General features: G+C 73.5%; 47 protein-coding genes and 1 pseudogene (2 of these 48 running past the window's edge). 34 read left to right on the plus strand and 14 right to left on the minus strand.

Annotation, left to right across the window (positions count from 1 at the left end; genetic code table 11):
• On the minus strand, positions 1 to 360 hold the 5' end (the start) of the coding sequence (locus BIV28_RS04410; protein ID WP_083707030.1) for a molybdopterin oxidoreductase family protein. Its footprint begins 1827 nt before the window's first position; only the first 360 of its 2187 coding nucleotides appear in the window; its start codon is at positions 358 to 360; the stop codon falls past the left edge of the window.
• Positions 357 to 1859 carry an MFS transporter gene (locus BIV28_RS04415; RefSeq protein ID WP_242652765.1) on the minus strand — a complete coding sequence of 501 codons (1503 nt, stop codon included), beginning with the start codon at positions 1857 to 1859 and terminating at the stop codon, positions 357 to 359. The genes BIV28_RS04410 and BIV28_RS04415 overlap by 4 nt, the downstream gene beginning before the upstream one ends.
• A 247-nt stretch (positions 1860 to 2106) precedes the next feature.
• Between BIV28_RS04415 and BIV28_RS04420 the strand changes: the two genes are divergently transcribed.
• Positions 2107 to 2940 carry an alpha/beta fold hydrolase gene (locus BIV28_RS04420; protein ID WP_076259643.1) on the plus strand — a complete coding sequence of 278 codons (834 nt, stop codon included), beginning with the start codon at positions 2107 to 2109 and terminating at the stop codon, positions 2938 to 2940.
• Between the two features lie 18 nt (positions 2941 to 2958).
• Here the strand turns inward: BIV28_RS04420 and BIV28_RS04425 are convergent, their stop codons facing one another.
• A complete protein-coding gene (locus tag BIV28_RS04425; RefSeq protein WP_076259645.1) occupies positions 2959 to 3654 on the minus strand; it encodes a LuxR C-terminal-related transcriptional regulator in 696 nt (231 codons plus the stop codon).
• A complete protein-coding gene (locus BIV28_RS04430; RefSeq protein ID WP_242652766.1) occupies positions 3651 to 5246 on the minus strand; it encodes an ATP-binding protein in 1596 nt (531 codons plus the stop codon). The genes BIV28_RS04425 and BIV28_RS04430 overlap by 4 nt, the downstream gene beginning before the upstream one ends.
• A gap of 125 nt (positions 5247 to 5371) precedes the next feature.
• Here BIV28_RS04430 and BIV28_RS04435 point away from each other — a divergent pair, with 125 nt between their 5' ends.
• From BIV28_RS04435 to BIV28_RS04445, 3 genes are all read left to right on the plus strand, one after another.
• Complete coding sequence (locus BIV28_RS04435) at positions 5372 to 6751, plus strand: PspC domain-containing protein (RefSeq protein WP_076259647.1); 1380 nt, start codon at positions 5372 to 5374, stop codon at positions 6749 to 6751.
• Positions 6748 to 7443: a hypothetical protein gene (locus tag BIV28_RS04440; RefSeq protein ID WP_076259649.1), complete on the plus strand. Its 696-nt coding sequence runs from the start codon at positions 6748 to 6750 to the stop codon at positions 7441 to 7443. The genes BIV28_RS04435 and BIV28_RS04440 overlap by 4 nt, the downstream gene beginning before the upstream one ends.
• A gap of 181 nt (positions 7444 to 7624) precedes the next feature.
• Positions 7625 to 9589, plus strand: a complete 1965-nt coding sequence (locus BIV28_RS04445) for a M13 family metallopeptidase (protein WP_207555766.1) — start codon at positions 7625 to 7627, stop codon at positions 9587 to 9589.
• Positions 9590 to 9614: 25 nt separating this feature from the next.
• Here BIV28_RS04445 and BIV28_RS04450 read toward each other — a convergent pair whose 3' ends face one another.
• Together BIV28_RS04450 and BIV28_RS04455 are read right to left on the minus strand one after the other, a co-directional pair.
• A complete protein-coding gene (locus BIV28_RS04450; protein ID WP_076259651.1) occupies positions 9615 to 10076 on the minus strand; it encodes a GNAT family N-acetyltransferase in 462 nt (153 codons plus the stop codon).
• Positions 10073 to 10549 carry an SRPBCC family protein gene (locus BIV28_RS04455; protein WP_076259653.1) on the minus strand — a complete coding sequence of 159 codons (477 nt, stop codon included), beginning with the start codon at positions 10547 to 10549 and terminating at the stop codon, positions 10073 to 10075. The genes BIV28_RS04450 and BIV28_RS04455 overlap by 4 nt, the downstream gene beginning before the upstream one ends.
• 199 nt (positions 10550 to 10748) lie before the next feature.
• On the opposite strand from BIV28_RS04455, the gene BIV28_RS04460 reads away from it, so the two are divergent.
• On the plus strand, positions 10749 to 21323 hold the full coding sequence (locus tag BIV28_RS04460; protein WP_242652767.1) for a calcium-binding protein: 10575 nt from the start codon (positions 10749 to 10751) through the stop codon (positions 21321 to 21323).
• Positions 21324 to 21396: 73 nt separating this feature from the next.
• Here the strand turns inward: BIV28_RS04460 and msrA are convergent, their stop codons facing one another.
• Positions 21397 to 22101: a peptide-methionine (S)-S-oxide reductase MsrA gene (gene msrA, locus BIV28_RS04465; RefSeq protein WP_076259657.1), complete on the minus strand. Its 705-nt coding sequence runs from the start codon at positions 22099 to 22101 to the stop codon at positions 21397 to 21399.
• A 90-nt stretch (positions 22102 to 22191) separates the two neighbouring features.
• Positions 22192 to 23421, minus strand: a complete 1230-nt coding sequence (gene thrS, locus BIV28_RS04470) for a threonine--tRNA ligase (RefSeq protein WP_076259659.1) — start codon at positions 23419 to 23421, stop codon at positions 22192 to 22194.
• Positions 23422 to 23692: 271 nt separating this feature from the next.
• Between thrS and BIV28_RS04475 the strand changes: the two genes are divergently transcribed.
• The 9 genes from BIV28_RS04475 to BIV28_RS04515 all read left to right on the plus strand — a co-directional run bounded on the left by BIV28_RS04475 (position 23693) and on the right by BIV28_RS04515 (position 31482).
• Positions 23693 to 24709: a GNAT family N-acetyltransferase gene (locus BIV28_RS04475; RefSeq protein WP_076259660.1), complete on the plus strand. Its 1017-nt coding sequence runs from the start codon at positions 23693 to 23695 to the stop codon at positions 24707 to 24709.
• Entirely contained in the window at positions 24706 to 25704 is a 999-nt protein-coding gene (locus BIV28_RS04480; RefSeq protein WP_083707034.1) for a GNAT family N-acetyltransferase, read from the plus strand. Before BIV28_RS04475 ends, BIV28_RS04480 begins: the two co-directional genes overlap by 4 nt.
• 142 nt (positions 25705 to 25846) lie before the next feature.
• Positions 25847 to 26257: a hypothetical protein gene (locus BIV28_RS04485; protein ID WP_076259663.1), complete on the plus strand. Its 411-nt coding sequence runs from the start codon at positions 25847 to 25849 to the stop codon at positions 26255 to 26257.
• Between the two features lie 29 nt (positions 26258 to 26286).
• A complete protein-coding gene (locus tag BIV28_RS04490; protein ID WP_207555767.1) occupies positions 26287 to 26823 on the plus strand; it encodes a hypothetical protein in 537 nt (178 codons plus the stop codon).
• A gap of 53 nt (positions 26824 to 26876) precedes the next feature.
• Positions 26877 to 28334, plus strand: coding sequence for a sensor histidine kinase (locus tag BIV28_RS04495; RefSeq protein WP_207555768.1), 1458 nt, complete (start codon positions 26877 to 26879; stop codon positions 28332 to 28334).
• Positions 28331 to 29065, plus strand: coding sequence for a response regulator (locus tag BIV28_RS04500; protein WP_076259668.1), 735 nt, complete (start codon positions 28331 to 28333; stop codon positions 29063 to 29065). The genes BIV28_RS04495 and BIV28_RS04500 overlap by 4 nt, the downstream gene beginning before the upstream one ends.
• A 148-nt stretch (positions 29066 to 29213) precedes the next feature.
• On the plus strand, positions 29214 to 30023 hold the full coding sequence (locus BIV28_RS04505; RefSeq protein ID WP_076259669.1) for an amino acid ABC transporter substrate-binding protein: 810 nt from the start codon (positions 29214 to 29216) through the stop codon (positions 30021 to 30023).
• Positions 30020 to 30688, plus strand: a complete 669-nt coding sequence (locus BIV28_RS04510; RefSeq protein WP_076259671.1) for an amino acid ABC transporter permease — start codon at positions 30020 to 30022, stop codon at positions 30686 to 30688. The genes BIV28_RS04505 and BIV28_RS04510 overlap by 4 nt, the downstream gene beginning before the upstream one ends.
• Complete coding sequence (locus tag BIV28_RS04515; RefSeq protein WP_076259673.1) at positions 30685 to 31482, plus strand: amino acid ABC transporter ATP-binding protein; 798 nt, start codon at positions 30685 to 30687, stop codon at positions 31480 to 31482. Before BIV28_RS04510 ends, BIV28_RS04515 begins: the two co-directional genes overlap by 4 nt.
• A 6-nt stretch (positions 31483 to 31488) precedes the next feature.
• On the opposite strand, the gene BIV28_RS04520 is transcribed toward BIV28_RS04515, so the two are convergent.
• The gene (locus tag BIV28_RS04520) at positions 31489 to 32208 is read right to left on the minus strand and encodes an SGNH/GDSL hydrolase family protein (RefSeq protein WP_083707036.1); all 720 of its coding nucleotides are present in this window, start codon (positions 32206 to 32208) and stop codon (positions 31489 to 31491) included.
• Positions 32209 to 32309: 101 nt separating this feature from the next.
• On the opposite strand from BIV28_RS04520, the gene BIV28_RS04525 reads away from it, so the two are divergent.
• Both BIV28_RS04525 and BIV28_RS04530 read left to right on the plus strand, forming a co-directional pair.
• Complete coding sequence (locus tag BIV28_RS04525; RefSeq protein ID WP_076259675.1) at positions 32310 to 33488, plus strand: cystathionine gamma-synthase; 1179 nt, start codon at positions 32310 to 32312, stop codon at positions 33486 to 33488.
• 19 nt (positions 33489 to 33507) lie between these two features.
• Positions 33508 to 34863: a glutamate mutase L gene (locus tag BIV28_RS04530; RefSeq protein WP_076259676.1), complete on the plus strand. Its 1356-nt coding sequence runs from the start codon at positions 33508 to 33510 to the stop codon at positions 34861 to 34863.
• A gap of 190 nt (positions 34864 to 35053) precedes the next feature.
• On the opposite strand, the gene greA is transcribed toward BIV28_RS04530, so the two are convergent.
• Both greA and BIV28_RS04540 read right to left on the minus strand, forming a co-directional pair.
• Positions 35054 to 35542, minus strand: a complete 489-nt coding sequence (gene greA / locus BIV28_RS04535; protein ID WP_076259678.1) for a transcription elongation factor GreA — start codon at positions 35540 to 35542, stop codon at positions 35054 to 35056.
• 237 nt (positions 35543 to 35779) lie between these two features.
• Positions 35780 to 36148, minus strand: a complete 369-nt coding sequence (locus BIV28_RS04540) for a DUF4307 domain-containing protein (protein ID WP_076259680.1) — start codon at positions 36146 to 36148, stop codon at positions 35780 to 35782.
• A 238-nt stretch (positions 36149 to 36386) separates the two neighbouring features.
• On the opposite strand from BIV28_RS04540, the pseudogene mca reads away from it, so the two are divergent.
• Positions 36387 to 37280, plus strand: a pseudogene (mca, locus tag BIV28_RS04545) (mycothiol conjugate amidase Mca); the annotation flags it as partial.
• 191 nt (positions 37281 to 37471) lie between these two features.
• Positions 37472 to 37753: a hypothetical protein gene (locus BIV28_RS04550; RefSeq protein ID WP_076259684.1), complete on the plus strand. Its 282-nt coding sequence runs from the start codon at positions 37472 to 37474 to the stop codon at positions 37751 to 37753.
• A gap of 90 nt (positions 37754 to 37843) precedes the next feature.
• Here BIV28_RS04550 and trhA read toward each other — a convergent pair whose 3' ends face one another.
• Entirely contained in the window at positions 37844 to 38563 is a 720-nt protein-coding gene (gene trhA / locus BIV28_RS04555) for a PAQR family membrane homeostasis protein TrhA (RefSeq protein WP_076259686.1), read from the minus strand.
• Between the two features lie 227 nt (positions 38564 to 38790).
• Between trhA and BIV28_RS04560 the strand changes: the two genes are divergently transcribed.
• The 6 genes from BIV28_RS04560 (at position 38791) to BIV28_RS19885 (ending at position 45198) form a co-directional block, all read left to right on the plus strand.
• A complete protein-coding gene (locus BIV28_RS04560; RefSeq protein WP_083707045.1) occupies positions 38791 to 39552 on the plus strand; it encodes an isoprenyl transferase in 762 nt (253 codons plus the stop codon).
• A 97-nt stretch (positions 39553 to 39649) separates the two neighbouring features.
• Entirely contained in the window at positions 39650 to 40612 is a 963-nt protein-coding gene (locus tag BIV28_RS04565; RefSeq protein WP_076259688.1) for a WXG100 family type VII secretion target, read from the plus strand.
• A gap of 182 nt (positions 40613 to 40794) precedes the next feature.
• Positions 40795 to 41466, plus strand: coding sequence for a hypothetical protein (locus BIV28_RS04570; RefSeq protein ID WP_076259690.1), 672 nt, complete (start codon positions 40795 to 40797; stop codon positions 41464 to 41466).
• A complete protein-coding gene (locus BIV28_RS04575) occupies positions 41463 to 41816 on the plus strand; it encodes a hypothetical protein (RefSeq protein WP_076259691.1) in 354 nt (117 codons plus the stop codon). Before BIV28_RS04570 ends, BIV28_RS04575 begins: the two co-directional genes overlap by 4 nt.
• A gap of 562 nt (positions 41817 to 42378) precedes the next feature.
• Positions 42379 to 43614: an RNA 5'-3' helicase PhoH2 gene (locus BIV28_RS04580; RefSeq protein ID WP_242652771.1), complete on the plus strand. Its 1236-nt coding sequence runs from the start codon at positions 42379 to 42381 to the stop codon at positions 43612 to 43614.
• Positions 43615 to 43953: 339 nt separating this feature from the next.
• Entirely contained in the window at positions 43954 to 45198 is a 1245-nt protein-coding gene (locus tag BIV28_RS19885) for an aggregation-promoting factor C-terminal-like domain-containing protein (protein ID WP_207555769.1), read from the plus strand.
• A 98-nt stretch (positions 45199 to 45296) separates the two neighbouring features.
• Here the strand turns inward: BIV28_RS19885 and coaA are convergent, their stop codons facing one another.
• A complete protein-coding gene (gene coaA / locus BIV28_RS04590) occupies positions 45297 to 46295 on the minus strand; it encodes a type I pantothenate kinase (RefSeq protein WP_423221530.1) in 999 nt (332 codons plus the stop codon).
• 82 nt (positions 46296 to 46377) lie between these two features.
• Between coaA and glmS the strand changes: the two genes are divergently transcribed.
• The 9 genes from glmS (at position 46378) to tsaD (ending at position 55707) form a co-directional block, all read left to right on the plus strand.
• Positions 46378 to 48237 (plus strand): glutamine--fructose-6-phosphate transaminase (isomerizing), encoded by a 1860-nt coding sequence (gene glmS / locus BIV28_RS04595; protein ID WP_076259694.1) that lies wholly within the window; start codon positions 46378 to 46380, stop codon positions 48235 to 48237.
• Position 48238: 1 nt separating this feature from the next.
• Entirely contained in the window at positions 48239 to 48589 is a 351-nt protein-coding gene (locus tag BIV28_RS04600) for a holo-ACP synthase (protein ID WP_076259696.1), read from the plus strand.
• A 64-nt stretch (positions 48590 to 48653) separates the two neighbouring features.
• Positions 48654 to 50198, plus strand: a complete 1545-nt coding sequence (locus BIV28_RS04605; RefSeq protein ID WP_076259697.1) for a bifunctional ADP-dependent NAD(P)H-hydrate dehydratase/NAD(P)H-hydrate epimerase — start codon at positions 48654 to 48656, stop codon at positions 50196 to 50198.
• Between the two features lie 60 nt (positions 50199 to 50258).
• Positions 50259 to 51530: an alanine racemase gene (gene alr, locus BIV28_RS04610; RefSeq protein WP_076259699.1), complete on the plus strand. Its 1272-nt coding sequence runs from the start codon at positions 50259 to 50261 to the stop codon at positions 51528 to 51530.
• Positions 51527 to 52813, plus strand: coding sequence for an alpha/beta fold hydrolase (locus BIV28_RS04615; RefSeq protein ID WP_076259701.1), 1287 nt, complete (start codon positions 51527 to 51529; stop codon positions 52811 to 52813). Before alr ends, BIV28_RS04615 begins: the two co-directional genes overlap by 4 nt.
• A gap of 3 nt (positions 52814 to 52816) precedes the next feature.
• Positions 52817 to 53380, plus strand: a complete 564-nt coding sequence (gene tsaE / locus BIV28_RS04620) for a tRNA (adenosine(37)-N6)-threonylcarbamoyltransferase complex ATPase subunit type 1 TsaE (protein WP_083707037.1) — start codon at positions 52817 to 52819, stop codon at positions 53378 to 53380.
• A gap of 31 nt (positions 53381 to 53411) precedes the next feature.
• A complete protein-coding gene (gene tsaB / locus BIV28_RS04625) occupies positions 53412 to 54146 on the plus strand; it encodes a tRNA (adenosine(37)-N6)-threonylcarbamoyltransferase complex dimerization subunit type 1 TsaB (RefSeq protein WP_076259702.1) in 735 nt (244 codons plus the stop codon).
• Between the two features lie 5 nt (positions 54147 to 54151).
• A complete protein-coding gene (gene rimI / locus BIV28_RS04630; RefSeq protein WP_207555770.1) occupies positions 54152 to 54664 on the plus strand; it encodes a ribosomal protein S18-alanine N-acetyltransferase in 513 nt (170 codons plus the stop codon).
• Positions 54661 to 55707, plus strand: a complete 1047-nt coding sequence (gene tsaD / locus BIV28_RS04635; RefSeq protein WP_076259704.1) for a tRNA (adenosine(37)-N6)-threonylcarbamoyltransferase complex transferase subunit TsaD — start codon at positions 54661 to 54663, stop codon at positions 55705 to 55707. Before rimI ends, tsaD begins: the two co-directional genes overlap by 4 nt.
• 39 nt (positions 55708 to 55746) lie before the next feature.
• On the opposite strand, the gene BIV28_RS04640 is transcribed toward tsaD, so the two are convergent.
• Positions 55747 to 56994, minus strand: coding sequence for a glycoside hydrolase family 3 N-terminal domain-containing protein (locus BIV28_RS04640; protein WP_242652768.1), 1248 nt, complete (start codon positions 56992 to 56994; stop codon positions 55747 to 55749).
• 154 nt (positions 56995 to 57148) lie between these two features.
• Between BIV28_RS04640 and BIV28_RS04645 the strand changes: the two genes are divergently transcribed.
• Positions 57149 to 57671, plus strand: the 5' portion of a protein-coding gene (locus BIV28_RS04645; RefSeq protein WP_242652769.1) for a nucleoside hydrolase. The gene runs 500 nt beyond the window's last position; the window shows 523 of its 1023 coding nt (coding positions 1–523); the start codon lies at positions 57149 to 57151; its stop codon lies off the right edge, out of view.

A 57671-nucleotide genomic window follows, 5' to 3' on the forward strand; every position in this document is an offset into this window, starting at 1 on the left:
GTGGGCCTCCTGGGTGTCGGCGATGCCGCGCGCCACCGTGTCGAGCGCGTCGTCCCACGTCGTTTCGACGAGCTCCCCACCGCGCCGCACGAGCGGGGCCGTGAGCCGCGCGGGGGTGCGCAGCAGCTCGGCGCTCGTCCAGCCCTTCTGGCACAGGCCTCCACGGTTCGTCGGGAAGCGCCGCGGTGCCACGGTGACGTCGGCGGCCGTGGACCCCGAGAGGGTCATCGCGCACTGGAGCCCGCAGTAGGCGCAGTGCGTGTCGGTCCGCGAGGTCGGGGTGGCCGCCCCGGTGGTGCCGACGCCGGACGCGTCGGCACCACGGGGCTGGCGGGCGGTGGGGGTCGCGAGGTCGGTCATCGGCGGTAGCGGACCTTCGTCACGACGGCGGCGACGACATAGAACACCGTGAACACGACGAACGCGGCCGTGGCCGAGTGGGCCGGCCCGACGTACGAGGCCCGCAGCCCGAGGTTGATGAGGACGCCGCCCAGGGCGCCGACCGCGCCGGCGATGCCGATGAGGGCGCCCGACATGGAGCGCGACCACGCGGCCCGCTCGACGCCGCTGCCGACGAGCGACAGCGACTTCCGCTCGAAGATCGAGGGGATCATCTTGTAGACCGAGCCGTTGCCGACGCCCGACAGGACGAAGAGGGCGATGAACCCGCCGATGATGCCGGTCAGCTGCAGGGCGGTGGCGGCCCCGGGCGTCACGTCGTCGGCGCGGGCCGCGAGCGTCACGACGAGGCCGGCGAGGGCCATGAGTACGAAGGTCACGAAGGTGACCGGGCCGCCGCCGCGCCGGTCGGCGAGGCGTCCGCCCCAGACCCGGCTCAGCGAGCCGAGCAGCGGTCCGACGAACGCGATCTGGGCGGCGTGCAGGCTCGCGGCCGCGGTCTGGGCCGGCGTCGGGGCGGCGCCGGCGGTGAGGCCCGCGAGGAACGTCGCGTTGAGCACCTGGCCGAAGGCGAAGCCGAACCCGATGAACGAGCCGAACGTGCCGATGTAGAGCAGCGAGATGACCCACGAGTCGGCGTGGCCGACGAGGTCGCGCATGGCCCGGCCGTTCGCGGTCCGGTGGTCGAGGTTGTCCATGAACAGCGCGGCGCCGGTGCTGGCTGCCGCGAGGAGCACGAGGTAGACGGCACAGACGATCTCGGGCCGCCGGTTGCCGAGCGTCGCGATGACGAGCAGGCCGACCAGCTGCACCGCGGGGACCCCGATGTTGCCGCCGCCCGCGTTGAGCCCGAGGGCCCAGCCCTTCATCCGCTGCGGGTAGAAGGCGTTGATGTTCGTCATCGACGACGCGAAGTTGCCGCCGCCGAGGCCGGCGAGGCCCGCGACCATCAGGAACGTCGTCAACGAGTGGCCGGGGTTGGCCATGAGCCACCACGTCAGGCCGGTCGGCACGAGCAGGGCGATGCCGCTGAAGACGGCCCAGTTGCGGCCGCCGAACAGGGCGGTGGCCATCGTGTACGGCACGCGCAGCACGGCCCCGACGAGGGTCGGCACGGCGACGAGGTAGAACTTGTCGGCCGCGGTGAAGCCGTAGACGGCCTGCGGCATGAACAGCACCATGACCGACCAGATCGACCAGATCGAGAAGCCGATGTGCTCGGTGAGCACCGACCACACGAGGTTGCGCCGCGCGACGGCCTTGTTGCCGGCCTCCCAGGCGACGGTGTCCTCGGGGTCCCAGCCGGTGATGACGCGCCGCTTGGGTGTCGTCAGCGCCCGCAGGCGGCTCGGGGCCGGGGACGCGGTGGGCGCGGTGGGCGCGGTGGGCGCGGACGGTGCGGGGGTGGCGACGGTGCCGACGGTGCCGGTCGACTCTGTGGTGCCGGTGGTCGTGCTCACGGATTCCTCCTCGTGAGGCGGGTGGGGGTCGCTGCGAGAGCGTGGCGCCCACGCTAGGAAGGCCGTGTTGCACCGGGTCCGGGCGCGTGTGACGCGTCCGTAACGGCTTCCTCACCTGGCCACGACGGCGGCGTGAGGTCGAGCGTGGCGGCATCCCAGCCGGGGCTCACCGCCCGGCGCGTCGGCGGTGAGACGGGCGTGCGGGGCCACGGGCGACCGCGCCCGGGCCGCGCGTAGGCTCGGCGTCATGACCTCGACGGCCCCGGCGCACGCGCCGCTCAACACGCTGTCGGTCGGCACGGCCGGACCGCGGATCGCCTTCCTGCACGGCCTCTTCGGCCAGGGCCGCAACTGGAACCAGATCGCCAAGGCCGTGACCGGTCCCGAGGGGGCCGAGGCCCGCTGCCTGCTCGTCGACCTCCCCGACCACGGGCGCTCGCCGTGGTCCGATGCGTTCTCCCTCGAGGGGTACGCCGACGCCGTCGCCGCCACCCTGCGCGCGGCGGCCCCCGGCGAGACGTGGGCCGTCGTCGGGCACTCGCTCGGCGGCAAGACGGCGATGGTCCTCGCGCTGCGCCACCCCGAGCTCGTCGAGCGGCTCGTCGTCGTCGACATCGCGCCCAAGGGCTACGGCTCGCTCGAGCGGTTCGCCGGCTACATCCGCGAGATGCAGCACCTGCCGCTCGACGCGCTGTCGAACCGCGCCGACGCCGAGGCCCGGTTCGAGGAGCCCGACCCCGGCGTCAAGGCGTTCCTCCTGCAGAACCTGCGACGCCACGGCGACGCGTGGCGCTGGCAGGTCAACCTCGACCTCGTCGCGGCCGACGCCGACCTCGGGGCGGGGTCGCAGATCGCCGGCTGGCCGGCCGACGTCGACGCGCTGCCGCCCTACGAGGGGCCGGTGCTCTGGGTCGCGGGCGGGGAGTCGCGCTACGTGCACCGCGAGGACGGCGACCACATGCGGCGGCTCTTCCCGCGGACGCGGCTGTTCACCATCAAGGGCGCCGGGCACTGGGTGCACACCGACGCCCCGGACGTCATCGTGGCCGCCCTGCGCCGGTTCCTCCACGCCCCCGCCTGACCGGGCGTCGGGCCGCGCTCAGAGGAGGCGGCGGCCCATGGCCCAGGCGGTCAGCTCGTGGCGCGAGGACAGCTGGAGCTTGCGCAGCACCGACGACACGTGGGTCTCGACGGTCTTGACGGAGATGAACAGCTCCTTGGCCACCTCCTTGTACTGGTAGCCGCGGGCGATGAGGCGCATGACCTCGCGCTCGCGCGCCGAGAGCCGGTCGAGCTCCTCGTCGATCTCGGCAACCTCGCCCGCGGCCGCGCCGAACGCGTCGAGGACGAACCCGGCCAGCCGCGGGCTGAACACGGCGTCACCCTCGGCGACCCGGCCGATCGCGGTGAGCAGCTCCTCGGCGCTGATCGTCTTCGTGACGTAGCCGCGGGCGCCGGCCCGGATGACGGCGATGACGTCCTCGGCGGCGTCGGACACCGACAGCGCGAGGAACCGCACGGGCACGTCGGGGGCGGCCTGGACCGTGGCGCAGGCGCGGATGACGTCGGCGCCGCCGTGGCCGTCGCCGCCGGGCAGGTGCACGTCGAGCAGGACGACGTCGGGCTTCTCGCGGGCGATGACCTCGGTGGCCGACTCGACGGCCCCGGCCTCGCCGACGATCTCGAGCCGGAAGGGCGCCTTCGTGGCGATCGTCGTCAGCTCGGACCGCACGCCGGTGCGGAACATGTGGTGGTCGTCGACGATGACGATGCGGATGGTCCGCGCGTCGCTCATGAAGGCTGCTCCTGGTTCTTGGGGGCGGGGTCGGGGGTGGCGGGCGAGGTGACCGGCAGGCGCAGCTCGATCTCGGTGCCGTCGGCGCGGCGGCGGATGCGGGCCGACCCGCCGTGGCGCTCCATCCGCCCGATGATCGACTCGCGGACGCCGGCGCGGTCGTCGGGTACGTCGTCGAGCTCGAAGCCGCTGCCGTGGTCGCGGACGAAGGCCTCGACGGCGTCGGGCCCCACCTCGACGTAGGCGCTGACCGGCGGCTCGGCGTGCCGGACGGCGTTCCACGCGGCCTCGCGGACGGCCTTGACGAGGGCCTCCAGGTGCTCGTCCATCGGCCGGTCGCCGGTGACGACGAGCTGCACCGGGGTGCCGTGGAGGTCCTCGACCTCGCCGAGCGCGGCGGTGAGCGCGGCCCCGAGGCTGCCGGCGCGCGCGTCCTCGTCGTAGAGGTAGCTGCGCAGCTGCCGCTCCTGGGCGCGGGCGAGGCGCGCCACGGCGGCGGAGTCGCCGGACTGCCTTTGGATGAGGGCGAGGGTCTGGAGCACGGAGTCGTGCAGGTGGGCCGCGATGTCGGCGCGCTCCGTGGCGCGGATGCGGGCGGCCTGCTCGAGGCGCAGGTTGGTCCAGAGGCGCAGCACCCACGGCGCGGACAGCACGGCGACGCCGACGAGGGCGGCGAGCACGGCCCCGGCCACCTGCCACAGCTCGGACACGTTGGTGCCGCGGGCGAGGAGGGCGACGAGCCCGAGGACGGTCAGCGCCAGGCCGACGACGAGCCAGATCCACCGCACGGGGCGTCGGGCCCCGAGCACGTCGGTCTCGTCGAGCTGGGACCAGAAGAAGATCGCACCGATGCCGATGGCGACGACGGGCAGGATGACCTCGGCGTGCACGTTGAAGCCGGCACTCCCGAGCCACAGGGCGCCGGCGACGGCGAGCACCGCCACGCCGACAACGGCGATGACGACGGCCTGGTTGCCGCTGCGCAGCCAGGTGCGCAGCGAGGCGAGGTCGAGCGGGAACGACGCGGGGGAGCGGCCCGGTGCGGTCGCCGACGCGCCACCGGCGCCGTCGGGAGCCCCGGTCGCGGTGGGCGCCGCGGCGCCCGTGCCGACGGACGCGGGGGCACCCTCGGGCGCAGCCGGTGCCGTCCCCACGGGCGGCGGGAGCACGGCGGTGGCGGTGGCGGGAGGCAGGTCGTCGCGCCCCTCGCGCATCGTGGCCCAGAGGAAGACGTAGACGGCGAGGCCCGCGCCGAAGGGGATGCTCGTCGCGACGAGCGCGATGCGGACGGGCAGGACCGGGATGCCGAGGTGGGCGGCGAGGCCGGCCGCGACGCCGGCGATGACGCGGCCCTGGCGGCGTCGCTCGAGCGGCGGGCGGGGGCGGCTGCGCCACGGCTGCGGCGGGGCAGGCGTGGGCGTCGCGGTGGGGGCGGGCGCGGGTGGCACGGGCGTCACGGGCGGCGTCGGGTCGGCCGTCGCGACCGGCGCGGAAGGGACCGCCGCGGGTGTTGCCGCGGGGCCCGACGCGGGGCCGGACGCGGGGTCGCCGGCGGTACTCACCGGTGCCCTGCTCTCGTCTGCCGTCTGCACCGTTCCATCCTGACCCACGGGTGGGGGTGCGGGCGACCACCGAGGCGACCTTTGGGGGTCGCGTCAGGGTCCGGTCAGGGTCGACCCTCATGGCTGGTCCACGGTCCGGGCGGGAGTCTGGTGACATGACGAAGAGCAAGAACGCCCCGACGCAGGGGCACGGGCTGGACGGGTTCTACGAGACGCTGCGCCGGCCCGGCATCATGCGGGTCGCCGACGGCCGGTGGTTCGCGGGGGTATCGACCGGCCTGGGCCGCTGGCTCGGCGTCGACGCGCTCGTCGTGCGCGCCGGCTTCATCCTCATGTCGATCTTCTTCGGGATGGGGGTGGCCGTGTACCTCACGCTGTGGCTGCTCATGCCCGACGACCGCGGCGAGATCCACCTCGAGCGCGCGCTCAAGCACGGCGAGGGCCGCTCGATCTTCCTGCTCGTCATCACCGTCATGTCGGTGCTCGGCGGCGGCCCCTGGTGGGGCAGCGACACCCACGGCCTGCGGGTCGGCGGGTTCGTCCTCCTCGCCGTCGGCGCGTGGTGGTTCCTCACCCGCACCGACCAGGGACGCCAGCTGATCGGCTGGCCCTGGAACGGGCCCGGTGCGTCGTCCCCGGGGACGCCGACCTCCACGTCGACCTCCACGTCGGCCTCGACGTCGGCCGCACCGTCCGCGGCCGCTCCGACGGCGCCCGTCGACGGACCCTCTACGGGCAACGCCGCCGCCAACGCCGGCGCCGCGATGGCCGGCGGCGCGACCGTCGCACCGCCGCGCCCGGCCCCCGTGCCGCGCGCCCCGCGGCAGCGCACCCGCACCATCGGCTTCGCGCCGGGCCTGCTCGTCCTCGGGCTCGCGGTCCTCGCCGGCGCGGTCGTCGCCGAGGTCGCGAACAGCGCCGGCGTGCCGGGCAGCCCGATCGCCGCCGGCATCGCCACCGGCGTCGGCGTGCTCGGCCTCGGCATCGTCGTGGCGGGCCTGGCCGGACGCCGCGCCGGAGCGCTGGCCTTCTTCACCGTCCTCGGCATGATCGCCGCGGTCTTCGCCACCGCTGCCCCGCGCGGCCTGACCCAGCCGTGGCAGGTGGGTCAGCAGTCGTACTCCGTGTCGTCCGTGTCCGACACCCGTGACTTCCAGCTCGGGATGGGGGAGATGCGCGTCGACCTCACGGGCCTCACGCCCAGCGCCCTCAAGGGCCAGACGAACGTGCCGGTCGACGCCACGGTCGGGATGGGCCAGATCAACCTCGTCGTCCCCAAGGACGTCGCGGTCCAGGTCAACGCCAAGGCGCGAGCCGGCGCCCTGACGGCGATCGGGGCCAACGGCGGCGACGTCGCCGTCAACACGGGCGACGGCAACGACGTCGGCTCGGGTATGCCGATGCGGATGCGCAGCGGCAACGGCATCAGCATCGACCAGAAGGTGACCTTCGGCCCGGCCGGCCCGCCGACGATCGTCGTCAATGCCGAGGTCGGCCTGGGCGAGATCCGCGTCACGACCGGGAGCGCGTCATGACCGGCCAGCACGACCGACGCGTCGACGCGCCCGACACCACCGATGCCACCGATGCCACCGAGGCGACGGCGCCCGCCCCCGCAGCACCCGACGACCACGAGACCCGTGACGACCTGGAGACGACGATGACCACCCAGCAGCCCGACGAGACCGGCACCGGCGCGACCGCCGACCGGCCGGACCCGACGCTCTCGAGCCAGCTCGGCTGGCCCGACGCGACGACGCCCGTGCCGCAGCAGTCGTCGGCCGACACGACGACCCTGCCACAGGCGTCGACGGCCGCCCTGCCGCAGGTGGAGCCGACGGCCGTGTCGCCGGCCGAGACGACGGTCCTTCCGCAGGCGAGTGGTCCGGCCGAGCCCTTCCGCGTCGAGGCGAGCACCTCGGTGCCCGACGACACCACGCACGGCGAGGACGCCACCCTGCTGCCGCCCCCCGTCTGGCCGCCCGTCGCCGCGCCCGTGGCACAGACCTACGAGGGGCCCGGCGTCACGGTGCGGCGCGGCCCGCGGCCCGGGACGGTGATGTTCGGGCTGCTCGCGATGATCGTCGCCGCCTACGTGCTCGTCGCCAACCTGACCGACGCCGACGTCAGCATCCGCCTCGTCGGGCCGCCGCTCATCGGGGCCTTCGGCGGCATGCTCCTGCTCGTCGGCATCGCGGGGGTCCTCGCCGGCCGCCTGCGCCGCTGACCCCCGGGGCCGGGCGCACCTCCCAGCCCCGGCGCCCCTCCCCAGGACCGGCCGGTCGACGTCGACGCGTCGACCGGTCGGTGCCGCGTCGAGGGGCTCGCGTGGTTACGCTGCGCACGGGACGCGGTCGCCCGCGTCCACGACCCGACCAGACCCGACCCACGACACACGGAGGCACGACGTGGCCCTGAAGTCCGGCATCGACCTCGGCGCGCTGGACCGCGCCACCCGTCCCCAGGACGACCTTTTCCGGTTCGTCAACGGCACGTGGCTCGACACGACGGACATTCCCGGCGACCGGGCGCGCTTCGGCACCTTCGACGTCCTGCGCGAGCAGTCCACGGCCCGGGTGCACGACCTCATCGAGGACGCCGCCGCCGACCACGACGCAGCCCCCGGGTCGCCGACGCGCCAGGTGGGCGACCTCTACGCCAGCTTCATGGACACCGAGCGGATCGAGGCTCTCGGTCTCGCGCCCCTCGAGCCGTTCCTGTCCGACGTCGCCACGGTGAACGACGTCGAGTTGCTCGGCGCGACGCTGGGGCGCCTCGAGCGTGTCGGGGTCCGGGGCGTGCTGCAGACGTACGTCGCACCCGACGAGCGCTCGCCGGAGGAGTACGTCGTCTACCTCGAGCAGGGCGGGCTCGGGCTGCCCGACGAGTCGTTCTACCGCGAGGAGAAGTACGCGGCGATCCGCGAGGCCTACGTCGCGCACGTCGGCCGGCTCCTGACCCTCGCGGGCATCCCGGCCGCCGAGGACAAGGCGGTCCGCGTCATGGCGCTCGAGACGCGTCTGGCCGCCGGCCACTGGGACAACGTCGCCACGCGCGACGCCGTCAAGACGTACAACGCCCACACCCTCGACGAGGCGCGGCAGCTGGCGCCCCAGTTCCCTTGGGACGCCTGGCTGCTCGGCATGAAGGCTCCCGAGGGCGCGTTCGGCAAGGTCATCGTCCGCGAGCCGAGCTTCCTCACGGCGCTCAGCGAGGCGCTCGCCGAGGTGGAGATCGCCGACTGGCAGGCTTGGCTCACCTGGCACGTGCTCAGCGAGTTCGCCTCGCTGCTGCCGCAGGCCCTCGTCGACGAGGACTTCGACTTCTTCGGTCGCACCCTCTCGGGCCAGCCCGAGAACCGCGAGCGGTGGAAGCGGGCGGTGTCGGCCGTGGAGAACGGCGTCGGCGAGTCCGTGGGCCGGCTCTACGCCGAGAAGTGGTTCCCGCCGGAGGCCAAGGAACGCATGCAGCAGCTCGTCGCCAACCTCGTCGAGGCGTTCCGGCGCTCCTTCGGCTCGCTCGCGTGGATGGGCGCCGAGACCCGCGCCGAGGCGATCGCCAAGCTCGACGCCTTCACCCCGAAGATCGGCTACCCCGACACCTGGCGCGACTACTCCTCGATCACCATCGAACCGGGCGACCTCGTCGGGAACGTCACGCGCGCAACGGAGTTCGAGGTCGACCGCAACCTCGCCAAGATCGGCCAGCCGGTCGACCAGGGCGAGTGGTTCATGCTGCCGCAGCACGTCAACGCCTACTACATGCCCTCGATGAACGAGATCGTCTTCCCGGCCGCGATCCTCCAGCCGCCGTTCTTCGACCTCGAGGCCGACGACGCCGTCAACTACGGCGGCATCGGTGCCGTCATCGGCCACGAGGTCGGCCACGGCTTCGACGACCAGGGCTCGCGCTACGACGGCACCGGCGCCCTGCGCGACTGGTGGACCGAGGCAGACCGCGAGCGGTTCGACGCGCTGTCCCAGCGGCTCATCGAGCAGTTCAACGCCTACACCCCGGCCGGCCTCGACGACTCGCACCACGTCAACGGCGCACTCACCGTCGGCGAGAACATCGGCGACCTCGGCGGCCTGCAGATCGGCTACGCGGCCTACCGCATCGCCACCGAGGAGTCGGGCATGCCCGAGCTCGACGGCTTCACCGGGCCGCAGCGGTTCTTCATCGGCTGGGCGCGGGTCTGGCAGGGCAAGGCGCGCGAGGCCGAGGCGATCCGCCTGCTCGCCATCGACCCGCACTCGCCGCAGGACGTGCGCGGCAACGCGGTGCGCAACGTCAGCCAGTTCCACGAGGCCTTCGCGGTGACGCCGGAGGACGCCATGTGGCGCCCCGAGGAGGAGCGGGTCCAGATCTTCTGAGCACTACGCGAGGTCGCGCGTCGGGTCAGAGGACCTTCTTGAACCCGACGTGCGACTTCTCGAAGCCGAGCCGCTCGTAGAAGCGGTGGGCGTCGAGACGCGTCGCGTCGGAGGTCAGCTGGACCAGCGTGCAGCCGAGGCGCCGCGACTCCTCGACGGCCCACTCGACCAGCTGGGTGCCGAGGCCCGAACCGCGTTCGGACGACGCGACGCGCACGCCCTCGACGATGGTGCGGGTGGCGCCCTGTCGCGACAGGCCCGGCTGCACCGTCAGCTGCAGCGTGCCGACGACGCGCCCGTCCCGCTCGGCCACCACGAGGTGCTGCCCGCGGTCGGCGGCGACACGGTCGAAGGCGGCCTCGTAGGGGGTGAGGTCCTCGGGCGTCTCGCGGGCGGCGCCGAGCACGTCGTCGGCGAGCAGCCCCACGATGGCCGGCACGTCGGCGCGGCGGGCCGGGCGGATGACCGGGTCGGGGACCGGCGTCACCGCGGGCCGGACTCGCCGGACTCGGCGGCGGCCTTGAGCTGGGCCAGGCCCTTCTCGAAGTCGGGCCCGATGAGCTTCTCCATCGACCAGAACCGGCTCATGAGGCGCATGACGGCGTTCTGCGGCCCGGTCATGGCCCACTCGACGGTCGTGGAGTCGCCGGTCGGGGTCAGGGTGAAGTCGACGCGGTTGGTGGCGCGCATCGGCGCCGAGAAGACGAGGTCGACGCCGACGTGGTGGGGCTGCGACTCGACGATCTCCATGCGCCCCTGGCCGGCCTTGCTGTTGCCGCGCCACGCGTAGGTGGCCCCGACGCCGGACGGCGGGCCGGCGTAGGTGCGCTCGAGGTGGGGATCGAGCCCCTCCCACGGAGACCACTTCTGCCACTCGTGCAGGTCGTTGACGAGGGCGTGGACGCGGTCGGCCGAGGCGGCGACGAGGGTCGAGCGACTGATGTGGAAGTCCTTGGCCATGGCGCGATCCTGCCACCGCCGGTCGGCGCGTGCCCGGGATTCCCGGCATGCCCCACCTGCACCATCGGCCCCCTTCGCACCAGTTCACAGGCATTTCGCAGCATTCGCCGGACAGGTGTGGTCTGCGTCACTACGTTCGGCGCAGGTAGCGCGCTTGGTCGAGGCTCGCGGACACCGTTCGGGCACAGGCGCGCCCCACATGGGGAGAATCATGGTGCGCAAGTCCGTCAGTCGTGCCCTCGGAGCCGGGCTGGCCTCGCTCCTCGTCGCCGTCGGCGCCCTCGCCGGTCCGTCACCGGCCTTCGCGGCCGACCCCGACCCGGGGGTCGACAAGGTCGTGGCGCTGCTCGGCGGTGCGGGCGGCACGAACAACCTCGCCACGTGGACCGGCGGGCTGGCGACGATCGGGGCGTTCGGCAAGCAGCTGCCGTTCGTCGCGGCGAGCCCCGGCGGCCTGGCCGGCCTCGACGACCTCGTCAAGGAGGGCGTCACCGGTGCGCTGGCCGGCACGACGACGTGGGCCGACCTGGCGACGTCGGGGGAGTCGGTCAGCCTGCCCGGCGGCCGCACCGGCACGCTCGACATCACCGTGGACGACGCCGGGGACGGCAAGCGGGTCCACGTCAACCTCGTCGTCACGCGCACGGCGACGCAGCAGGCGCTCGCCGTCAGCTCGGCGGGCCCGCGGGTCGAGCTCTCCTCGCCGAAGGGCGTCACGGCCACGGTCGAGGCGACGCTGTCGCTCTGGGTCGTCTGGACCGGCCCCACGACCAACAAGGTCTATCTCGCGAGCGACGCCGCGCACGCCCCCCGCGTCGACGTCGACGTCACCGCGCACCTGTCGGCGGCAGCGAAGGCCGCGGTCGGCATCCTCGGGGTGACGCTGAGCAGCACCGACTTCGCCGTGACGATGCACGCGTACGCGAAGGTCGACGACCCGAACAACGACGGCGTCCTCGCCTTCGACGTCGCGGGCACCGGCGACGGCGAGCTGGCCGCCGACGGCTCGCTCGCCGGGCTCGTGTCCGCTGCGCTCGACCCCACCGGGTCGGCGACAGACCCGGGCACCGCCGGTTCCGTCTCGGGCACCCTGCACGTTGCAGCTGACACGAGCGGCCTTGCCGGAGTGGCGTTCCCGACAAACGTGGCCGCCGACGTCACGGTCGCCTGGCCGAACATCGCTACGGGCGCCCCGACCGTCACCGCCCCGACGCTCGCCGGGCTCGTCGGCAAGTTCCAGAACATGAGCCTGCGCGACCTTGCCGACGGCTTGGCCCAGGTGGCCACCGCGCTGACCGGCATCCAGGCCGCGAGGTTCGACCCCGACGGCGCCGGCCCGCTGCCCTCGACCGGCAACCTCGACCTGCCCTTCCTGCGCGGCACGGTGTCCGACGCCGTCAAGGCCAACCAGGTGCTCGTCGACTTCCTCAAGGCCAACGTCGTCCAGGTGCCCGACCCGAACCAGCCCTCGCCGCCCGGGTTCGACGCGTCGGCCGTGGGCAACCCGACCTTCGACTCGCTCCAGGACCTCGTCGCCAAGCTCAAGGCGGCCGGCATCGGCCTCGACAACCTGTCGTGGGACGCGGCGACGAGCAAGCTCGTGTTCCGGATGCGCATGGTGAAGACGGCGCCCTCCGCCGGCGTCGCGATGGATGCGGGCGCCGCACGCACGTCCCGCCCGTCGGCGACGTACTCGGCGAACGGCCTCGCGCTCGACGACGGCACGCAGCCGTGGACGGCGAACCAGTGGGTCGGCATGCGCGTCATGGCGGGGACCTCGGCTGGTGAGATCACGGCCAACACGAAGAGCTCGCTGACCCTCGCCAGCACGTGGATCGGTGGGCAGCCTTCCGCGAGCACGCCGTTCGTCATCGTCGGCCCTGAGGCGCAGCTCGGCGCCGTCACCTTCGGCGACCAGCTGACCGACCAGCCCGGCGGCACAGGCCCGCGCCGCGGCATCCTCCGGGCGAACTCCTCCCAGACCTTCGCCACGGTCAAGCCGTCCTTCGCCGCGGACCTCACCCTCGTGCTCGACCTGCAGGACCCGAAGACGGGCGCCGACTGCATCGGCTTCGAGGGCAACACCCAGGCCTGCCCGTTCGTGCAGAAGACCGGCGCGTTCTCGACGAACGTCACCTCGCTTCCGCTCGGCCCCGACCGCATCATGGTGCGCACCGGCAGCCCGCTGCTCACCGCGGACTTCCCGATCGACACCGCCGTCGACTTCACGGCCAACGCCGGCTTCTTCCAGGTGCGGCTCAAGGGCTCGCTGTCGGTGTGCAACAGCTCGGCCCCGGCCGACTGCTCGGCCGCCGGCACCGGCCACATGCTCTCGATCGGCCTCAAGCAGGCCGGTGACGCCCAGCACGACATCCGGCTGCGTGACCTCTTCGCCACCCTCGTCACCGACACCCCGACGGGCACGAGCCAGGCCGGCGACCTGCTCGACGTCGACGTCAACGTGCGTGCGACCGCCGACCTCAAGGTCTCGGTGCCCGACGCCGCCGGGTTCCTCCCCGCCGGCTCCGACGTCGGCGTCTCGGCGCACTGGAACGACCTGACCCGGGCGAGCGGCGCCGACGGCCCGCAGCTCGACCTCAGCCGCCTCAGCAGGATCTTCGCCCTCGACATCAAGCCCGGCTCGCAGGCCGAGCTGTTCGCCATCGTGCTCAAGACCCTCCAGACCCTCGCCGCCCAGCTCGCCGAGGCGCAGCCCGGTGGTGCGTCCGGCATCTACAGCCGCGAGATCCCGGGCACGGGCACGTCGCTGCGCGACCTCATGCGCCGCGACGCGTCGGGTGTCGGCTCGGACGTCAACTACGGCACGAACACCCTTCAGCACGTGGGCCGCACGTTCGACGCGTCGTTCGTGGGGCGCACCGTCGTCGTCGGTACACAGGTGGCCGTCGTGGCCTCGGCGTCGGGCGACACGGTCACGCTGGCCGAGCCGTGGACGACGAAGCCCGCCGACGACACGGCGTACTCGTTCCGCTCGCCGCTCGACGACGCCATCGACGTGATCTCGCTGCACCCGCCGCAGAACATGCAGGACCTCGTGAAGGTCCTCGACGACCGCCTCGGCACCGGCGCCCTGCGCTTCCGCTACCTGGACACCGGCGGCACCCCGAACGTCGTGCTCGACCTCGACTGGAAGCGCGACTACCGCACGAGCACGCCGGTGCGTCTCGACCTCGGCGGCGACAAGTCCCTCGTCACGGCCGCCGCCAGCGGCCAGGGTGCCGCCCACGTCACCGGCGGCGTCAAGGTCGGCCTCGTCGTACCCCTCGCCCCGGGCACCGGGCCCGACGACGCGGCGTCGCTCAAGGTGCTCGCCGACTCGAAGGTGAGCATCGCCGCCGACGCCCGCTTCGACGGCCGCGCGGCCGGCACCATCGGCCCGCTGACGGTGTCGGCGGGCGACCCCGGCGGCGACCCGGCCAAGCAGGCGAAGCTGAGGGCCGACCTCAGCCTCGAGCTGTCCGACGCCGGCGCCGCGGCGGACACCCCGGTCAGCTTCTCCTCCTTCCTGTCCGGGCTCGACGTCAACTTCAACGCCGCGAACACCCCGGTCGACTGCGGTGAGAGCCTGAGCACCCCGCTCATGGTCTGCGGCGTCATCCCGCTCTACGCGACCGTGTCGGGCGGGCCGACCACCTCGCTCGGTTCGGTGGCCCTGCGCCTGCAGGACTCCACCGACCCGGCCACCCTGCTCGACCTGTCCGGCAACCTGCCGGCCCCCGACGACGCGAAGAAGCGGTTCGAGCTGCCCGACCTCTCGGCGGCCTTCGCGAACGCCTTCGCCGACTTCACCCAGATCGGCCCGGGCCTCGACGGCTACCTCGAGAAGATCGAGCAGTCGATGCGTCTCGCGACCTTCGACGGCAAGCTGCCCTTCGTCGGCAAGGACCTCCAGCAGGGCGCCGACTCGATCGGACGGCTGCGCGCCGAGATCAAGGCCAAGCTCGGCAACGTCCCGGCGAGCCCCAAGGAGGCCAAGGACTACGTCAACACCAAGATCGCCGAGGCGATCACCGCGGCCGGGCTCCAGAAGACGAGCCTGACCGTCGACTACGAGTGCAAGGCGAAGCTCGAACCGACCGCCGCGCCGACGCTCGCGGCGACGCCGTCGACGACCGGTGCGACGAAGTGGCGCTACGAGATCGTCGCCAGCCAGGGCTCCGGCTCGGGCACCGACGGCGACACCGTCGCCTCGTCGCCGAGTGCGGAGACGACGACGTCGTGGACCGCGCTCGGCAGTGGCAACTCGATCAAGGTGTCGTGGACGAAGGCCGACGGCGCGACGAAGTACAAGGTGCTGCGCAGCAAGGACGGCGGCGCCTTCCAGCTCGTCAAGGTGCTCGACGCCGTTTCCGGCAGCGCGCAGACCTTCACCGACGACGGCAGCGCGACCGCCACGGCGTACACGCCCGTCACGACGAAGCCGATGCTCGTCGACTGCCCGACGACGAACATCAACGGCGTCAACCTCGCGTTCGACGTCAAGGCCGGCACCGTGACGCCCGACGACGGCTGCGTGCCCGGCTCCGGCTGCCTCGGCGACGGCAAGAAGCTGCCGCTCGACATCGGCATCCCGGGCCTCGCCCTCAAGGCCGGCGACGACGACGCGATCACCTACGGGCTCGGCCTGCAGCTGCACGTCAAGGCCGGCATCAACACCGACGACGGCTTCGTCATCTACACCCACGACAGCTGGCAGGACGGCGCCCCCGCACCGGAGTTCGGCCTCGGGGCGCGGTTCGACATGCCCGCGACGATGAAGGCCCAGCTGGCCTTCCTCGACATCGACGTCAAGAAGAACGGCACCGCGCCGCTGTTCGCCGGCGCCTTCCTCATCGACCTGAAGTCCCGCGACGCGACGGAGACGGCTGACAGCGTCCTGACGATCTCCGACATCGCCCGCGGCGACGCGTCCTCGCTCTTCGGCATCTCGCTGACGGCGAAGATCAAGGCCGACTGGCTCGTCAAGGCGTCCGTCGACTCGGTGCTCCCGGGTGTGCAGGCGAACTTCCTTCTCGGGTGGGAGTTCTCGAACAAGAACCTCAAGAGCCTCGGCGCCCCGACGATCGAGTTCAAGGACGTCGCCATCGACGCGGGTGGGTTCCTGTCGAACCTGCTCGGGCCGGTCCTCAAGAAGGTCAAGTCGGTCACCGGGCCGCTCCAGCCGGTCATCGACACCCTCTACGCCCCGATCCCGGTGCTGTCCGACCTGAGCAGGATGGCCGGTGGAGGCGACGTCAGCCTCATCACCCTGGCCAAGACGTTCAACACCCTCGCCGGCGGCCCGAAGCTCGACTTCGTCGACAAGATCGCCGCCCTCACAACCCTCATCAACAACCTGCCCGACTGCGGTGGTGGGCCGGGCGACCCGACGTGCCTCATCCCCATCGGAAAGTTCGCCGTCGACGGCGACAAGGCCCTCGGTACCAGCGTGTCGCCGACCAGCAGCCTGTCGCCCGGTTCGGCGAGCTCGCTGATCAAGACGGCCACCGCGGCCAGCAAGGACGACGTGAAGAACGCCCTCAACACCAAGGGCGGCAAGGGCAACGTGTTCGGCTCGGGCGGCACCGCCGGCAGCGCGAGCAGGTCGGGCTTCACCTTCCCGATCCTCGACGACCCGGCGTCGGTCTTCAGCCTGCTCATGGGCAGCGACGTCTCGCTCGTCGAGTTCGACAGCGGGCCGCTGACGCTCGGCTTCACGTGGCGCCAGTCGTTCGGCCCGGTCTATGCGCCGCCGCCGGTCATGGTGACGCTGTCCGGCTCGGCATCGGTGACGCTGCGCTTCATGGCCGGGCTCGACACCGCGGGCATCCGGTATGCCGTCGAGGCGGCCCAGGCGGGCACCTCCGTCGACGCCGTCAAGCTCCTCGACGGCCTGTACTTCAAGACGACCGACGCGAACGGGGTGCCCGTCCCCGTCGTGCAGCTCGACGGCGAGATCGCCGCAGGCGCAGCGGTGTCCGCGGTCATCATCACCGTCGGCATCGAGGGTGGACTGCATCTGACGATCGGCTTCCACTGGAACGACCCGAACAACGACGGCAAGTTCCGGGTCAGCGAGTTCCTCCACGCGGCGGCCAACAACCCCTTGTGCCTCTTCACGACCACCGGACGGCTCAGCCTCTTCCTGCGTCTCTACGTGACGCTCGGGTTCTCACCGTTCAGCGTGTCCTTCTCCATCAACATCGCCGACATCACGCTGCTCGACTTCACGGCGAAACCGAACTGTGAACCGCCACCGCCCAGGCTGGGCGGGACGACGGGTGACACGCTCGTCGTGTTCGCCGGGCGCTTCGGCACCGACGCCGCCCGCGGGACGCCGTGGGGGAACACGGCGGACACCGAGTCCGACACGGTCAAGGTGACGGCGCTCCACTTCGCCCAGAAGCCGGGCGACGACGCCGGCACGGACCCGGACTTCGACGGCTTCAAGGTGCAGATGCTCGGCGAGACGCGCGAGTACCTCGACCCGGACCTCAAGCGGGTCGTCGTCGACGGGCGCGGCTCCTCGACGCCGCTCGTCGTCAGCTTCGTCGGCGACGGCAAGAAGGACTCGAACCCGTCGTCGTCGACGACGCAGGCCGACCTGTCGGTCTTCGACAAGGACGCCGTCGTCTTCGGCACCCCCGGCAAGGACCAGATCTCGACCGGCACCGGCAACGCGTGGGTCGACGGTGGCGCGGGCGACGACCGCATCGTCACCGCCGACGCCGTCGGCAAGGTCGCGCGCGTCGCGGGCGGTCCGGGGGCCGACGCCATCACGACCGGCCAGGGCAAGGACCTCGTCTCGGGCGACGGCGCCCTGCCGACGTCCGTCACCGACGTCGCCGCCGCGCTCAACCCCGTCGACGTCGACAACTCCTCGCCGAAGATCACCACGGTCGACCTGACCGGCGTCGTCGACTGGACCAAGCTCGACGTCGACCCGACCCAGGGCGACCAGGGCAGCGGCGGCGCCGACGTCCTCAGCGTCGGCCTCGGCCAGAACCGGGTCAACGGCGGTCCGGGCGACGACAAGATCGGCGTCGCGTCCGACCGCCCGGGCGCCACGGCCGGCACGACGATCGCCTCGGAGGGCAACGTCCTCATCGGCGGCCTCGGCAGCGACTCGGTGACCGGCGGCTCCGGCCCCGACACCATCTACGCCTCGACCGAGGGCACCTTCGGCGTCGACGCCGCAGGCACCTCCGACACGCTGACGACCCCGGCGGGCAAGCCGTCGATCCCGAACATCATCGAGACCGGCTCGGGCGACGACGAGGTGTGGGGCAGCTCCGTCGAGGACGTGGTGACGAGTCACTCGAAGAGCGGTGAGCACGCGCGGATCGTCGGTGGCGGCGGTCCCGATGCGCTCGTCGGCGGCTACGGCACCGATGCCGTGTACGGCGGTCCCGGCGACGACTACGTCATCGCCGAGCCGAGCCAGGTCGGGGCCCGTGGTCTCGACGCGGCCGGCAACGCCCGCGGGTCAGACGTCATCGAGGGCGTCGACTTCGGGGCCTTCCGCGCCGTGACGCACCTGCCGATCCCGGCGGGGGAGAGCTCGTCGCGCAAGACACTCGTCGGTGGCCTCGGCAACGACCACGTCATCGGCGGCGACGGCCCGTCCATGGTGTTCGGTGACACCCTGCGCGAGGCCGCGACGCTCGACGCCGCGAAGGACGAGACGTGCCGTCCCGGCAGCCTTGTCGCGAGCGACCCGGTGCCCGAGGGCACCTCGGCCGCCGGCGGCGACGGCAACGACCTCGTCCTCGGCGGGGCCGGCGTCGACACCATCTCGACGGGCGGCGCGAGCGACCGGGTCCTCGCCGGCGGCGGCGCCGACCTCGTGTGCGGCCAGGAGGGCAGCGACGTCCTCTTCGGCGGCGACGACGCCGACCGCGTCTGGGGTGGCAGCGGCGACGACCGCGGCTACGGCGACGCCGGCGCCGACTCCGTCGTCGGCAACACCGACCAGGACCAGCTGTACGGGCAGGCCGGAGCCGACGTCGTCGAGGGCAACAACGGCTCCGACCGCATCAGCGGCGGCGACGGCGACGACGTGCTCTACGGCGGCACCCGTGCCGCGGGTCGCACCGACGTCGGGCCGGCCGAGGCAGGAGACACGATCTCCGGCGACACCGGCAACGACGTCATCGTCGGTGACAACGGCACGGTCGACGACCCGACGAGCAGCGCCGACGCCCCGGCGATCCCGTACGACCTCGACGGCCTGACACCGAACGCCGGCCGCGGCGACGTCGTGTACGGCGGCTCCGGCGACGACACTGCGTACGGCGGCCTCGGCGACGACGAGGTCAACGGTGGCGATGACGCCGACCATCTCGAGGGCAACAACGGCGCCGACCTCGTGCACGGCGACGCCGGCGAGGACGAGGTCGTCGGCGGGTCCTTCCAGGAGGCGAGCCCCGGCGTCGGACGGCCCGACACCGGTGACCGCCTCCACGGCGACGCCGGCGCGGACCTCATCGCCGGCGACAACGCGGTCCTCGCGTCGGGGGTCGCCCCGGCCGACTCGACGCCGATCACACGGATGCGCGGCTTCGCGCGGACGCACCGGGTGACGCTGCTCGACCTCGGTGTGAGCCCGGTTCTCGCCAACTCCGGCGCCGACCAGGTCTTCGGCGGTGACGGACAGGACGTCATCCTCGGCCAGAGCGGCACCGACCGCCTCAAGGGCGAGGGCGACGACGACTACGTCGAGGGCGGTCCCGACGTCGACTGGGTCGAGGGCGGCCTCGGCGACGACGACCTCGTGGGTGGCAGCTCGACGCCGTCCGCCGGGGCGGGCCTCTCCGGCGCGACGACCGTCGGCCAGCCCGACACGGACGACGCCGTCTTCGGCGGGCCCGGCGACGACGTCGTGCTCGGCGACAACGGCCAGGTGCTGCGTCCGGTCTCCGGCCAGGCACCGAGCTCGGTCACGGTCCGCCTCGGCAGCCCCGCCGGCACGGCGATGACCCCGCGGGTCATCCAGCCGTGGGACCTCGGCGCGAACCCGCTGATGACGCCCTCGGCGACGCTCTACGGCTTCGACCGGCTCTCCGGCGGCGACGGCGTCGACGTGCTCCTCGGCCAGGACGGCAACGACGCGGTCACCGGCGACGCCGGCGCCGACCACGTCGAGGGCAACGGAGGCGCCGACCAGCTCTTCGGCGACCTGCCGTTCGGCCAGGCCTCGGCCCACGGCACGACGGTCCTGGCGGTCACGGCACCGTGGCCCGGGTCGGCGAGCCCGGTCGCGCTGCTGCGCGGTACGAGCTCGGCGCCCGGACAGGACGACCTCATCGGCGGCTCCACGGCCCCCGGCTTCCGCGACGGCTCCGACGTCGTCGAGGGCAACGGCGGCGACGACGTCGTCCTCGGCGACAACGGCTCGCTCCTGCGCACCCTGCAGGGCAGCCCCGGGGCGCAGACCGAGAAGGTCTACGCCGACCGCTACCCCGACGGCGCAGTGCCGGCGGACGCCACGGCGTCGCGCACCCACGACCCGGCCCTTCCCGGTCCGAGCACCCGCTTCTGCACGACCGCGCAGGCGACGTGCGAGGTGGCCGGGGCGTTCGGCGCCGACACGCTCTGGGGCGACGACGGCAACGACGGCGTCTGGGGCCAGGACGGCAACGACGTCATCTCGGGTGGCGACGGTGACGACGACCTCTACGGCGAGCTCGGCGACGACCGGATCAACGGCGACGCAGGTCGTGACGCGATCGTCGGCGACCGCGGCGGCGTCGTGAACCAGTACCTGAGCGCCGGCGACAGCCCCGCCCAGGCGTCGGTGACGCTGAACAGCCCGCCGAAGGAGACGTTCACCGCGTTCGCGCGCGGCGCCTACGACCGACGCGTCGACCTGCTCCACGACGTCGACGGCGACCAGTGGGTCGGGGCCTCGACTGCCTCCGCCATGCCGCACAACGGCATGGACGAGGGCGGGCGCGACCTCATCCGCGGCGGCTCCGGCGACGACGCCATCCACGCCGGCTACGGCGACGACGTGGCCAACGGTGACAGCGGCGGCGACGACGTCTTCGGCGGCGACGGCGAGGACGTCCTCTGGGGCGGGCAGGGCTGCGACGCCGTGCTCGACGCCGCGACGCCGGACTGCCTCGTGAACGGCGTCTTCACGCCGAGCTCGCGCGGCACCGACGACCGGTTCGTCGACCACCTCTTCGGTGGCGCGGGCGAGTCCGACCCGGCGAAGCAGGACGTGCTCGGCTCCGACCTGCTCGACGTGCGGCCGCGGGGCTCCTACGCCCCCGGCAGCGGGTGCACGCTCGGCGACTGGCCGCTGACGACCGGCACGAAGAAGGCCGTCGTCACGGTCGACCCGTGCCTGTGGTTCGAGATGACGGGGCTGGCCGACGCCGACCCCGCCAACGACAACCACCACCAGGGCACCGACTGGATCTACGGCGGCTGGGACCGCGACGTGCTCCAGGGCGACGTGACGGCCAACGGGCCCAACCCCGGCGACCGGCTCATCGACTGGAACGGCGCGTACAACCTCTTCACCCACTGCAACGCGGCGTACGGCGGCTTCAACGACGTGCGCGGGCACTCGCCGGCGATGCAGAGCTGGCTCCAGCAGCTGGCGTGGTCCTCGAGCGCCGGCCGGCCCGGCTCCGACGTGACGACCGAGGGCACCGCGGCCTTCCGGGAGCTCGCCATGGTCTACCCCGGCCAGAACGAGCACGGGGCGGGGCAGGCCTACCCGGGCACGCCCGGCCACTTCGACGAGACGGCCTGCACACCCTGACGTCGAGCGTGGACGCACGGACGCCCCCACCCGGTTCGGGTGGGGGCGTCCGTCGTGACGGGTGCCGAGCGCGTCAGGCGGGCGGGGCGATGTCCTGCTGGGAGGGCAGCTGGTCCTGGCGCACGATGCCGACCGGGCACGTCATGCCGTTGGGGCCGTGGTTGCAGTAGCCGCCGGGGTTCTTGTGCAGGTAGCCCTGGTGGTAGTCCTCGGCGAGGTAGAACGGGCCGGCGTCCTCCGCGGAGCGGATCTCGGTCGTGATCTGCCCGAACCCGTTGTCGTCGAGGACCTTCTGGAAGGCCTCGCGGGTCGCCTCGGCGGCGAGCCGCTGCTCCTCGGTGGTCCAGTAGATCGCCGAGCGGTAGGCGGTGCCGATGTCGTTGCCCTGCCGGTTGGCCGTCGTCGGGTCGTGGTTCTCCCAGAAGGCCTTGAGCAGCAGCTCGGGGGAGGTCTTCTCGGGGTCGTAGACGACGCGGACGGTCTCGGCGTGACCGGTGCGACCGGTGCACGTCTCCTCGTACGTCGGGTTGGGCGTGTAGCCGCCCATGTAGCCGGCGGCCGTGCTGATGACGCCGTCCTGGCGCCAGAAGATCCGCTCGACGCCCCAGAAGCAGCCCATCGCGACGTAGAGCACCTGCGACCCCTCGGGCCACGGGCCCTCGAGCGGCGTGCCGAGGACGACGTGGGTGGGGTTCACCTGGAACGGGCGCTCCGCACGGCCGGGGAGGGCCTCCTCGCGCGCGGGCATCTGGGTCTTCCTGCCGAGTCCGAACACCATTCCAGTGTCACATCCTTCGTGTGGGGCGGGTCGTACGCCTGTGCAACACCGGCGGGGGCCTGCGTATGCCGCTCCGCGAAGGAGGTCAGGTCAGCTCCAGCCGACGAGCGGGCAGCGTCCGTCCCGGGCCGCGACGACGCGCTCGACCAGCAGATCCGCCGGCACGACGCCGCGGAACCCCGCTGCGACGTCGGTGACCTGCGCCGACGCGTCGGCGGCCTCGCGCGCCCCGACGACGGCCACCACGGCGGCCCGCTGCCGCCGCGCCTCGCGGATCCGCGACCCGAGCGAGTCGTCGCACTCGAGCCCGACACGGACGCCGTGCGCGCGCAGGGCGTCGACGAGGGCCCGCGCGGGGCCGTCCTGCTCGGCCGAGACCGGCAGCACCACGACCTGCACGGGCGCGAGCCAGAGCGGGAGGCGGCCGTCGTAGCGTTCGAGCAGGGCCGCGGTGACGCGCTCCATCGAGCCGACGGTGCCGCGGTGGATCATGACGACGCGGTGCCGCTCGCCGTCCTCGCCGTGGTAGGTCAGGTCGAACCGCTCCGGCTGGTTGAAGTCGACCTGGACGGTGGCGATGGTCTCCTCGTGGCCGCGGTCGTCGACGACCTGCAGGTCGAGCTTCGGGCCGTAGAACGCCGCCTCGCCGGCCGCCTCGACGAGGGGTAGGTCGTGGCCGTCGAGCACCTCCTGGGCGGCCCGTCGCAAGCCGTCCTCGGCGCCGTCCCACTGCTCGCGGCTGCCGAGCCACGCGTCCGACCCGTCGCGCAGCGACAGGCGCACGTGGTGCACCGGCAGGCCGAGGACCCGCTGGGCCTCGAGCGCGGCCCGCAGGCCGCGGGCAGCCTCGTCGCCGGCCTGGTCGGGGCGACAGAAGACGTGGGTGTCATCGAGGCTGATCTGGCGCACCCGGGTCAGGCCCGAGAGCACGCCGGAGCGCTCGGCCCGGAACATCGGCGCCAGCTCGTTGAGGCGGATCGGCAGCTCGCGGTAGGAGTGGCTGCGGGCCTTGTAGACGAGGGCGTGGTGCGGGCAGTTGGCCGGTCGGAGCACGACCTCCTCCTCGCCGAGCCGCATCGACGGGAACATGTCGTCCTCGAACTTGGCCCAGTGCCCGGACCGTTCGAAGAGGGCACGCTTGCCGAGCACCGGGGTGTGCACCCCGACGCAGCCGTCGGCGTGGGCGAGGTCGCGGGCGAGGTGCTCGAGCTCGTCGCGCACCACCGAGCCGGCGGGCAGCCAGAGTGGCAGCCCGGCCCCGGCGAGGGGGTCGGTCGCGAAGACGTCGAGGTCGTGGTTGAGGTCGCGGTGGTCGGGCATGGCGTCTCCTGGGTGGCCGGGGGGTTCGGTGGTCTGGACGGACCGGAGCCGGCGGGAGACGACGAACGCCCCGGAGACGGCTCCGGGGCGTGGTGTGCGATGGGTGCTAGGGCAGCAGCAGCGCGCCGGAGAGGTCCGGCGTCGTCGTCTGCTGTGGGCGGTGCATGGCTCGAGGGTAGGCCGACGCGTCCCGCAGGGCAACGCGATTGGCGCCGGCAGCCCCGGACAAATGGGTGGCCCCCCGCCGTACTGGGCCGACAGACTCGGGCCCGTGAGCGAGGACCTGGACATCAGACCGATCGACCTGCTCGACCCCGACCAGCAGGACGTGGCCCGCGAGTGGGTCGGCGTGCACGGGTCGGTGCAGCGCGAGCTGTTCGGCGACCACGGCAGCGAGTGGACGCTCGATGAGATCCGGGGCTTCTACGCCTCACCGACCAGCCGGCGCGTCGCGCTCGGTGCCTGGGCGGGAGGGCGCCTCGTGGGTGCCCTCGAGGTCCGGATGCCGTTGGCCGACAACCTCGACCTCGCCCTCGTGTGGCTCTCGGTCCATCCGGACCACCGGCGCCACGGCGTCGGTGACGCCCTGTTGCGCGCCGGCGAGTCGGCCGCGACCCGGCACGGTCGCTCCACCCTCATGGGCGAGACGGAGTGGCCCGAGGGTCGGTCCGACGCGTCGGAGCGCTTCGCCGAGCGGCACGGCTACGCGGTCGCCCAGACGGTGCTGCGCAGCTTCATGCCGCTGCCCGCCGACCGGGACGCGCTCGCGGCCCTCGCCGCGGCCGACGACGACTACGCCGTCGAGACGTTCGTCGACCACATCCCCGAGTCCTGGCTCGAGGACCGCGCGGTCCTGCAGCAGCGGATGAGCACCGATGCGCCGCTCGACGACCTCGCCCTCGAGGAGGAGGCGTGGGACGCCGACCGGCTGCGCGAGACCTTCGCCCGGACCCTCGAGTCCGGGCGCCGGGTCGTCGAGTCCGTGGCGCGGCACGTGCCGACGGGTCGCCTCGTGGCCTTCACGACGATCGCCGTCTCAGCGGGCAGCCCCGACCTCGGCTTCCAGCAGGACACGCTCGTGCTGAAGGAGCACCGCGGCCACGGGCTCGGCCTGCGGCTCAAGGCCGCCAACGCCCTGGCCGTCATAGAAGCGCTGCCCGCGGTCACCTCGGTGCGCACGTGGAACGCCGCCTCCAACGACCACATGCTCGCCGTCAACCGACGCCTCGGCTACCGCGTCGACGGGTACAGCCGCGAGTGGCAGAAGAAGACAGGGGAATCCGAATGACCTTGCAGCTCAGAGAGATCCAGCTCACGCCCGGTGACGCCACGAGCGAGGCCTGGCTGGAGGTGCACCACGCGGCCAACCGGGCGGTCTGGGGCGCGGGCGCCCAGCGCGCCACGGTCGAGGAGATCGTCGACCTCTCGGGCCGACGGCAGGACGTCCGGCGTACCTTCGGCGTTTGGGTGGACGGCGTCGAGGAGCCCGTCGCGGCCGCCCAGACGATCCGGAACACCCGCGAGAACACCGAGACGGGCGGCATCTGGCTCTCCGTGCACCCCGACCACCAGAGGAAGGGCCACGGCCGGCGACTGCTCGCCCACTGCGAGCAGGTGCTGCGCGACGAGGGGTGCACGCGCGTCCACGAGCACAGCGGCGCTCCGGTCGAGCACGGCGACGCCGCAACGGAGTTCGCGCTCGCGAGCGGCTACCGACAGACTCTCGTCGACCTGCGCCAGGACCTCGGGCTGCCCGTCGACGCCGCAGCGCTCGCCGAGTCGGCACCCGCCCTCGACGCCGAGGAGTACGTCGTCGAGACGTCCGTCGACGGGCTTCCGGAGGAGTGGCTCGAGGACCGCGCCCTGCTCGCCCGGCGGATGAGCACCGACGCCCCGACGGGCGACATCGACCTCGCCGAGGAGGACTGGGACGCCGACCGGGTGCGCCAGCAGTGGAACACCCCGAGCCCGATCTGGGCGGTCGAGTCGGTGGCCCGCCACGTGCCCTCGGGCCGGCTCGTCGCGTTCACCGACCTCGTCGTGCGGCCGGGGCAGACCGACCTCGCGCTGCAGGGGGACACGCTCGTGCTGCGCGAGCACCGCGGCCGGGCGCTCGGCCTCGCGGTCAAGGTGGCCAACCTCGCAGCCCTCCAGCGCGAGAAGCCGGGCGTCGCGACGGTGCGCACGTGGAACGCCGACACCAACACCCACATGATCGCCATCAACGCGCGGATGGGCTTCACGGTGACGGGCTGGACGCGGGAGTGGGCCAAGGACCTCTGAACGTCCCCGTGCGGCAGCGGGTCCGACGTCGGAGGTACTAGTACCAAAGCCCGATGGTGGACCGCCCGTCGCGACGGGCAGCGTGATGGGTGCAGCAGGTGCTGCCCGCCGGAGGGGCCGGCGGAGAGCCGAGGAGGCCACCATGAACGCACGCAGGACCATCGTCGGAGCCGCGGCTGCGGCGTCGCTCGCCGTCGCCGGGCTGGGCGTCGTCGCCCTGGCCGGGCCCGCGTCCGCGAAGGGCGTCGAGGTGCGGACGGCAGGCACGTGCCCCGGGTCCGGGGCCTGGAAGCTCAAGGCCAAGGCAGAGGACCGCGCGATCGAGCTCGAGTACGAGCTCGACACCAACCGCGTCGGACAGCACTGGCGGGTGAACCTTTCCGACAACGGAGTCGTCGTCGGGAGCGGGACCTTCGTCACGACCGCCCCGAGCGGCTCGTTCGAGGTCCGACGCGTCGTGGCGAACCGGTCAGGTACCGACCGGTTCGCGGCGACGGCCACGAACACCGCGACCGGCGCGACGTGCCGCGGCGCCCTGACCTTCGCCGGCTGACCGGCCCGACGAGACGAGAGGTGACGACGATGCGACGACTCACGATCGTGGCGGTGGCCGCGGCCGCCTTCGTCCCGGGCGTGCTCGGCCTGGTCGGCAACAGCTCCTTCGCCGAGACGGTCCCGACGCCGGTGCCGCCGTCGGCGCAGGTGGTCCGCGTGGACGACCACGGGGGCGACCGACCGGCCGGCACCCGCACCGCCGAGCCCGGCGACGACCGCGGGGGCGACCGACCGGCCGGCACCCGCACCGCCGAGCCCGGCGACGACCGCGGCGGCGACCGACCGGCCGGCACCCGCACCGCCGAGCCCGGCGACGACCACGGCGGGCACGGCACCGACGACGGTTCGGCCACCTCCGGCACGAGCGGCTCCGGCACGAGCGGCTCCGGCACGAGCAGCTCCGGCACGAGTGGCTCCGGAACGAGTGGCTCCGGCACGAGCGGCTCGGACAGCGGGAGCTCCGGTGGTTCCCGACACGGCTCGGACGACACGAAGGTCGACGACTCGGGGTCCCACTCCTCGGGTGGTCACGGCTCGGACGACGGTGGGGGTGGGGACCGCTGACCGACGTCCGACCCACCGCCCGCCCGACCACCCCTCCCCGGTCGGGCGGCGCGGTGCTGCCTCCCGGAGCCTCGGCGCCGCCGGTCCGGACCACCCTCGCGAGCGGGCCGCCGCCGGTGGCCGACCAGCGGCTGCCGACGCGCCGGCGACTGCTCGTCCGCCTCGCCGCCACGGTGGCGGCCGTCCTCGTCCTCGTCGTCGCTGGGGCCTCCTGGGCCGCGAGCCGTCTGGCCGAGCGCGAGGCGGTCAACGACGCTGCCCACACGACGAACCTGCTCGCGACGAGCGTCGTGCAACCAGCCCTGCGGGACGGGCTGCTCACGGCCGACAGCGCCGCCGTCGCGGCGTTCGACCGGGTCGTGCGCGACCGGGTCCTGCCCGCGGGGATCGTGCGCGTCAAGCTGTGGCGGCCCGACGGCACGGTCGTGTACGCGGACGACGCCCGGCTCGTCGGCCAGCGCTTCGCCCTGGCCGACGACCAGCGTGAGGCGCTCTCCTCCCCGCAGACCCGCGCCGAGGTGTCCGACCTCGAGCGCTCCGAGAACGAGTTCGAGCGGTACGGCGGCAAGCTGCTCGAGGTGTACCGGCCGGTGTGGACGCCGTCGGGTGCCGAGCTGCTCTTCGAGGTCTACGGCGACTACGCGCCGGTGCAGGACCGCGCGTTCGAGCTGTGGCGCGGTCTTTCCGGCGTGCTCGCCACGAGCCTGTTGCTCCTCGTCGCGCTCCTGGCCCCGGTGCTGTGGCGGCTGCTCGAGCGGCTCGAGGCCGCGCGGGCGCAGCGCGAGGACCTGCTGCGCCGGGCCGTCGACGCCTCGGACCGGGAGCGACGGCGCATCGCCGCCGACCTGCACGACGGGCCGGTGCAGGACCTCGTGGCGAGCGCGCTGGCCGTGAGCGGTGCGGCCGAGCGGGTCCGTGCCGACGGGCGGCCCGAGCTCGCCGCCCCGATGGTGGAGGCCGCCGCGACGGTGCGCGGCAGCGTCGCCAGCCTCCGCACCCTGCTCGTCGACCTCTACCCGGCGCGGCTCGCCGACGCCGGCCTCGTCGCCGCCCTCACCGACCTGGCCCGGCCGCTCTCGGCGCGGGGGATCGAGGTGGCCGTCGACGTCGACCCGGCGGCCGTCGCGCAGCTCGCTCCCGGTGCCCAGCAGACGCTGCACCGCGTCGCCCGCGAGTGCCTGCGCAACGTCGTGCGGCACGCCTCCGCCCGACACGTCACCCTCTCCGTGGCGCTCGGCGCCGACGCGGACGGCGCCGCGCCCACCGCGGGTGCAGATTCTGTGTCGGCCTCTGCGACAGGCGAACCCGGCATCGACGGGACCGTCGTCATGCGCATCGAGGATGACGGTGTCGGCTTCGACCCGGCTGCGGTCGCGGCGCGGCAGGGTCACCTCGGCCTGCACCTGGTCGCCGACCTCGCCACCGAGCTCGGCGCGACCCTGCAGGTCTGCTCGGCGCCCGGGTGGGGCACCTCCTGGCTGCTCGTCCTGCCCGTGGGAGGCCGACGATGACCCTGCCCGAACGGCCGCCCGCTTCAGCGCACGTCACCGTCGTCCTCGTCGACGACCACCGGCTCGTGCGCGCCGGCCTGCGCTCGGTCCTCGAGGCGTGCGGCGTCACGGTCGTCGGGGAGGCCGGCGACGGGGGCGAGGCCGTCGCCGTCGTGCTCGAGACCCAGCCCGACGTCGTCCTCATGGACCTGTCGATGCCGGGCGTCGACGGCGTCGAGGGCACCCGGAGGGTGCGTGCGGCCGCGTCGACGCCGGTCGTCGTGCTCACCTCCTTCGCCGAGAGCGAGCGCGTCCGGCAGGCCATCGACGCCGGCGCCACCGGTTACCTGCTCAAGGACAGCGAGCCGGCGGACGTCCTCTCCGCCGTCCGCGCGGCTGCCGCCGGGCAGGTGCCCATCGACCCGCGGGTCGCGCGGTCGCTCCTGCCGGCGAAGCCGATCGTCCCTGCGCCCGGCCATGGTCCTGTCGACACGACCGGAGCCGACACGCTCGCCGCCGACACGCTCGCGGCCGACACGCTCGCGGCCGAGCGGCGTCCGGCGGGACTCAGCGACCGTGAGCGCGAGGTCCTCGCCCACGTCGCCCGGGGCCTGGCCAACAAGCAGGTCGCGCGGGTGCTCGGCATCAGCGAGCGGACCGTCAAGGTCCACCTCGGCAACGTCTTCCGACGCATCGGGGTGGCCGACCGCACGTCCGCGGCGCTCTGGGCGCGCGACCACGGCATCGGCTGAGCGGGGCGGCGCGGCGCGGGAATGCCGCGGCCGGGTCCGGGGTTGTCGCCTGTCGGGCCATGTCACATCTGATTATGTGAAAGCAAATGTGGCGTTATATGGTCCGACCGTTCCCACCGTCCGATCCCTGTTCCCGAGGAAGCCATCCATGCGTTCGAGGTCCGCCCTCACCGTCCTGCTCGTCTCCGTCCTCACCGCGGTCCTCGCGGCGTGCAGCAGCTCCGGCGGTGGCGGCTCCGATCTCGCGTCGGTCAAGGACGCCGGCGTCCTGCGCGTGGGGACCGAGGGCACGTACTCGCCCTTCTCCTTCCACGACCCGAAGACCAACGCCCTCACCGGCTACGACGTCGAGGTCGCCAAGGCCGTCGCCGACAAGCTCGGCGTCAAGGTCGAGTACGTCGAGACCCCGTGGGACGCGATCTTCGCCGGCCTCGGCTCGAAGCGCTTCGACGTCGTCGTCAACCAGGTGACCAAGAACCCGGAGCGCGCCGGCCTCTACGGCCTGTCCTCCACCTACACGTGGTCCGAGGGCGTCATCGCCACCCGCGCCGACGACGCGTCGATCACCTCGCTGGCCGGCCTCAAGGGCAAGAAGTCCGCGCAGAGCCTCACGAGCAACTGGGCGCAGGTCGCCAAGGACGCCGGCGCGCAGGTCGAGTCGGTCGAGGGCTTCACCCAGGCCGTCACGCTGCTCAAGCAGAAGCGCGTCGACGCCACGGTCAACGACAGCCTCGCCGTCCTCGACTACCAGAAGTCGACCGGAGACCAGGGCGTCCGGATCGCCGCGAAGACCGGTGACGTCTCCGAGCAGGTCGTCGCGACCCGCAAGGGCTCCGACCTCGTCGCCGCCATCGACAAGGCCCTGGCCGACCTCGAGGCCGACGGCACGCTGAAGAAGCTGTCGGAGAAGTACTTCGGCTCCGACGTGTCGGTCAAGCCCGCCGCATCGGCCTCGTGAACGACCAGACCGTCCAGCTCATCCTCGACTCGCTCGGGCCGCTGCTGCGCGCGACCGTCACCGCGACGATCCCGCTCACCCTCATCAGCTTCGTCCTGGGCCTCGTGGTGGCGCTCGCCGTCGCCCTGATGCGCCTGTCCACGGTGCGCGTCGTGTCCGGGATCGCCCGGGCCTACGTGTCGGTCATCCGTGGCACGCCGCTGCTGCTGCAGCTGTTCATCATCTACTACGGCCTGCCCTCGCTCGGCGTCAGCTTCGACCCGTTCCCGGCGGCGATCCTCGCCTTCACCCTCAACGTGGGCGGCTACGCCGCGGAGATCATCCGCTCGGCCATCCTGTCGGTGCCCAAGGGGCAGTGGGAGGCCGCGTCGACGGTGGGCATGGGCTACGTGACGACGCTGCGACGCGTCGTGCTGCCCCAGGCGGCGCGCACCGCGATCCCGCCGCTGTCCAACACCCTCATCTCCCTCGTCAAGGACACCTCGCTGGCCTCGACGATCCAGGTGACCGAGCTGCTCCGCGTCGCCCAGGAGGCTGCGGCCCCGACGTACCAGTTCTTCGCGCTGTACAGCGTCGCCGCGGTCTACTACTGGGTCGTCTGCCTCGTGCTGTCCGTCGGCCAGTCCCGGCTCGAGGAACGACAGAACAGGTACGTGGCCGCATGACCGACCAGCCCACCACCCCAAGGGTTTCCGACACGACGCGTCCGCTCGTGGAGGTCGCCGGCCTCGCCAAGGCGTTCGGGGAGCACGAGGTGCTCCGCTCCGTCGACTTCGAGGTGCCGGCCGGCAGCGTCACCGTCGTCATCGGGCCGTCCGGCTCGGGCAAGACGACGCTGCTGCGCTCGCTCAACGCCCTCGACGTCGCGGACGCGGGCGTCGTGCGCATCGGCGACGTCGAGGTCGACTTCGGCGCGCGTCCGGTGACCAAGCGGCAGGTCGCCGACCTGCGGGCCGGCAGCGGCATGGTCTTCCAGGCGCACAACCTCTTCCCGCACCTGACCGTGCTGCAGAACGTCACGTCCGGGCCGGTGCTCGTGCAGGGCCGTGACCGGTCGACGGCCGAGCGCGAGGGCCGCGAGCTGCTCTCGCTCGTCGGGCTCGCCGAGAAGGCCGACGCCTACCCCTACCAGCTCTCCGGCGGCCAGCAGCAGCGCGTCGGCATCGCCCGGGCCCTGGCCATCCGGCCCGAGCTGATGCTCTTCGACGAGCCGACGTCGGCCCTCGATCCCGAGCTCGTCGGCGAGGTGCTCTCGGTCATGAAAGACCTCGCCGCACAGGGCTGGACGATGGTCGTCGTGACCCATGAGATCCGCTTCGCGCAGCAGGTCGCCGACCAGGTGCTCTTCATGGACGGCGGGGTCGTCGTCGAGCGGGGGACGCCGCAGGAGGTGCTGACGCGTCCGGCCACCGAGCGCGCCCGGCAGTTCCTGCACCGCATCCTCGACCCGCTCGACTGAGCCGTCTCAGGGCCGGGACAGCAGGCCGGAACGCTCGAGGGTGCGCTCCACGACCGTCGCGAGGTCGGCGTAGCCGCGGTCGTTCGGGTGGAACTTGTCCGACGCGAGGCGTCCCCGCCAGGAGCGCGGCCCCTCGCGCCGGAGGTCGACGAGCACCAGGCGTCCGGCGTCGGCGCGCTCGCGGAGCATCGCGTCGATGGTCCGGGCCTCGTGGTGCGGGTTGGGCAGGTTCGACACGACCGCGTGCTCGGGCAGCCGGTCGAGCATCCGGCCGAAGCGCTCGACGAGCCCGCGGCGGTGGCGGCGCAGCACGATGTCGTTCGAGCCGATGACGACCGTGACGAGCGCCGCGGGTCGGTCGGTGCTGCTGAGCGCCTCGAGCACCGGCAGCTGCCGCTCGAGGAGGTCCTCGACCCGGGCGCCGTTGACCCCGAGGTTGACGACGCGGTGGTCCCAACCGCGCCGGGTCAGGCGCTCGTCGAGCTGACCGACCCAGCCGCGGTCGGGTGCGCTCGCGCCGATGCCCTGCGTCATGGAGTCGCCGAGGGCCACCCAGAGCGGCTCGCGGCCCGCGGCCGCGACGCGGTTGTGCGACTCCCACCACGCCGCGTACGGCTGCACCTGCTCCTGCACGACGCGGACGGCTGGCACGACGGCCGACAGCGTCGACAGCACCGGGCCGCGCGGCCGGTGGCTGTGGTTGGAGTAGGCGAAGTCGGACCCCACGTCGGCAGCATCTCAGAGGTGCCCGGGAGGTCACGGGGGAATGGGCCGCACCCACAGGTGGGCGGTCGGCGGCGCCGGCACCAGGGCATAGGCTCGTGCCCATGTCTGACGAGCACGGCTTCTCCACGCGCGCCATCCACGCCGGCCAGGAGGCCGACGCCCTCACCGGTGCCGTGGTCACCCCGATCTACCAGGTGTCGACCTACAAGCAGGACGGCATCGGCGGCTTCCGCAGCGGCTACGAGTACAGCCGCTCGGCCAACCCGACCCGCACGGCGCTCGAGGAGTGCATCGCGGCGCTCGAGGGCGGCAGCCGCGGCTTCGCCTTCGCCTCCGGCCTCGCCGGCCAGGACACCGTGGCGCGGGCCCTGCTCGTGCCCGGCGACCACGTCGTCGTGCCGAACGACGCCTACGGCGGCACGTACCGCTACTTCAACAAGGTCGCCCGGCCGCAGGGCATCGAGCACTCGATCGCCGACATGGGCGACCTCGAGGCCGTCCGCGCGGCGATCCGCCCCGGTCAGACGAAGATGGTCTGGGTCGAGACGCCCACCAACCCGCTCCTCGGCATCGCCGACATCGAGGCCATCGCCGGCATCGCCCACGAGGCCGGTGCCGTGCTCGTCGTCGACAACACCTTCGCCACCGCGTACCTGCAGAGCCCCATCGCGCTCGGCGCCGACATCGTGACCCACTCCACGACGAAGTACTCCGGCGGCCACAGCGACGTCGTCGGCGGCGCCGTCGTCACCCGCGCCGACATCACGGTGCCCGGCATGGCCGACGCCGAGGACCGGATCGCCTTCCACCAGAACAGCATCGGCGGCGTCGCCGGTCCGTTCGACTCGTGGCTGACGCTCCGCGGGCTCAAGACGCTCGCCGTGCGCATGGAGCGCCACTGCGACAACGCCGAGAAGGTCGTCGAGTTCCTCAAGGGCCACGACGGCGTCTCGCAGGTGCTCTACCCGGGCCTGCCCGAGCACGCCAACCACGACGTCGCCGCCCGCCAGATGAAGCGCTTCGGCGGCATGGTCAGCTTCCGGATGCGTCGGGGCGAGGACGCCGCCGTCAAGGCCTGCGCGGCCGTCCGCCTCTGGACGCTCGGGGAGTCGCTCGGTGGCGTCGAGTCGCTCATCGAGCACCCGGGTCGGATGACGCACGCGAGCGTCGCCGGCACCGAGCTCGAGGTGCCGGGTGACCTCATCCGGCTCTCGGTCGGCATCGAGGACGTCGACGACCTCATCGCCGACCTCCGCGAGGCGCTCGACATCCACGGCTGAGCGCGACACCCTCTCCCGCGTGACGCTCCTCGCGGTCGACTTCGGCTCGACCTTCACCAAGGGCGCGCTGCTCGCCGACGACGGCACCGTCCTGGCGACGGGCGCGACGCCGACCACCGGCACGCTCGGGCGCGGTGACGTCCTCGACGGCTACCGCGCCCTCCGGGCCGCGCTCCAGGTCCCGGCCGACGCGTCGGTCCGGGCCTGCTCGAGCGCCGGGGGAGGGCTGCGGCTCGCCGTCGTCGGCTACGAGGCCACCGTGACGGCGCAGGCCGGCCGGCGCGTCGGGCTGTCGGCCGGGGCCAAGGTCGTGCACGTGGCCGCGGGCGCCCTGACCACCGACGCCGCGGCCGCGGTCCGCGCGTCACGACCCGACATCGTGCTGCTCGTCGGCGGCACCGACGGCGGCAACGCCGACGTCCTGCTCCACAACGCCGAGCGGCTGGCGCGCCTCGCGGTCGGCGGGCACGGGGACCACGCCGTGCCCGTCGTCGTCGCCGGCAACGTCGAGGCCCGCACCGAGGCGCTCGCCCTCCTCGCCGCGACCTCCCGGCCGACCGTCGCCGCCGACAACGTCCTGCCGCAGATCGGCGTCATCGCCCCGGAGTCGGCGCGGGCGGCGATCCGCCAGGGGTTCCTGCACCACGTCATCGGCGGCAAGGGCCTCTCGCGCGACCCAGCGTTCGCGGCCATGGTGCAGGCCGCGACGCCCGACGCCGTCCTCGGTGGCGTCGAGGTGCTCGCGGGGCTCGGCGGCGGCGACGTCATGGTCGTCGACGTCGGGGGAGCCACGACCGACGTGTACTCGTGCCTGACGCCGGAGGGCGAGGACGCGTCGCTGCGCAAGGACGTCGTGGCCCCGCTCTGGCACGCGCGCACCGTCGAGGGCGACCTCGGCTTGCGCTGGAACGCCCTCCACGTCCTCGAGGCCGCGGTCGAGGAGCACCTGCTCGGCGCCGGCCCCGACGCTGCGCCGGGCACCGCGGACCTCCGGGCGTGGGCCGAGCGCGCCCACGAGCAGCCCGGGCTGCTGCCGACCGACGCCACGGAGCGCGCCCTCGACCTCGAGCTGGCCCGCCTCGCCGCGCTCGTCGCGGTGCGGCGCCACGCGCGTCCGGCCCAGCCGACCGAGTCGCCGCGCCCCCTGGCCAACGTCACGACGCTCGTCGGCTCCGGCGGCGTCCTGCGCCATGCCGACGCGTCGGGCCGCGACCACGTCCTCGAGGCGGTGCTGGCCGACCACGCCGGCGGCTGGAAGGTGCCGCGCGAGGCCGGCGCCCGCGTCGACGAGCGCTACCTGCTCTTCGCCGCCGGGCTGCTCGCCGCCGAGGCCCCCGACCTCGCCCGTGCCGTCGCCGCCCAGATCCTCCCCTGACGTCTCGACCGGGTCCGTCGGGCGACCATTGGTTCACGACATGTTCGCTCGGCCCGCGTGTCGGCCGGCGTGTTGCCACCTGGGTCGCACCAACGGTCGTCCTGCGGTCGGCGGACCTGCGGCGGACCTGCCCCCGGACGCGGAACGGGCCGGCTCCCCGTGGGGGAGCCGGCCCGTTCGACGTGTGGGGTCAGGCCGAGTACGGCTTGGCCTTGAGGATCTTGACCTCGATGGTCTTGCCGTTCGGCGCCTCGTAGGAGGTGCTGTCGCCGACGCTCTTGCCGTTGATCGCGGCGCCCATCGCGGACTTCTCGGAGAAGACCTGCAGGTCGGAGCCGTCGGCGATCTCGCGGTTGCCGAGCAGGAAGGTCTCCTCGTCGCCGAAGATCTCGACGGTGACGACCATGCCGGGCTCGACGACACCGTCGTCGGCCGGGGTCTCGCCGATCTTGGCGTTGTGGAGCAGCTCGGTGAGCTGGCGGATGCGGGCCTCCATCTTGCCCTGCTCCTCGCGCGCGGCGTGGTAGCCGCCGTTCTCCTTGAGGTCGCCCTCCTCGCGGGCCTCCTCGATCTTCTGCGCGATCTCGATGCGACCCTCGCCGGACAGGTGGTCCAGCTCCGCCTTGAGGCGGTCGTAGGCCTCCTGCGTCAGGAAACCACCAGCAGCAGTCTCGGTCACTTGTGTCACTCCTCGATGAACCGACGCCCACGCGGGTCCGCGTGGGCGTCTCACATGTACGAAGGGCCCGACCGTGGCTGTCGCCTGCTGGCATCTGCCTGCGCGGGCAACCGGTCCGGACCCTGGGTGAAGGACCAAGCGTAGCAAAGCGAGCGCCGAAGACGCAGGTCACGGCCTGTTTGGGGACGCCGCGGGCCGGTCCGGTCCGTGCCGGTTGGTCCCGGTCCCGCAGGCGGGTCAGCCGCAGTCGCGAACCTGGCCGGTGACGGCCCGCGACGTCGTGCGCAGCGTGGCCGTCGTCGTGACGGTGTCGGGACCCGCGGGAACCTCGACGCGGGCCGTGCCGACGGGGGAGAAGTCGCGGGCCAGGGCCTCGACGGTGCACGTCAGGGCCTTGCCGTCCGGACGCGTCAGGCTGAACGTGACGCGGACCGTGCGGTCGTCGACGACCTTGTAGCCGACCGTCTCGAAGGCAGGTCGCCCGAGCGTCGCGGACAGGCCGAACCACACCGCGATCGCCGACATCGCGAGAACACCGAGGGTGCCGATGACCCACCACTTCGTCGTGCCGGGGGCGGGGCGGGGGAGCGTCGGTCGGGACGGCATGCAGTGGTCCTGGCGGTCGAGGCCCGGGCGGCAGGCGCGACGGGTGGTGAGAGGATGGCGGACGGGTCCAGTGTCCCCCACGGGAGGCGGGCCCCCGACGGCGGTCCGGCAGCAGCCCAACAGCCGCCCGTCGCCGCGTCCGCGGCACGCCCACCCGGCGGAGCCGCGCGACCTACAAACCACCGATCAGCAACGACGGACGACAGCAGGGAGCCACGTGGCCGAGGGCATGAGGTTGATGGCGGTGCACGCGCACCCCGACGACGAGTCGAGCAAGGGCGCCGCGACCACCGCGAAGTACGTCGCGGAGGGCGCGTCGGTCATGGTCGTCTCGTGCACCGGCGGCGAGCGCGGCGACATCCTCAACGAGAAGCTGAAGAACGACGCCCACATCCTGCGCGACATCGCCCAGGTGCGGCGCGACGAGATGAAGGCGGCCCAGGAGGTCCTCGGCTGCGAGCACACGTGGCTCGGCTTCGTCGACTCCGGGCTGCCCGAGGGCGACCCGCTGCCGCCGCTGCCCGACGGCTGCTTCGGTCTCGAGGACCTCGAGGTGACCACCGAGGCGCTCGTCCGCGTCATCCGGCAGTGGCGGCCGCACGTCATGACGACCTACGACGAGAAGGGCGGCTACCCGCACCCGGACCACATCATGTGCCACACGGTGTCGATGGCGGCGTTCCAGGCGGCCGGTGACCCCGAGCGCTACCCGCACGCCGGCGAGCCGTGGCAGCCGCTGAAGATCTACTACAACGGCGGCTGGAGCAAGGAGCGCCTGACCCTCATCCACGAGGCGATGGTCGAGGAGGGGCTCGAGAGCCCGTACGCCGAGTGGCTCGCCAACTGGAAGCCGCGCCGCGACGGCCGCACGACGACGACCATCGACTGCGGGGAGTTCTTCGAGACCCGCGACCGCGCCCTGCTGGCCCACGCGACGCAGGTGGACCCCGACGGCTTCTGGTTCCAGGTGCCGCTGTCGATCCAGCAGCGCGTCTGGCCCGTCGAGCAGTTCGAGGCGGCGCTGTCCTACGTGCCGGTCGCCGACGGCGAGGACGACCTCTTCGCCGGGCTCGGCACGCCGGCCGAGGCCGACGCCCTCGCGACGCGTCGCGACCTCACGGTCGCCTACGACGGACGCCTCCCGGAGGAGCCGGAGCCGCAGGAGGGCGCCGAGGAGGCGACCACGGCGACGGGCGCAGTGCGCGGCGACAGCGCCGAGACCCACGCCGACACCGACACCGACACCGAAGGCGGTTCCGACACCGGCACCGCCACCGACGAGCAGGCCGGAGCCGACGCGTCCGGCGAGGAGGTGCAGGACTGATGGCCGACGGCGGCAACCTGCCCATCGGCCCCGGGATCTGGGGCTTCATCGCGTTCTTCGTCCTCGCCGTGGCGCTGTGGTTCCTCGTGCGCAACATGAACTCCCGGCTGCGACGGATGGCCTACCGCGACCGCGAACGTGCCCAAGAGGAGGGTACGACGCCCGCCGACGCGTCCGGCACGGGCAGCACCGATGGCACGGGCGGCACGGGCGGCATCGACCGGCCGGGTTCCCCCGACGCGGACGCCCCCGAGGCCGACCCGCAGGGCCCGACCCGCTGAGCGCAGCGGGACGCACGACCAGACGCAGCGAGGCCCCCGGCGAACCGGGGGCCTCGCTGCACGTCCTGAACTGGTCGGCTGGCGTCGGCCTCAGCTGATGGCCTGGTACCCGACGACCGCGAGCGTGACCGCGGCGAAGTGCGAGGCGAACCCGCCGAGGGTGAAGGCGTGGAAGACCTCGTGGAAGCCGAACCAGCGCGGCGAGGGGTTGGGCCGCTTCGTGCCGTAGATGACGCCGCCGACGGTGTAGAGGATGCCGCCGAGGCCGATGAGCGAGCCGATGAGCGGACCGCCGGCCTTCCAGAACGGCACGACGTAGAAGACGGCGGTCCAGCCGAGCGCGATGTAGAGCCCGGTGTAGAGCCAGCGCGGCGCGCTGACCCAGAGGATGCGGAAGACGACGCCGCCGATCGCGGCCGACCAGATGATCGACAGCAGGATCCGGGCCTGCGTGGTCGGCAGCAGGGTCACGGCGAACGGCGTGTAGGTGCCCGCGATGATGAGGTAGATGTTCGAGTGGTCGAGCCGCTTGAGCAGCGCGCCGGCCCGGGGGCCCCACGTGCCGCGGTGGTAGACGGCGGAGACCCCGAAGAGCAGCCCCGCGGTGACGGTGAAGACGACCGACGCGGTGCGCACCGCACCGGGATCGGACAGGAGCACGAGCACGAGCCCGCCGACGACGGCGACGGGGAACATGCCGAGGTGCAGCCAGCCGCGCAGGCGGGGCTTGACGGCGGCGACGAGCTCGGCGACGGCGCCCGGGGCGTCCTCGGCGTCCGGACCGGTGGTGCGGTGCTGGTCGGGGGTCATGGCGCGAGTCTAACCTACGCAACCGTAAGTTACGGGGGCGTAGGTCGCGAACTCCTCCTGTGAAGGTCGTGTGAAGCCCTCGTGGCGGGCGCCCGGCCGCGGTCGGGCGCGAGGGGGCGAGGGGTACGGTGGGAGCGTGGCCCACCGGGGCTGCCCGAGCAGTGGACGGCGGTCCGGGACCGGCCCATCCGCGGTCGGCGACGTCCGACATCGACGAGGAGGCCCCCGTGGGGTGGCGCGATGTGGTCTACGGCGCGTACGAGCGTCGGGTCCTCAAGGACCTCCCCAAGGAGTCCCTCCCGCGGCACGTCGCCGTCATGCTCGACGGCAACCGCCGGTGGGCCAAGGCGCGCGGCGAGGGCACGGCCACCGGGCACCAGGCCGGCGCCGACAAGATCGAGGAGCTGCTCGAGTGGTGCCGCGAGGCCGGCGTCGAGTACGTGACGCTCTGGCTGCTCTCGACCGACAACCTGCACCGTCCGCAGGAGGAGCTCGAGCCGCTCCTCAAGATCATCGAGACCGCGGTCTCCGACCTCGCCGACGCCGGCCACTGGCACGTGCGCATCGTCGGGGCCCTCGACCTGCTCCCCGCCGACACCGCCGCGAGCCTGCGCGCCTCGGCCGAGCGCACCGCCGCCGTCACCGGCATGACCGTCAACGTCGCGGTGCCCTACGGCGGGCGCCGCGAGATCGCCGACGCCGTCCGCGACCTCCTCCTCGAGCGGGCCGCGCGCGGCGAGTCGATCGAGCAGATCGCCGCCGGCATCACCGTCGAGGACATCGCCGGGCACCTCTACACCAAGGGCCAGCCCGACCCCGACCTCGTCATCCGCACGTCGGGGGAGCAGCGCCTCGGCGGCTTCCTGCTCTGGCAGAGCGCGACGTCGGAGTTCTACTTCTGCGAGGCCTACTGGCCCGACTTCCGGCACGTCGACTTCCTCCGCGCGCTGCGCGCCTACGCCGGGAGGCACCGACGCTTCGGCACGTGAGGTGAACCGGCCCGGGCCGCGATGGGGACCGCTCCCCATTGCAGGCCCGGGGGCCGTTGCATAGGTTTCGGACGTCGTCCATCACAGGGGAGAGCCAATGGCCATCTACAAGAAGGGTGCCGACCCGGTCGCGCTGCGATCGGCGGCCGAGCGGATCACCGGCCACGTGCGCGAGTGCGAGTCGGTCCGCGGCGAGGCCACGCGGGCCGTCAACGCCATCAAGGGCAACTGGGGCGGAGGCGACCTCGAGCACCTGATGAGCAAGTGGCCGCCGCTCGACGCCCAGCTCGGCCAGTTCGGCACCGACCTCGGCAAGCTCGCCGAGGCGCTGCGCCGCAACGCCGGCGCGCAGGACACGACGAGCGGCCAGGGCTCCGGCGGGGCCGGCCCCCTCGGCCCCGGCGGCAAGAGCGGCGGCAACGACGGCGGCATCCCCGGCTTCGACCTCCTCAAGGGCATCTGGACGCCGATCAAGGGCCTCGGGACGGCCGTCGGCCTGCTCGGCACCGGCATGAAGATCCGCAACTTCCTCGGCAACCTCGGCAGCTGGGACCGCGACCTCGGCCTCTTCAAGAACCTCTCCCAGGCCTGGAAGACCGGCCGCCTCGCCGAGTTCGGCGAGGCGCTCAACCCCAAGAACTGGAGCTCGCTGTCGCGGTTCATGCCGGCCCTGACCGAGGGCGGGGCCCTGGCCCGCACCCTGGGCACGGTGGGCAAGGCCCTCGGCCCGGTGGGTGTCGCGTTCGGCGGGTTCACGGTCGCCAACGACATCGCCGAGGGCAACTACGGCCGCGCCGGCTACGACGGCGTCATGACCGGTCTCGGCGCCGCGGCGCTCATGACGCCGCCGCCGGTCGACGTCGTCTGCGGCATCGCTGCCGGCGGCATGGCCGTCGGCCAGCTCGTCTACGACAACTGGGACACCATCACCGACTTCACCGGTGACGCCGTCGACGCCGTGGGTGACTTCACCTCCGACGCCGTGGACGCGGTGGGCGACTTCGCCTCCGACGCCGGTGACGCCATCGGCGACGTCGCCGACAAGGTCTGGCCCTTCTGACGCGCGGGCGGCGCCGATCCGACCGAGACTGGCTGGGTCGGCGCCGGACCCGGCGTGACACCATCGCGGCGGGGCCCCCCTCCGCCACCGGCCCGCCACCGGCCCCGAGCCGCACCACGACACACCCGCACGACCGACTCACGACCTGACGCACGACCTGACGCACGAGGACGAGGAGCACCATGTCCGACCCGATGAAGGGCACGCCGCTGGCGGCCTTCGACCTGCCCGACGAGGTCTTCGGCCTCGGCGCCGGCGAGCTGGCCTACCTCCTGTCGCGCCACGAGACCCCGGCCGGCGAGCGCTCGCGCCGCATCCTCATGCTCGACCCCCGCGCCGCCGACGAGGGCGCGCTGCTCGCGGGCGCGTCGGGCCTCGCCGCGCGCGGCTGGTTCCGCCTCAAGGACGACGACTCCGGCGAGACGCTCTCCAACGCCGCGCTCGTCGAGTACGTCACGGGTGCGACGACCCGCTGGACGCGCATCGGGCTCGTCGGCGACGACGTCAGCCAGCTCGACTTCGTCGTCTTCCTCGAGTCCGACGCGGTGACGGCCCTGATGCAGCCGCGCCAGCTCGCGTCGTGGTTCATCCGTCTCGGGGAGCCCGACGTCGACCGCGCCGCCCTCGTCACCGCCCTGGTGCGCGAGCGCTTCGAGGCCAACCCGTCCTCCGGCGTCTTCCTCGAGGTGCAGACCCTCGAGGGCACGAGCAACCTCGCCATCCGACGATCCGGCTCCGGCTTCGAGGCCCTGCGCGACGTCGCCGGCCCCGGCACGGGCACCGGTGGCGTCGTCGACGATGCCGGCCTGCAGGAGGTCGTCGGCGGCCTCTACGCCGAGGAGGTCCCCGCGTGAGCACCCCGAACCCCGGGCACGAGCAGGGCACGAGCGCGCCGGGCACCGGCCCGACCCCGCCCAAGGAGCCGTTCGCCTACGTCAGCCAGGAGCGCGGCCTGCTCACGCTGAAGATCCGCGAGCCCGCGCTCATGGCGATCTTCTTCCTCGCCTTCATCGTCGTGGGCGTCGTCTTCTTCCTCATGCTCAAGAAGCAGGCCGACGCCGGTGCCGACGGCGCGATGAACGTCGGCTACCTGCTGCTCGCGATCTTCTGCGGCGGTGGGCTCGTCGGCCTCGGCATCGCGCTGCGCCGCTGGGCGTGGAAGCGCGAGTACGTGCGGGTCATGGGCCGCTCGCCCTGGTCCTGAGCCACCGAGCCACCGGGCCACCGACTGACCGAACGGCCGGCCGGCCACCGGCCCCGACGTCCCGACGCCCGTGGTGCCCTTCGAGGGCCCCGCGGGCGTCGGCGTCCCCGCGGCAGGAGGCGGAAGGTGTGTCGGCAGGTGGCTGCCGGTGGACGGCCAGGGGGAGCGGGTGTTGCGCGCCGGTTAACAGTGGCGCGACACGCGGATCGAGCGTCGTCCAATACCCGTCGCCGTCGGTCCCTGGTCGTACCGTCGTGCCAACGGCCGACACCCGTCGGACGTTGCCAGGAGGCCCACCGATGGAGCGATCGCTCAGGACGGAGGGCCGGGCCCTGCGCCACCCTCTGGTGGTCACCGCCCGGCACCTCGGGAGCGAGTAGGCGCGCGACGCGCGCCGCCTAGGGAGTGGGACATGGCACGCACGACTCGTCCGGTCACGACGGACTCCGCCAGCACGACCACCAAGCCGGCCGCGGCCTCCACACGCGCCACCACCCGCGAACGTCCTTCGCACAAGACGTACGTCCTCGACACGTCGGTGCTCCTGTCCGACCCTCGGGCCATGCTCCGGTTCGCCGAGCACGAGGTCGTCCTGCCCGTCGTCGTCGTCACCGAGCTCGAGGGCAAGCGGCACCACCCCGAGCTCGGCTACTTCGCCCGGCAGGCCCTGCGCCTGCTCGACGACCTGCGCATCAGCGCCGGCCGTCTCGACGAGCCGGTCCGCGTCGGCGACACCGGCGGCACCCTCCGCGTCGAGCTCAACCACACCGACCCGATGTCGCTGCCGGCCGGTTTCCGCCTGGGGGACAACGACACCCGCATCCTGTCGGTCGCCAAGAACCTGTCGAACGAGGGTGCCGACGTCACCATCGTCAGCAAGGACCTCCCGATGCGGGTCAAGGCGTCGGCGTGCGGCCTCGAGGCCGAGGAGTACCGCCACGAGCAGGGCGTCGACTCCGGCTGGACCGGTATGACCGAGCTCGAGGTCACGACCGACGAGCTCGACCAGCTCTACGACCGCGGCCGCATCGAGCACGCCGGCGCGGCCGAGCTGCCGTGCCACACCGGGCTCGTCCTGCTCTCGCCGCGGGGAAGCGGCCTGGGGCGGGTCGGGGCCGACAAGCAGATCCGGCTCGTGCGCGGCGACCGCGACGCGTTCGGCCTGCACGGCCGCAGCGCCGAGCAGCGCATCGCCCTCGACCTGCTGCTCGACCCCGACGTCGGCATCGTCAGCCTCGGCGGCCGGGCCGGCACCGGCAAGTCGGCGCTCGCGCTGTGCGCCGGACTCGAGTCGGTCATGGAGCGACGCGTCCAGCGCAAGGTCATCGTCTTCCGCCCGCTCTTCGCGGTCGGCGGCCAGGAGCTCGGCTACCTGCCCGGCACCGCCGACGAGAAGATGAACCCGTGGGGCCAGGCGGTCTTCGACACGTTGAGCGCCCTCGTGTCGACGGAGGTCGTCGAGGAGGTCATGGACCGCGGCCTGCTCGAGGTGCTGCCGCTGACCCACATCCGCGGACGCTCGCTGCACGACGCGTTCGTCGTCGTCGACGAGGCCCAGTCGCTCGAGCGCAACGTGCTGCTCACCGTCCTGTCGCGCATCGGGCAGAACAGCAAGGTCGTGCTGACCCACGACGTCGCCCAGCGCGACAACCTGCGGGTCGGCCGGCACGACGGCGTCGCGGCCGTCATCGAGAAGCTCAAGGGCCACCCGCTCTTCGCCCACGTCACGCTGACCCGCAGCGAGCGCAGCCCCATCGCCGCACTCGTCACAGACCTGCTCGAGGGCATCGAGATGTGACCTGAGTCACACCGCGGTAGAGGGTCCCCGGGCGTCGGACTCGGGGACCCTTACCGCTGGGTCACCTGCGTGGCCCGGCCCCGTGCGGTGGGTGCCGACTTGCTTCGAGGCGGGGTCGGCTGGCACCGTGGGGGGCTGAAGATCTCGGAACGATAACGACTTGGCTGTGGGGAGCGAGGGCGTGCTCGACCCGGGATCGCCTCGAACACCCCCCCTCCACCGTCGTTCCGCTCGCATCCACCGTCGTACTCCCAGGTCGCACTCTCGTGCGCCCTGCCGGGTCACGGCGCGCGGTCGGTCGACGTGCCCCGAGACCGCAGGAAGGCTGACCCCACCTCTATGGCACGGTACGAAGGCCGCCATCGCAACGCGTCGAGCCCCGCACCCGGCCCGAACGGGTCCACCCGACCCCAGCCGGGACACCACACCGACCGTCCCCGCGTCGAGGTCCCCCAGACCGTCGACCGCACCGCCCGGCTCGACCGCATCCAGGCCGAGCGCGCCCAGCGCCCCCAGAGCCCGGAGCGCCCGCAGAGCTCCGAGCGCACCGAGCGCCCCCTCCACGAGTGGGCCCGCGCCGAGCGCCCCGCGCCGACGGCCCGGCTGACCCGCCCCGACGCATCGCGACCCGAGGCCGCGCGTCCCGAGGCTGCGCGTCCCGACGGGTCCCGCCGCGAGGGTGCCCGTCCCGCCGCCGTGCGCCGCGAGACGCCCGCGCGTCCGGCGCACCCCGAGGCCCGCGAGCGCTCGACCGACGACCGCACCCGCCGCCACGCGGCGCCGGTCGCGGACGCCCCGACCCAACCGCGTCGCGGCTCGGCCCCGGCGGTCCCGGCACCGGCTTCGGCCGTCTCCGAGGACACCCAGGTGCTGACCCGCCGGCGCGACCACAAGCCGGCCAAGCGCAAGCGCCGCGTCGGCCGCCCGGTCCTCGCCGGTGCCCTGGCCGTCGGCCTCGGCGCCTCCGGCTTCGCCTACGCCAAGTCGACCAACCTCATCGGGGCCGACCCGGCCGCGTTCGTCGTCGGCTCGGGCGTCGTGGCCCAGACCGACGAGCTGGCCCGCGCCTCGACCGTCGACACGACCTACCGCGCCGCGGCGTCGGTGTCGCGCAACGAGCGCCGCACCGCGATCGTCGCCACGGGGCTGCGCGACGCCGCCGCCCTCGAGGTCAAGAAGAAGAAGGAGGCGGCCCGCAAGGCCGCCGAGGCCAAGGCTGCCGCCGAGCAGGCCGCGCTGGAGAAGGAGCGCCAGCGGGCCATCGACAACGCGATCGACGACCCGAAGAGCGCCGCCCGCGTCCTCATGGCCGACTACGGCTGGACGAGCGACGCCCAGTACAACTGCCTCGTCAACCTCTGGACCGGCGAGAGCGGCTGGCGCTACACGGCCGAGAACCCGTCCTCGGGCGCCTACGGCATCCCGCAGTCCCTCCCGGGTCGCAAGATGGCCCAGATGGGCGGCGACTGGCGCACCAACCCTCTGACCCAGATCAAGTGGGGCCTCTGGTACATCGACATGTCCTACGGCAACCCGTGCAACGCGTGGTCGACGTGGCAGGCGCGCTCGCCGCACTGGTACTGAGCCGCTGCCGAGCCCTCGCGCGACGACCGAGCGGCCCGCCCCACCCGGAGTGGGCCGCTCGCGCGTCCGGGCCGTCCCGGCCCAGCGGCGAGGGCGGGTCAGATCTTGCGGAGCCGGACCCGCCGTACGCCGTGGTCGGCGCCCTTGGTCAGCACGAGCGTGGCCCGCGACCTCGTGGGCTGGATGTTCTGCACGAGGTTCGGGCCGTTGATCTCGCGCCAGATCCGGTTGGCCGTCGCGACGGCCTCGTCGTCGGACAGCACGGCGTAGCGGTGGAAGTAGGAGTGCGGGTCCGAGAACGCGGTCTCGCGCAGGCGCAGGAAGCGCTCGACGTACCAGCTGCGGATGTCATCGACCCACGCGTCGACGAAGACCGAGAAGTCGAAGAAGTCGCTGACGGCCAGGCCCGTGCCGCGCACCGGGTGCACCTCGGGAGCCTGGAGCACGTTGAGGCCCTCGACGATGAGCACGTCGGGCTGGCGCACGACGATGCGCTCGCCGGGGACGATGTCGTAGGTCAGGTGCGAGTACACCGGTGCCGACACCTCGGACCGGCCCGACTTGATGTCGGCGACGAACCGCAGCAGCGCCCGGCGGTCGTAGGACTCCGGGAAGCCCTTGCGCCCGAGCAGCCCCCGCTCCTCGAGCTCCGCGTTGGGGAAGAGGAACCCGTCGGTCGTCACGAGCGCGACCTCGGGGGTGTCGGGCCAGCGGGCGAGCATCTCGCGCAGGATGCGGGCCGTCGTCGACTTGCCGACGGCCACGGAGCCGGCGACGCCGATGACGAACGGTGTCTTGGCCGGACGCTCCCCGAGGAACTCGCTCGTCACCTGGTGCAGCTGTCGCGTGGCCCCGACGTAGAAGTTGAGCAGGCGCGAGAGCGGCAGGTAGACCTCCTCGACCTCGTTGAGGTCGACGCGGTCGCCGAGGCCGCGCAGCCGCGTCAGGTCGGCGTCGTCGAGGTTGAGCGGGTGGTTCTCGCGCAGCCTCGACCAGGCCGCGCGGTCGAACTCGACGTACGGCGAGGGCACCGGCGACCCGGGCCCCCCGTTACCGGGGCCGGGCACGACGGACGGCCGGCTGGTTCGCTGCGACACGCCGCCATTGTGTCGGACGCGCCCCGCCGGTGCCGCACGGGCGTGGCCGTGCGTGCCGGGTGGGTCCCCTAGGCTGGGGTCCATGTGCGGAATCGTTGGATACGTCGGGCGCTCGGACGACGGGACGGCGCTCGACGTCGTCATGGAGGGGCTGGCCCGCCTCGAGTACCGGGGCTACGACTCCGCCGGCGTCGCCCTCGTCGACGGCGACCACGTGGAGACCCGCAAGAAGTCGGGCAAGCTGGCCAACCTCGCCGCCGAGCTCGAGGCGAACCCGCTGCCCAGCTCGACCACCGGCATCGGGCACACCCGCTGGGCCACCCACGGCGGCCCCACCGACGAGAACGCCCACCCGCACCGCGGTGGCAAGGACGGCAAACTCGCCCTCATCCACAACGGCATCATCGAGAACTTCCACGCCCTGAAGAAGGGCCTGCTCGCCGACGGCGTCGAGTTCGCGAGCGAGACCGACACCGAGGTCGTGGCCCACCTCGTGGCCCGCGCCTACGACGCCGAGGGCGACCTCACTGCGGCGATGCGCACCGTCGTGGCCGACCTCGAGGGCGCCTTCACGCTCCTCGCGATCCACGCCGACCAGCCGGGCGTCGTCGTCGGCGCCCGCCGCAACAGCCCCCTCGTCGTCGGTCTCGGCGAGGACGCCAACTACCTCGGCTCCGACGTCGCGGCCTTCATCGGCCACACCCGCCACGCCCTCGAGCTGGCCCAGGACCAGATCGTCACGATCACCCCCGACGGCGCCACGGTCGTCAACTTCGACGGCACGCCCGCCGAGGGCAAGGCCTACGAGGTCACGTGGGACGCCGCGGCCGCCGAGAAGGGCGGCTACGCGACCTTCATGGAGAAGGAGATCAACGACCAGCCGCACGCGGTCGCCGACACCCTGCTCGGTCGCACCGACATCGACGGCCGGCTCGTCCTCGACGAGATGAGCATCTCCGAGGAGCAGCTCAAGGCCGTCGACCGGATCACCATCGTCGCCTGCGGTACGGCCGCGTACGCCGGCATGGTCGCCAAGTACGCCATCGAGCACTGGACGCGGATCCCCGTCGAGGTCGCCCTCGCCCACGAGTTCCGCTACTGCGACCCCATCGTCAACGAGCGCACGCTCGTCGTCTCGATCAGCCAGTCCGGCGAGACCATGGACACCCTGATGGCCGTCAAGCACGCCCGCGAGCTAGGCGCCCTCACGGTCTCGGTGTGCAACACGCACGGCTCGACGATCCCGCGCGAGTCCGACGCCGTCCTCTACACGCACGCCGGCCCCGAGATCGCCGTCGCCTCGACGAAGGCCTTCCTCGCCCAGATCACCGCCTGCTACGTGCTGGGCCTCTACCTGGCCCAGCTGCGTGGCGGCTCCTTCGCCGACGACGCCGCCGCGGTCATGAAGGAGCTCGCCGAGGTCCCGGCCAAGATCGAGACCCTGCTCGGCCAGATGGGCCGGGTCAAGGAGATCGCGAAGTTCATGGCCGACACCCGCTCGGTGCTCTTCCTCGGCCGGCACGTCGGCTACCCGATCGCCATGGAGGGCGCGCTCAAGCTCAAGGAGCTCGCGTACATCCACGCCGAGGGCTTCGCCGCCGGCGAGCTCAAGCACGGCCCGATCGCGCTCATCGAGCCCGGTCAGCCGGTCTTCGTCGTCGTGCCCTCGCCGACGAGCGAGCACGGCCTGCACGGCAAGGTCGTCTCCAACATCCAGGAGATCCGCGCGCGTGGCGCCCGCACCCTCGTCATCGCCGAGGAGGGCGACGAGGCCGTCGTCCCGTTCGCCGACGAGGTCATCCGGGTGCCCGCCACCTCGCCGCTGCTCGCCCCGCTGCTCACGGTCGTGCCGCTGCAGGTCTTCGCGCTGTGGCTGTCCACGGCCAAGGGCCTCGACGTCGACCAGCCCCGCAACCTCGCCAAGTCCGTCACGGTCGAGTGACGTGATCGTCGGGGTCGGCATCGACGTCGTCGACATCGCGCGCTTCGAGCAGACGCTCGAGCGCACGCCGGCGTTGCGCGACCGTCTCTTCACGCCCGAGGAGCGCGACCTCGGGATCGCCTCGCTCGCGGCACGGTTCGCTGCCAAGGAGGCCCTCGCCAAGGCGCTCGGCGCGCCGGTCGGCCTGCACTGGACCGACGCGCGCGTCGTGACGAACGAGGACGGCCGGCCCTCCCTCGAGATCGGCGGCACGGTCGCGGCGCGAGCCGGCGACCTCGGCGTCGACAGCTTCCACGTGTCCCTGTCCCACGACGCCGGCATCGCCTCCGCCGTCGTCGTCGCCGAGGGCTAGCCGGTCCGCCGGCACGACCTCACCTGCAGCCCACCGCGCCCACCGCGCCCACCGAGGAGAGCCGATGATCCGCGCCTACGACGTCGAGACGGTCCGGGCCGTCGAGCAGGCCGCCATGGCCGAGCTGCCCGAGGGCGAGCTGATGGACCGCGCCTCGCGCGGCCTGGCCGAGGTGGCCGCCGCGCGCCTCGCCGACCACGACGGCGCCACCGTCGTGGGGCTCGTCGGGGCCGGGGCCAACGGGGGAGACACCCTCTTCGCCGTCGCCCACCTCGCCGAGGCGGGCTACCCGGCCGCGGTGGTGCTGCTGCCTGCGAGCGGGCGCGACGGCGTCCACGCCGCCGGCCTGGCTGCCGCAGAGGAGGCCGGCACCGTCGTGCACGTGGCGGGGCAGGACCCTGCCGCGGCGCAGGGTGCCGTCGCCGAGGCCGACGTCGTGCTCGACGGGATCGTCGGCATCGGTGGGCGCCCGGGACTGCGCCCCGACGCCGCCCGGCTCGTCGACGCCGTCGACGACGACGCGTGGGTGCTGGCCGTCGACGTGGCGAGCGGCCTCGACCCCGACGGCGGGTGGCGCGACGCCGAGGGAGCCCCCGACGCCGCCGACGCGGGTGGCCCCACCGACGACGACGCCGTCTGGGCCGACGAGACCGTCACCTTCGGCGCGCCCAAGCCGGTGCACCTGCTTCCGGCGGGGGAGGCGGCCTCGGGCCGGCTCACCGTGGTCGACATCGGCCTGCACCTCGACGACGTCGACGCCGCGGTCGAGCGGCTCACCCACGACGACGTCGCCCGGCTGTGGCCGGTGCCCGGCCAGTCCGACGACAAGTACTCCCGGGGCGTGCTCGGCGTCGTCGCGGGTGGCGAGTCCTACGCCGGCGCGGCGGTGCTCTGCACGACGGCGGCGGCCGAGGCCGGCGTCGGGATGCTGCGCTACGTCGGCACCCCGACCCCCACCGCGCTGGTGCGCCAGGCGGTGCCCGAGGCCGTCATCGGCGACGGGCGCGTCCAGGCCTGGGTCGTCGGGCCCGGGCTCGACGCGTCGAGCGGGGACGCCGACGCCGAGGCGGGTGCCCAGCTCGCGGTGGCCCGCGCCGCGCTCGCGAGCGACCTGCCCGTCGTCGTCGACGCCGGTGGCCTCGACCTGCTCACCGGCCACCGCGACGCCCCGACCCTGCTGACCCCGCACGCGGGCGAGCTCGCCCGGCTGCTGACCCGTCTCGACGACGGCGCCGACGTGACGGTCGACGCCGTCAGGGCCCACCCGCTGCGCCACGCGCGTCGCCTGGCCGCCCTGACCGGGGCGACCGTGCTGCTCAAGGGCGCGACGACGCTCGTCGTCACCGAGGGCGAGCCGGTGCGCAGCCAGGCCGACGCACCGCCGTGGCTCGCGACCGCCGGCGCCGGCGACGTGCTCTCCGGGATCGTCGGCACGCTGCTCGCCTCGGGCCTGTCGCCGCACGACGCGGGATCGCTCGGCGCGCTCGTGCACGGCGTGACCGCCGACCGGGTGTCCGGGGGAGGGCCCCTGCGGGCGCTCGCCGTGGCCCAGGGCGTGCGCGCGACGGTCCGCGACCTCCTCCGGCGGGGCCGCTCGTCCCCCGAGTGACCCGTGCGTCACCACGACCCCCGGACGCGGACGCCGTCCGGAACTGCGAGACTGCACCCGATGAGCACGACCGACACCACCGCACCCGACGCGTCCCGCCCGCCGGCCGGGCCCGACGGCCGACCGGGGCTGCCCTCGACCCACGGCACCACGGTGTGGGCCGAGATCGACCACGACGCGCTCGCCGCCAACGTCCGCACGCTGCGCTCCCTCGCGCCGTCCTCGGAGTTCATGGCCGTCGTCAAGGCCGACGCCTACGGCCACGGCCTGCTGCCCGTCGCCCGCACCGCCGTGGCCGCCGGAGCCACGTGGCTCGGCGCGGCCCAGTTCGCCGAGGCGTTCGCCCTGCGCGACGCCGGCCTGACCGAGCCCCGCCTGCTCACCTGGCTCAGTGTCCCCGGCAGCGACTTCGCCGGCGCCGTGGCGCGCGACATCGACCTGTCCGCGTCGGCCCCGTGGGTCCTCGACGAGGTCGCGGCCGCCGCCCGTGCTCTGGGGCGCACCGCGCGCATCCACCTCAAGGTCGACAGCGGCCTCGGCCGGGGCGGTGCCTACGGCGCCGACTGGGGCGTCCTCGTCGACCACGCCCGACGCCTCGAGGCCGAGGGTGCCGTCCGCGTCGTCGGCATCTGGACCCACTTCGCCCACGCCGACGCGCCCGAGCACCCGACCGTCCTGGCCCAGCAGGAGCGGTTCTTCGACGCCGTCGCCGAGGCCGAGCGTGCCGGGCTGCGGCCCGAGCTGCGCCACCTGGCCAACTCGGCCGCGACGCTCGTTCACCCGTCGGCCCACGCCGACCTCGTGCGACCCGGCATCGCGATGTACGGCCTGACGCCCGTGCCCCAGCTCGACGACGACTTCGGGCTGCGCCCGGTCATGACGCTGCGGGCCCGGCTCGCGCTCGTCAAGCGGCTCCCGGCCGGCCAGGGCATCAGCTACGGCCACGTGTACACCCCGTCGGTCGACACCGTCGTCGGTCTCGTGCCGGCGGGGTACGGCGACGGCATCCCGCGCAATGCGACCAACGTCGGCCCGGTCCGCGTCGGTGACCTCCGCACGACGATCGCCGGTCGTGTCTGCATGGACCAGTTCGTCGTCGACCTCGGCCCCGGCGCCACGGCGCAGGCCGGCGACGTCGTCACCCTCTTCGGCGGTGCACCGGGCGAGCCGACCGCGCAGGACTGGGCCGACGCCACCGACACCATCAGCTACGAGATCGTGACCCGCCTCGGTGCCCGCGTGCCGAGACTGCACGTGGGTGAAGCGCTACCGACGGGTACGTCTCCCGCCGACGACGCGTCCGGCGTCGCAGTGACGAAGGACCAGGCATGACCCCACGGCAGAGGCGAAACCCCGTTCTCGGGATCGCCGCCGCGAGCATCGGCGTGGCCGCGGGCGTCGCGGCCGGCGTGGCCGCGGGGATCGCCGCCGACCGCGCTGGCAAGCACCGCGCGGCGATGGCCGCCCTCGAGACCCCCGAGCTGCTCGACATCACCCCCGACGAGGAGCACGTCGTCCTGACGAGCGACGGCGTCGCCCTCCACGCCGAGGTCGACGTCCCCGACCCGGCCACGGCCACCGCAGCGGCCCGGGGCACGACGCGTCGGGGGCGGGCCTCCGAGCTGCCGACCGTCGTGCTCACCCACGGCTACTGCCTCAGCCTGCGCTGCTGGGTGTACCAGCGTCGCGCGCTCAAGGCGGCCGGGTTCCGCGTCGTCAGCTGGGACCAGCGCGGCCACGGCCGCTCCGGCCGGGGCGAGCGCGACAGCTACACGATCGAGCGCTTGGGCGAGGACCTGCGCCACGTCATCGAGCAGCTCGTGCCGACCGGCGACGTCGTCCTCGTGGGCCACTCGATGGGTGGCATGACGATGATGTCGCTCGCCGAGCACGACCCCGCGCTCGTCGCGAGCCGCGTCGTCGGCGCCGGCTTCGTCGCGACGAGCCCCGGTGGCCTCACCCTCGCCAACGGCGGGCGGATGGCGACGTTCGGGCGCACCTTCCTCGAGCGGCTCGGCCCCGGTGTGCTCGGGCCGCTGTCCACCCGCCCCGAGGTCTTCAGCCGCATCCGCCGGGTCGGCCGCGACGTCGAGCTGTTCCTCGTCGAGCAGAACTCGTTCGCGTCCCCGGTGCCGCGCTCGGTCGTGCGCTACACCGCCGACATCCTGCTCGGCACGCCCCTCGACGTCATCAACGACTACCTCAAGACCTTCGACGGCTTCGACAAGCGGCCGACGCTCGCCTCGTTCCGGCACGCGGTCGTCCTCGTCTTCAACGGCCGCGAGGACATCCTCACCCCGCCCTCGCACAGCGAGCTGATCGTCGAGGCCATCCCCGGCGCCGAGCACGTCGTCGTCAACGACGCGGGCCACGTCATCATGCTCGAGCACCCCGACCTGCTCGACACCCAGCTCGTGACGCTCGTCGAGCAGGCCGCGCGGGCCCGGGCCGAGCAGGTCGATGTGGCGCGCCAGCCGCGGGTGCGGCGCATCGTCACCGACGTCGCCAAGGGCCGCCGCCAGCGGCGGCTCGAGCAGCAGGCCGACGAGCTCGTCCGCTCCCAGCGCCGACGCGGCGCGCGCGGTCGCACGGCCCGCCCGGCCCGCGAGGGCTGAGCCGTGGCGCGCTCGGCGACCTTCACGTGGCGCTCGACCGACGACACCCAGGACTTCGGCCGGCGCCTCGGCGCGCTGCTGCGCGGCGGCGACCTCCTCGTGCTCACCGGTGACCTCGGCGCCGGCAAGACGACCCTGACCCAGGGCATCGCCGAGGGGCTCGGGGTCCGCGGCCCGATCACCTCACCGACCTTCGTCATCGCGCGCGTGCACCCCTCGCTCGTCGGCGGCCCGGCCCTCGTGCACGTCGACGCCTACCGGCTCGGCAGCGCCCTCGAGCTCGACGACCTCGACCTCGACGCCGACCTCGACGCCAGCGTCACCGTCGTCGAGTGGGGCGCGGGGCTCGCGGAGCAGCTGAGCGAGGAGCGGCTCGAGCTGACGCTGACCGGCGAGGACGTGCGCGCGGTCCACGCCCATGGCGTCGGCCCGAGGTGGGACGCCGTGCTCGACGCGCTCGCCGAGCCCACCGCCGAGCCCACCGCCGACCTCGCCGACGGCGCCGCCGCGGACTCCGCCGACGGCGGCGCCGCGGACTCCGCCGACGGCGCCACCGCCACGTCCTGACGGCTGCCGGCGCTCGGATAGCCTGACGCACGTGCTCCTGCTCGCGATCGACACCTCGACGACGGCCATCACGGTCGCCCTGCACGACGGGTCCTCGGTCCTTTCTCGGGCCACCACCCTCGACGCGCGGGCGCACGCCGAGCACCTGGCCCCCGGCGTCCGCTCGGCGCTCGCCGACGCCGGTGCCGCGCCGGCCGATGTCACCGACGTCGTCGTCGGCATCGGGCCCGGGCCGTTCACCGGACTGCGGGTCGGGATCGTCACCGGCCGCACCTTCGCCTTCGCGCTCGGCCTGCCGGTCCGCGGCCTGACGAGCCCCGACGCCCTCGCCCACGAGGCGTGGCTCGGTGGCCGCCGCGGCGACCTCCTCGTGGCCACCGACGCCCGGCGCAAGGAGGTGTACGCCGCCCGGTACGCGCTCGACGACGCCGGGGCGACCCGGGTGCAGGGCCCGATCGTCTCGCGGGCCGCCGACCTCGACGCCGACCTGCGCGCCCTCCCGACCGCCGGCCGCGGTCCCGGGCTCTACCCCGACGCCCTCCCGCACGGCATCGGCCCGCTCGACGTCGACGCCGGGGCGCTCGCCGACCTCGCGGCCCGACGGCTGCACGGCGCCGACGGGCACGCCACCGTCCCGGGCGGTGCCGACGCGCCGGGGCGGCAGCTCGTCGACCCGGGCCACGGCTTCGACGGGCTCGAGCCGCTCTACCTGCGCCGGCCCGACGCCGCGCCCGCCGCGTTCTCGACCAAGTCGACGCTCGGGTGAGCGCCGTGGCCGACGCGCTTCCCGGTGCCGTACCCGTCCCCGAGGGCGGGCCCGACGGCCTCACGCTGCACGAGCTCGAGTGGGCCGACCTGCCGACGCTCGCCGACCTCGAGCAGCAGCTCTTCGCCGACGACGCGTGGTCGCCGCAGACGTGGTGGTCCGAGCTGGCCGCCCGCCCCCGCCGGGAGTACGTCCTCGCCCGCGACGCCGACGGGGCCGTGGCCGGCTACGCGGGGCTCGACCTCGCCGGCGACACCGCCGACGTCATGACCGTCGCAACGGCCCCGACCCACCAGGGCCGCGGCGTCGGGCGGGTCCTGCTCGACGAGCTGCTCCGGCGGGCCCGGGCCCACGGCGTCGAGGCCGTGCTGCTCGAGGTGCGCGCCGACAACGACGCCGCTCGCCGCCTCTACGACCGCGCCGGCTTCGAGGTCATCTCGGTGCGCCGCCGCTACTACCAGCCCCGAGACGTCGACGCCCTCGTCATGCGCCTCCTCGTGACGAAGGGAGAGGCATGAGCGACGCGCCGCTCGTCCTCGGCATCGAGACCTCCTGCGACGAGACCGGGGTCGGCATCGTCCACGGCCAGACGCTGCTCGTCGACACCGTCGCCAGCAGCGTCGACGAGCACGCCCGCTTCGGCGGCGTCGTGCCCGAGGTCGCGAGCCGGGCCCACCTCGAGGCGATGGTCCCGACCATCGAGCGGGCCTGCCGCGAGGCCGGCGTGGCGCTGCGCGACCTCGACGCCATCTCGGTGACGAGCGGGCCGGGCCTGGCGGGAGCGCTGCTCGTCGGCGTCGCGTCGGCCAAGGCGCTCGCCGTCGCGCTCGACAAGCCGCTCTACGGCGTCAACCACCTCGCCTCGCACGTCGCCGTCGACATCGTCGAGCACGGGCCGCTGCCCGAGCCGACGATGGCGATGCTCGTGTCGGGCGGACACTCCTCGCTGCTGCTCGTGCCCGACGTGACCAACGACGTCCGGTCGCTCGGTTCGACGATGGACGACGCCGCCGGCGAGGCCTTCGACAAGGTGGCCCGCGTGCTCGGGCTCCCGTTCCCCGGCGGCCCGCACGTCGACCGGGCCGCCCGCGAGGGCAACCGGGTCGCCATCGACTTCCCTCGCGGCCTGACCACCGGGCGCGACATGGAGCGCCACCGCTTCGACTTCTCCTTCTCCGGCCTCAAGACCGCCGTCGCGCGGTGGGTCGAGACGCGTCAGCGGGCCGGCGAGACCGTGCCGGTCGCCGACGTCGCCGCGAGCTTCCAGGAGGCCGTCGTCGACGTGCTGACCCGCAAGGCCCTGCTCGCCTGCAAGGAGAACGACGTCGACCACCTGCTCATCGGCGGCGGCGTCGCAGCCAACTCGCGGCTGCGGGCCCTGGCCGAGGAACGCTGCGCCAAGGCCGGGGTGACGCTCCGCGTGCCGCGGCCGGGCCTGTGCACCGACAACGGGGCGATGGTCGCCGCGCTCGGCGCGCAGATGGTGGCCAAGGGCCGCGAGCCGAGCGACCTCGGCCTGCCCACCGACTCCTCGATGCCGGTCGAGGTCGTGAGCGCCTGACGCGGGGACCGGTTCTGGCCCTGGTCCGGGCCGGGCCGCTCAGCTGCAGCGAGCCAGACCCATCCGGATCTTGAGGTCGACGACGCGGGTGGCCGCGGCCTGGACCTTCGCCGCGAACCCGGGGTCGGCCGCGATGGCCGCCTTGAGCGCCCGGTGCATCGGGCCGACCGTCGAGGGGCTGGCGGTGAGGACGATGTCGCCGCCCGCCGCGACGAACCGGGTCGCGCGCTCGCCGGCGGGCACGGCCGCGACGGCCTTGGCCTTGCCGACGTCGTCGGTGATGACGACGCCGTCGTAACCCAGCCGGCCACGCAGCAGGTCGGTGACGATCGGCCTGGAGAAGACGGCATTCGTGCCGGGATCGATCCGGCTGTAGATCGCCGAGCCGACCATGACGAGGTCGGCGCCGGCGCGGATGCCCGACTCGAACGGCTCGAGGTAGGCGTCGTCGGTCGTCGTCGTGCGGTCGGTGATGCCGGTGGCCGTGACGTCGGTGTTGCCGGTGATCCGGCCGAGGCCGGGGAAGTGCTTGACGGTCGCGGCGACGTCGCCGGCCCGCATGCCCTTGACGAAGGCCGTGACCATCCGCGAGTTCGTCGACGGGTCGTTCGAGTACTCCCGGCCGTAGAAGCCGATGGGCTTGTTGTCGCGGCCGACCGAGTCCGGCACCGTGTCGGCGACGGGCGCGAGGTTGACGTTGATGCCCGCGGCGGCCAGCTGCCGGGCCCACCGTGCGGCGTCGGACCGCAGCGCGGACGCACCGTCGGCGGTCTGGTCGAGGGCCGAGGGGATGGTGCTGAAGCCCTCGCCCTGCAGCTGCTGCACGGCCCCGCCCTCCTGGTCGGCGGCGAGGAGCAGGCCGAGGTTCGCCGTGCTCGGCCCGGCGAGCGAGGCGAGGTGGCGGGTCGTGGCCTCGACACGCGCCGAACCGGAGTGCCAGCCACCGAGGAGGATGACGCCGCCGAGGTGGCGGGCCTGGACGAGCGCGTCGAGGCTGGTGCGGGCGGCGTTCGCGTCGAGCCCCACCATGAGCAGCTGGCCGGCGCGCTCGGTGGCGCTCATGCCGGCGACGATGCGCTGGGCGCACGACTGCGTCGGGGTCGGCGTCGGGGTCGCGGTGCTCGTCGCCGGAGCCGTCGAGGTGGGGGACACCGTGGACGTGCCGGGCGTGCTCGTGCCCGCGGGCGAGGACCCGGCCGGGGAGGTCGACGCGGTCGGACCGGGTGTCGACGAGCAGGCGGCGAGCAGCGCGACCGCGCCGACCGCGACGGCCGCGCCGAGGCGCACGCGACCACCTCCGGATGCCCGCAGGCGTCGGTGGCGGCGGGGGCGGCGGGGCTCTCGCTCGTTCACCACACGACCCTAACGCGGTCGGCCCGGCGCTCCCGACGGGCTCGCGGCGACCCCCGCCCGACGCGTCGGGCGGCGGTAGGTTGCCGACGTGACGAACGCCCCCGCAGCGCCAGCCCTGCCCGTCCCGGTGGTCCTCGACGTCGACACCGGCGTCGACGACGCGTGCGCGCTGCTGCTCGCCGCGCTGCACCCGGCGCTCGACCTGCGCGCCGTCTCGTGCGTCGGTGGCAACGCGCCCGTCGACGACGTCGTGCGCAACACCCTCCTCGTCCTCGAGACCGCCGGACGCACCGACGTGCCCGTGGCGCGCGGGGCCGAGCGCCCGCTGCTCGAGCCGGCCCTGCACGCGCGGCACGTGCACGGCCAGGACGGCATGGCCGACCTCGGCTGGGACCCGCCGACCACGAGCGCCGACCCGCGCCACGGCGTCGAGCTGCTGCGCGACGTGTGCCGCGACGCCGCGGCCCAGGGGCGGCCGGTGACGCTCGTGCCGCTCGCGCCCCTGACGAACGTCGCGCTGCTGCTGCGCACCTACCCCGAGGCCGCGGCCGGCATCGCCGAGATCGTCTTCATGGGCGGGGCCGCCGACGTCGGCAACGCGACGGCCTCGG

This window comes from Intrasporangium flavum, assembly GCF_001956915.1.
Classification (GTDB): domain Bacteria; phylum Actinomycetota; class Actinomycetes; order Actinomycetales; family Dermatophilaceae; genus Monashia; species Monashia flava.

Excerpts from the sequence above, each read along its gene's own strand:
- BIV28_RS04420 (WP_076259643.1), top strand. The coding sequence starts at position 2,107 with ATGACCTCGACGGCCCCGGCGCACGCGCCGCTCAACACGCTGTCGGTC.
- BIV28_RS04425 (WP_076259645.1), bottom strand. The coding sequence starts at position 3,654 with ATGAGCGACGCGCGGACCATCCGCATCGTCATCGTCGACGACCACCAC.
- BIV28_RS04435 (WP_076259647.1), top strand. The coding sequence starts at position 5,372 with ATGACGAAGAGCAAGAACGCCCCGACGCAGGGGCACGGGCTGGACGGG.
- BIV28_RS04440 (WP_076259649.1), top strand. The coding sequence starts at position 6,748 with ATGACCGGCCAGCACGACCGACGCGTCGACGCGCCCGACACCACCGAT.
- BIV28_RS04455 (WP_076259653.1), bottom strand. The coding sequence starts at position 10,549 with ATGGCCAAGGACTTCCACATCAGTCGCTCGACCCTCGTCGCCGCCTCG.
- BIV28_RS04460 (WP_242652767.1), top strand. The coding sequence starts at position 10,749 with ATGGGGAGAATCATGGTGCGCAAGTCCGTCAGTCGTGCCCTCGGAGCC.
- msrA (WP_076259657.1), bottom strand. The coding sequence starts at position 22,101 with ATGGTGTTCGGACTCGGCAGGAAGACCCAGATGCCCGCGCGCGAGGAG.
- thrS (WP_076259659.1), bottom strand. The coding sequence starts at position 23,421 with ATGCCCGACCACCGCGACCTCAACCACGACCTCGACGTCTTCGCGACC.
- BIV28_RS04480 (WP_083707034.1), top strand. The coding sequence starts at position 24,706 with ATGACCTTGCAGCTCAGAGAGATCCAGCTCACGCCCGGTGACGCCACG.
- BIV28_RS04485 (WP_076259663.1), top strand. The coding sequence starts at position 25,847 with ATGAACGCACGCAGGACCATCGTCGGAGCCGCGGCTGCGGCGTCGCTC.
- BIV28_RS04490 (WP_207555767.1), top strand. The coding sequence starts at position 26,287 with ATGCGACGACTCACGATCGTGGCGGTGGCCGCGGCCGCCTTCGTCCCG.
- BIV28_RS04500 (WP_076259668.1), top strand. The coding sequence starts at position 28,331 with ATGACCCTGCCCGAACGGCCGCCCGCTTCAGCGCACGTCACCGTCGTC.
- BIV28_RS04505 (WP_076259669.1), top strand. The coding sequence starts at position 29,214 with ATGCGTTCGAGGTCCGCCCTCACCGTCCTGCTCGTCTCCGTCCTCACC.
- BIV28_RS04515 (WP_076259673.1), top strand. The coding sequence starts at position 30,685 with ATGACCGACCAGCCCACCACCCCAAGGGTTTCCGACACGACGCGTCCG.
- BIV28_RS04525 (WP_076259675.1), top strand. The coding sequence starts at position 32,310 with ATGTCTGACGAGCACGGCTTCTCCACGCGCGCCATCCACGCCGGCCAG.
- BIV28_RS04540 (WP_076259680.1), bottom strand. The coding sequence starts at position 36,148 with ATGCCGTCCCGACCGACGCTCCCCCGCCCCGCCCCCGGCACGACGAAG.
- BIV28_RS04550 (WP_076259684.1), top strand. The coding sequence starts at position 37,472 with ATGGCCGACGGCGGCAACCTGCCCATCGGCCCCGGGATCTGGGGCTTC.
- trhA (WP_076259686.1), bottom strand. The coding sequence starts at position 38,563 with ATGACCCCCGACCAGCACCGCACCACCGGTCCGGACGCCGAGGACGCC.
- BIV28_RS04565 (WP_076259688.1), top strand. The coding sequence starts at position 39,650 with ATGGCCATCTACAAGAAGGGTGCCGACCCGGTCGCGCTGCGATCGGCG.
- BIV28_RS04570 (WP_076259690.1), top strand. The coding sequence starts at position 40,795 with ATGTCCGACCCGATGAAGGGCACGCCGCTGGCGGCCTTCGACCTGCCC.
- BIV28_RS04580 (WP_242652771.1), top strand. The coding sequence starts at position 42,379 with ATGCTCCGGTTCGCCGAGCACGAGGTCGTCCTGCCCGTCGTCGTCGTC.
- BIV28_RS19885 (WP_207555769.1), top strand. The coding sequence starts at position 43,954 with ATGGCACGGTACGAAGGCCGCCATCGCAACGCGTCGAGCCCCGCACCC.
- glmS (WP_076259694.1), top strand. The coding sequence starts at position 46,378 with ATGTGCGGAATCGTTGGATACGTCGGGCGCTCGGACGACGGGACGGCG.
- BIV28_RS04605 (WP_076259697.1), top strand. The coding sequence starts at position 48,654 with ATGATCCGCGCCTACGACGTCGAGACGGTCCGGGCCGTCGAGCAGGCC.
- alr (WP_076259699.1), top strand. The coding sequence starts at position 50,259 with ATGAGCACGACCGACACCACCGCACCCGACGCGTCCCGCCCGCCGGCC.
- BIV28_RS04615 (WP_076259701.1), top strand. The coding sequence starts at position 51,527 with ATGACCCCACGGCAGAGGCGAAACCCCGTTCTCGGGATCGCCGCCGCG.
- tsaD (WP_076259704.1), top strand. The coding sequence starts at position 54,661 with ATGAGCGACGCGCCGCTCGTCCTCGGCATCGAGACCTCCTGCGACGAG.